Consider the following 49,522-nt stretch of genomic DNA (forward strand, 5'->3'; position numbering starts at 1 on the left):
CGGCGGCCGTTGCGGGCCGCGGATCGACGATGGTCCCCGGCGGAAGGCGGCGGGGGAGCAGCGGTCGCACAGAGTCACCGTGTGCCCGAAAGGGTGCCGAACTAGCGAACTTGTAATCCGCGGGTTGAGGGTTCGATCCCCTCGGGGCCCACCGTGCTGAGGTGCGACCTCGGCGGATCCGTGACGCTTTGCCGCTGCTTCTCGGCTGCGGTCAGGTGGACGCTCGACCACCCATGACCGCCGATGAGTTCGGTGTCGTCAGCAGGTCTACATGGGCGCACGGCCTGTGCCGCACCGAAAGGACGTCGAATCCGCATGACGCCGCCCAGAAGCCACGCGATCCGGCTGGACATGACCATGTCCCTCGACGGGTTCGTCGTCGGGCCCCAGGACAGCGTGGACGCGCCGATGGGCATCGGCGGGTTCCGGCTGTTCAACTGGCTGGACCACCGCCTCGACCCGGGACCGAACGGTCAGGTGTTCGCCGAGATGAACGCGACCCGTGCCGTGATCTCCGGCCGCCGCACCTACGAGCACGCCGACCGCTGGCACGGTGACCACCACAACGGCGTCCCGGTCTTCGTGCTCACCCACCAGGTTCCGGAGGAGCCTCCGCCAGGCAGCGTCCGATACGTGACCGACGTCCACGCCTGCGCCGCGCAGGCCCGCGCCGCCGCAGGCTACGCAGACGTGGTGGTGCTGGGCGCCGGCGCTGCCCAAGCGCTGCTGCGGGCCGGTGAACTCGACGAGATGGAACTGCACGTCGTCCCCGTCCTCCTCGGCCAAGGACGACGGCTGTTCGACCACCTGCCGGCCGATCCGACCGAGCTCGAGCTGATCCGCGAGTCGAACGCTTCGGACGCCGGCCCCGCCCACCGGGTTCTGCACCTCCGCTACCGCATACAGCGGCCTCCATCGACCCCGGCCACGGGAGCGAACCGATGAGGACGTTGCACGTCGGCCTCCGGGTCGCTGACCCCGATCGAGCTGTCGCCTTCTACACGGCCGTCGGCTACCACGTGGTCGGGCGGGTGCCGGACACCCCGTTCGGGCAGCTGACCATGCTCACACTGCCCGACGACGACGGCGTCAGTGTCGAGCTCGTCTTCGACCCCACCGAAGCCGGCAGACCTCGGGGCACCGGCCTCAGTCACCTCGTCATCCAGGTGGAGTCGATGGATGCGACCGTCACCGACCTCAGAGCGAAGGGCATCGACGTTGCGGAGCCCGAGTCGCCCGATGGTTCAGCGGACTTCCTGACCAGCTGGCTCACGGACCCCGACGGCAATCGGATCGAGCTGGTCCAGTGGCGCACCGGCCATGCCGACGGCCTCACCGCGGCCGACTGGTCGTGACAGCGATGGAGTTGGTCGGACCCGACGGGGCAGGTCGGCGAGCAGCGGCATCGTCGACTCCCGATGGGTGCCGTGCAGGGTGAGGTGCTGCGCCACGATGTCGCCGTCCCCGATGAGATGGTGCTGTTCGAGGGTGACCGGCCCGAGATCGTGGTCGACGGTGCGCAGGATCCAGGCCAGCCCGCGGCGGCCCTGAGGACCGGCCGCGTGGTTGACCATGTCCACGTCGACGAGCTCGTCGAGAAAGGTGGTGTCGCCGGCCTGCTGGCGTCGCAGCATCTCCTCGACGATCTCCCGCGCACCGTGTCCATGCATGCCGGCAAGCGTCCCATCGCGAATGCGGGGTGTGGAGGCGACGACTCCCGGTCCCGAGAGGACGAGCCTTCAAGCACCGCGAACGTGACATCCGATGACTCCGGTCCGGCGTCGCAGTCAATCCTGTGTGCGCGACGCAACAGACCGAGTCGTGGGTACGGGACGGGGTGCGGGCAGCCGGTCGGCCCGTGCCCTGACGGATGGGTGCTGAGCATGGCTGTGATCGAGGACGTTCGGTCGCTGGGCGCGGAGTTGGAGCGCTCGTACCAGGTGTACGTACGCGGCAGATTGAAGTTCCGCGTCAAGCAGATCGTCTACGTGGCGTTCTCCCTGGACGAGAGCGTGATGGGCTTCGCGTTCCCGAAGGAGGAGCGGGAGGCGCTCGTCCTGAGCGAGCCGCGCAAGTTCCAGATGCCGGGGGCGTCGGATCTGCGGTTCAACTGGGTCCACGCCGACCTTGCTGCACTCGACGCCGTCGAGGCCCGCGAGCTCGTCGTCGACGCCTGGCGCATGGTCGTCCCCAAGAAGCTCTCCGCCGCCTACGACCTGATCCATCCCGTAGGCCCGGGCGAGGCACTAGGAGTCTGCAAGCCACGCCATGAGGCGGCCCCGCGACCAGCAGCGGCCGATGGCCTGGGCGCGCAGAGCCGACCCATCGAACACCGCCAGGCCGATGATGCTGTGGCCCGAAGCGCGGCGATCGCCGAGGGTCGGTATCGCCGGGGCGACTCCGACCCCCTCCGCTGACACCCACGCCACCGCCCGGCCGGACGCCGCTTCGTCGAGGCGGTGCAGGAAGCGCAGGCGGCTCTCGAGCGGGAAGGACGACAGCGCCCACGTCGTGATGACCACGGGCAGGGCGCCCGACGGCACACCGGCGATGGCGTCGGGCAACACCTCGAGCGGGTTACCGTGCAGAAGCAGCGGAGGGGCCGTCGCCACCAACGCCAGCTCCGCCTCGAGACTCGCCGCCCGCTCCGGCTGATCCGGCGACAGGCAGGCGCGCAACCATCGGGCGTTCTCCGCGTCGGTCACGTCCACCGGATCGACGTCGACGCTGACCCGGGCGACGACCTCGGGCATCGCCCGCGTCGGGAGGGACCGGTCTCCCACGATCGAGGACGACAACTGCACGGGACACGACGGGTCGCCCAGCGATTGCCCGTTGCTGTAGGTGATGCCGACGCGATCGACATGGAGATTGAGGCCGGCCGACGGGCCCACGTCGATCAGTCCGACGCCATCCGCGCCCACCCGGCGCGTGGCCTCCGCGAGGGCCGGATAGAGCACGGCGCAGCGTCCGGTCTCGAAGGTCTGCGTCCGCCGGCGCACGGCGATGGCCACGACCGCGTCGGTCATACGCAGCAGCGTGTCGATCGCCGCGCCGGCGGCAGCGTCGCCGTCGGCAGCCGCATAGGCCGCGGCGAGGGCGGGGGCGCGTCCGGCCAGGGCGAGGTCGTGCAGCGCGGCGAGGATCAAGGTGGGGTGCCGCTTCCGCGCCGGTACCGCCTCGATCGCGCGTAGCGCCTCGTCGGACCGACTCAGCGCGATGGCGACGCGCTCGTACAGCGACGACGTGCCGGCGGCCTCGACCTCACCGAAGTGCCGGTACACCTGAGCGAGGGTGCGGGGCCCGACCGGAGGCACGGCGCCTCCTGCGCTCGGCCCTGGCATCCCGCCGATGCTATTCGGAGGTTCGATCGCCCCCGTGCGCGTGGCACCATCTCGCACGTGACCGGCAGTACTCCTGCGGAACAGCACCTGCGCGACCTCGCGCGACTGCGTCGTGTCCGCGACCGGATCGACCGGGAGTACGCGCAGCCGCTCAACGTCGAGGCACTCGCCCGCGGGGCGCACATGTCGGCCGGTCACCTCAGCCGCGAGTTCAAGCTCGCCTTCGGCGAATCGCCGTACGGCTACCTGATGACGCGGCGGATCGAGCGCGCGATGGCCCTGCTGCGTCGCGGCGACCTCAGCGTCACCGACGTCTGTTTCACCGTCGGCTGCTCGTCGCTCGGCACCTTCAGCACCCGCTTCACCGAACTGGTCGGGATGCCGCCCAGCGTCTACCGGCGTGAGGCTGCGGGCGCGGCGGCGGGCATGCCCCCGTGCGTGGCGAAACAGGTGACGAGACCGATCAGGAATCAAGAAGCACGGGTCCCGTAGGCGCCCCTAGCGTGGCGGCCATGGACATCACCATTCACACGAGCGTCCTCCCGCACGACGACCCGGACGCCTCCCTGGCCTTCTACCGGGACACCCTCGGGTTCGAGGTCCGCAACGACGTCGGGAACGGCAAGATGCGCTGGATCACGGTGGGCCCCGCCGACCAGCCCGACACCTGCATCCTCCTCGCGCCTCCGGCCGTCGACCCCGGCATCACCGACGACGAGCGCCGCACCATCGCCGAGATGATGGCCAAGGGCACCTACGGCTGGATCCTGCTGGCCACCTCCGACCTCGACGGCACCTTCGAGAAGGTCCAGGCCGGCGACGTCGAGGTCGTCCAGGAACCGACCCAGCAGCCGTACGGCGTCCGCGACTGCGCCTTCCGCGACCCCGCGGGCAACATGGTCCGCATCCAGGAGCTGAGCTGAGATGACCTCCATCAGCTCGGTCACCCTCGAGGTTCCCGACCCGTCGGCCGCCGAGGCCTTCTACGCCGCTGCTTTCGGTCTGGGCACCGGGCTGGGAGTACGCGCGTCGGACGCGCCGACGACCGGCTTCCGGGGCTTCACGCTGTCGCTCGTGGTGCCGCAGCCGAGCACCGTCGACAGCCTCATCGGCACCGCCCTCGGCGGCGGGGCGACGGCGCTGAAGCCGGCCACCAGGAGCTTCTGGGGCTACGGCGGCGTCGTGCAGGCCCCGGATGGCGCCATCTGGAAGGTCGCGACCTCGTCGAAGAAGGAGACCCGGCCGCCCAGCCGGGAGATCGACGAGCTCGTGCTCCTGCTGGGGGTCGCGGACGTCAAGGCGAGCAAGCGGTTCTACGTCGAACGCGGCCTGGCCGTGGGGAAGAGCTTCGGCGGCAAGTACGTCGAGTTCGACCTCCCGGCATCGCCCGTCAAGCTCGCGCTCTACCCGCGCCGCGCCGCCGCCAAGGACGCGGGAGTCTCCCCGGACGGCACGGGGTCGCACCGGGTCGTGATCGGCAGCGATGCTGGTTCCTTCATCGATCCGGACGGGTTCGCCTGGGAGGCCACCGCCAGGGAGGCCACCGCCTGGGAGGCCACCGCCCGGGAGGCCCCGTCCTCCGAGGCGGGCAGCGGGACGACCTCGACCGCGTCCCCGCGCTGATCCAGGTGCGATCCCGCGCGGAGCGTCGCCGCGACACCGAGCACCGGCTCACCCACGACGTCGACCTCTGGGTGGCCAGCTCCTCGGCGGACGGCGCTCCGTACCTGGTGCCGTTGTCGTTCGACTGGGACGGCGAGGCGCTGCTGCTGGCCACCCCGGCGGACAGCCCGACGGGCCGGAACCTCGCCGCCACCCGCGCCGTCCGGCTGGCGCTGGGCCACACCCGCGACGTGTCGATGATCGAGGGCGAGGTCGACGTCCTCGAGATCGACGCGCTGCCGGAGGAGTGGGGTGACCGGTTCGCCGCGCGCGCCGGGTTCGACCCGCGCGCATCGGTCGGTCCGTACCGCTGGTTCCGCATCACCCCGCGCCGCATCCAGGCGTGGCGCGAGGTGGACGAGCTGCCCGACCGGGAACTGATGCGCGACGGCTGTTGGTTGTCCTGACGGGATGCAGCGCCGAGAAACTCGGCCGGGCCGCAGCGGCCTGGATCGATACGATCTTGCGCCGAGCGGCGTGGCCGCCGTCCAGAGGGAGACACATGAGCACGGACACGCACTCGCCCGGGCTGCACGTCGCCGACGGCCACGACGTGATCCGCGTCCAGGGCGCGCGCGTGAACAACCTCAAGGACGTCAGCGTCGAGATCCCGAAGCGCCGGCTGACGGTGTTCACCGGCGTCTCCGGCTCCGGCAAGAGTTCGCTGGTGTTCGGCACGATCGCCGCGGAGTCGCAGCGGCTGATCAACGAGACCTACAGCGCCTTCGTGCAAGGGTTCATGCCGACCTTGGCGCGGCCCGAGGTCGACCTGCTCGAGGGGCTGACCACGGCGATCATCGTCGACCAGGAGCGGATGGGCGCCAACCCGCGTTCCACCGTCGGCACCGCGACCGACGCCAACGCGATGCTCCGGATCCTCTTCAGCCGACTGGGCAGGCCGCACATCGGTCCGCCCACCGCGTTCTCGTTCAACGTCCCGACGCGGAAGGCGAGCGGCGTGATGAGCACGGAGAAGGCCGGCGGCCGGGTCGAGAAGAACGTCGTGCGCGACGTGATCTACATGGGCGGCATGTGTCCGCGCTGCGAGGGCATGGGCTCGGTCTCCGACTTCGACCTCACGGCGTTGTACGACGAGAACAAGTCGCTGGCCGACGGTGCGCTGACGATCCCTGGCTACAGCATGGACGGCTGGTACGGCCGGATCTTCAGCGGCGCCGGCTTCGACATGGACAAGCCGATCGCGAAGTTCACGAAGAAGGAGCTGAACGACCTCCTCTACAAGGAGCCGACGAAGATCAAGGTCGAGGGCATCAACCTCACCTACGAGGGCGTCATCCCGAAGATCCAGAAGTCGATGCTCTCCAAGGACGTCGACGCGATGCAGCCGCACATCCGCGCCTTCGTGGAGCGCGCGATCACGTTCCAGCCGTGCCCCGAGTGCCACGGCACGCGGCTCAGCCCCGAGGCCCGGTCGTCGAGAATCGAGGGCAAGAACATCGCCGACCTCTGCGAGATGCAGATCAGCGACCTCGCCGCGTGGGTCCGCGCGCTCGAGGAGCCTGGGGGCACCGCCCGCGGGGATCATGGCGCTAGCCCCCCGCGGGGGACCGTCGCCCCGCTGCTCACCGGGCTGCAGCACCTCCTCGACTCGTTCGCCGAGATCGGGCTGGGCTACCTCTCGCTCGACCGGCCCGCAGGCACCCTGTCCGGCGGTGAGGCGCAGCGCACCAAGATGATCCGCCACCTCGGCTCGTCCCTCACCGACGTCACCTACGTCTTCGACGAGCCCTCGATCGGGCTGCACCCGCACGACATCCAGCGGATGAACCAGCTGTTGCTGCAGCTGCGGGACAAGAGCAACACCGTGCTGGTCGTCGAGCACAAGCCCGAGATGATCGCGATCGCCGACCACGTCGTGGACCTCGGCCCCGGTGCCGGGACCGGCGGTGGCGAGGTGGTGTTCGAGGGCACCGTCGAGGGGTTGCGGGGGAGTGACACCACCACCGGCCGCCATCTCGACGACCGGGCGACCCTCAAGAAGGCGGTGCGCCCCGCGTCCGGGGCGCTGGAGATCCGCGGGGCGTCGAGCCACAACCTCCAGGACGTGGACGTCGACATCCCGCTCGGGGTGCTCTGCGTGATCACCGGTGTCGCCGGCTCCGGCAAGAGCTCGCTGATCCACGGCTCGGTCTCCGGTCGCGAGGGCGTGGTGGTGATCGACCAGGGAGCGATCCGCGGCTCCCGCCGGAGCAACCCGGCGACATACACCGGCCTGCTCGATCCCATCCGCAAGGCGTTCGCGAAGGCCAACGGCGTGAAGCCGGCGCTCTTCAGCTCCAACTCCGAGGGTGCCTGCCCCAACTGCAACGGCGCCGGCGTGATCTACACCGAGCTGGGTGTCATGGCCACCGTCGAATCCGTCTGCGAGGTGTGCGAGGGGAGGCGGTTCCAGGCCTCGGTGCTGGAGTACACGTTCGGCGGCCGGAACATCGCCGAGGTGCTGGCGATGCCGGTGACCGAGGCCGAGGAGTTCTTCGGTGCCGGCGAGGCGCGCACTCCGGCCGCGCACACCATCCTCGACCGACTCGCCGACGTCGGGCTCGGCTATCTCAGCCTCGGTCAGCCGCTCACCACGCTCTCCGGCGGCGAGCGGCAGCGGCTCAAGCTGGCCACCCACATGGGCGAGAAGGGCAACGTCCTCGTCCTCGACGAGCCGACCACCGGCCTGCACCTCGCCGATGTCGAGCAGCTGCTCGGCCTGCTCGACCGGCTCGTCGACTCCGGCAAGTCGGTCATCGTCATCGAGCACCACCAGGCGGTCATGGCGCACGCCGACTGGATCGTCGACCTCGGCCCGGGCGCCGGTCACGACGGCGGCCGGATCGTCTTCGAAGGCACCCCCGCCGATCTCGTCGCCGACCGCTCCACCCTCACCGGCGAGCACCTCGCGGAGTACGTCGGATCCTGACCGGGTCCTCACAGGACCGGGGAGCACCTCCTGAGTGCAACTCCAGGGTTGCGCGTCCTAAGGCTCTGTGCAACTCTGGGGTTGCACGAATTGCCGAAACCCCAGACGGAGGAGCACTGATGAGCGAGGACCGGATCGAACGCGAGACCCTGATCGCAGCACCGCTGGAGCGGGTCTGGACGCTGGTGGCCCAACCCGGCTTCTGGGTGGCCGACGAGGCGACCCTCGCCGGCACGGTGGCGAGGGAGGGGGAGTCGATGGTGGCCAAGAACGCGCAGTACGGCGAATTCCCGGTGCGCGTGGAGAAGGTCGACGCGCCGACGTACCTGGCCTACCGCTGGGCCAGCGCGTTCCCCGGTGCCGAGCTCAGTGCGGACAACAGCACGCTCGTGGAGTTCACCCTCACCGCCGAGGGGGACACGACGCGGCTGCGCGTCGTGGAGAGCGGGTTCGCCGCACTCGCCGGGTCCGAGGAGCTGCGCAGCAAGGCGGTGGAGGACAACACCGGCGGCTGGCCACAGGTGCTCGACGCGCTCAAGACGCGCGCCGAATAGTCAGTGACGAAGGAACGGCGCACCGCCGGGGAGGCGGTCGACGGCGTCCTCGTCGCGCTGGCCGACCCGACACGGCGTCAGCTGCTCGACCTGCTCGCCGCACAGGGCGAGGCCACCGCCACGACGCTCGCCGAGCAGGTGCCCGTCTCGCGGCAGGCGGTGGTCAAGCACCTCGCCGTCCTGGATGCCGCCGGGTTGGTCGCGGGCAGCCGGGTCGGCCGCGAGGTGCGGTACGCGGTGCGGCCCGCGGCGCTGGACGGGACGGCGCGGTGGATGGCCGCGCTCGCGGCGGACTGGGACCGACGACTGGCGACGATCAAGCGGATCGCCGAGGCGGACACGCCGGGCTCCGGCGGATGACCAGTGTCATGAGTGCCGGTCGCGGCGATTTCCACGCTCGGAGGGGGTCGAGCTGTCGACAAGTAGGTGCGTCCTGAGGCAGGTCACGGGGCCGGTGAGCGTGACTTGGCAACGATTCGGGAACGCGGTGTCTCAGCCCGTCGCGGGGGGCCGGTCGCGGGCGTCGTCCCGCCTATCTTTCAGTCATCCGCCACGGCTGGCGGTGGCTGTCGCCCTTCCCCGGCGACAGTGGATTCATGGAGTGGGATCGGTGAGTGGCGTGGGCGGTCTGTCCAGCAGTGAGGTCTTGGTCGGTGGAAAAGTCGGCCAGGGCTGGTGGCTCGTGGTCGATGAGGCAGATGGGCCGGGCCGCATCGTGGCCGGGCCGTTCCCAGATCGTGGTGAGGCCCGGTGGGCGGCGACTCTCGGGCCCGAGGGCACCCGGCCGGTCTACGGCGTCCGCCGCACGGACGGCGGTCTCACCCGTAAGCCCTCGCCCCAGGACTGGGCCTGGCTGGCCCACCTCGGCGAGCAGCTCGAGCGGCTCCCGGACGACTGGGCGACGGTCCTCTCCGACGACGACCCGCTGACCACCCTGGTCGTGGAGGTCACCGCGGCGCTGGCCGAAGCGGGCCTGCCCCTGCACGACTCGGCCGGTCCCAGCGACGAGGTGGGCGGAGCCTGCCTCATCCCCGAGCCGGTGCTCGGCGGCATCGTCGTCACCTGGCGCCAGCACGACCGGATGAGCGTCGACCGGGTCCACGGCCTCGCCCCGGCCGCGCTGGTGCAGCAGGTCATGAACCGGGCGGTCGCCGACGTGCTCGCGGCGCGCGGCTTCCTGGTCGACGCCTTCGGGGGAGCCAGCGGCCACGTCGTCCGACCGGCCGCCTGAATCAGACGCTCACGGCTGGCCGCGCGCCTCGCTGCAGGTGCGCGGCCAGCGTGCCGCTGACGACGGCACCGGTTGCATTGAGGACGGCGTCCAGCGGGGACACCACGCGTCCCAGCGGGAGCGCCCACTGCAGCAGCTCGATGCCGGCGCCCACGGCGAGGGAGAGCGCGGCCAGAACCGGTAGGGCCGCGAGCCGCGGCCATCGCAGGACGGTCAGGGCGGCCGGCACCGCGAGGAGGGCAAGGTTGCCGGCCAGCTGCAGCGCGGTCGCGGTCGAGTCCAGGCCCGTGAGGTACCAGCGAGCTTCGGCGGCGGGCGATCCCCACGCCCAGCCCTGGCCCTCGGGGGTCAGCGTCAGGAGGGCGACCACCGCCAGCGAGAGCAGCAGGCCGATCGCCGTCGCGCGCGCACCGGCGTCCCCGGCCCGTCGACCGCTCGCCGGATCGAGGACCGTGTGCACCATGGAGCCCGCCATGGCTCGAGCGTCCGCGCCGTGACCGGCTGCGGCCTGGGTGCCGGCTGAGCATTCCCTGTGGACCGGCGTTCTCGGTGCCGAGTGGCTTCCGGTAAGCCTGGTAGCTTCCGAGCCGTGACGGCGACGTGAGCGTGCCCGCAGCCGTGGACCACGAGCAGGGTTCCCCGGGCTGGCGGCGCACGAACTTCCTCTCGATCATGTGCGTCTTCCTGCTCACCGTCTCCTTCTCCTTCACCGTCCCCTTCCTGCCGCTCTACCTGCAGGACATCGACGGGTTGAGCGGCCCGGACGCCGCCTTGTGGGCGGGCATCGCCACCGGGCTGGGCGGCATCGGCTCCTTCTTCGGCGGTCCGCTCTGGGGTGCCCTCGGTGACCGGTTCGGGCGCAAGCCGATGCTGGTGCGGGCGTCCTTCGCCGGAGCGACCGGCCTCCTGCTGCTGGGGTTGTGCACGAGCACCTGGCAGGTGGTCGTCATCCGTGGGCTCATCGGTTTCATGGCCGGGGCCCCGGCCGCGGCGATGGCGCTGATCGCGACCGGCACCCCGCGATCGCTGTTGTCCCGCGCACTCGGCCAGACCCAGGCCGCCATGCTCGCCGGACTCGCGCTGGGGCCGGTCTTCGCCGCCGTGGCGGTCGGGTTCCTGGGGTATCGCAACACGTTCATCGCCGCGGGCATCCTGATGTACTCCGGGTCGATCGTCAGCGCGTTGTTCATCCGCGAAGAGCGGGTGCCCTACGTCAAGCCGGCGAAGGGCACCGGCGCGCTGCGGCTCGCCCTGCGGACGCCGGTCGTCTGGAGCGCGCTGGTCGTGGTGCTCACCCTCAGCTACGCCGCGGCGATGATCCAGCCGGTCCTGCCGCCGTTCGTCGTCACCCTGCTGCCGGACGGGGCATCCACGACTGCCGTCGTGGGCTGGCTGTTCTTCGGCATCTCCGCGGCGAGTGCGATCTCCGCCGTCCTCGCCGGCCGCCTCATCCGGAGGTTCGGCCTGCAGCCGGTGCTGCTGGTCTCCGTCCTGGGGGTCGCGGTGTTCCTGCTGCCGGCCGGGATGTCGTCGACCGTGGGGCAGCTCGCGATCCTCGTGATCGCGATGTCGCTGTTCCAGGGATCGCTGCAGACCAGCACCGTGGCGCTGCTGCCCGGGGTCGTCTCGGCGGCGGCGGTCAGTTCGGTGTTCGGCCTGTACCAGAGCGTCTCGGCGCTGTCGGCGCAGCTCGGGCCGGCCGTCGGCGGTGGACTGGCCGCAGCCTTCGGCTTCGAGGCGGTGTTCCCGATCGCCGGCACCGCGCTGCTCGTCCTCGGGCTACCGGCGCTCTACGTCTTCCGACGGCTGGCGCACACCCACCACGCGACGATCGCCGCGGGGGAGCAGGCGGTCAGTCCCGGGGTGCCGTGACGACGGTCGGCTCGTCCTCGAGCGACGGGTCGTAGAAGACCGAGACGCCGCGGCCGTTGCGCTTGGCCGTGTACATCGCCAGGTCGGCACGGCGGATGAGGCCGTCGATGTCGGTGTCGGCGCCGGAGAAGGCCACGCCGATGCTGGCGCCCACCTTCGCGGTCCGCCCGCCACCGAGATCCACCGGCACGTCGAGTTCCGTGCGGATCCGGGCGAGTGCGGTCTCCACGCCCTCCACGTCGATCGGACCGTGCAGCAGAACGGCGAACTCGTCCCCACCGAGGCGGGCGGCGGTGTCGGCGGTGCGCACGCACGCGTGCAGCCGCTGGCTGAAGACCTTCAGCAGCAGGTCGCCGGCCTGATGGCCGTAGGTGTCGTTCACCGGCTTGAAGCCGTCGAGGTCGATGTAGAGGACGGCGGGCCACTGGCCGTTGCGACCGGCCAGGTGCAGGTCGTGCTCGGTCCGGTCGAGGAACAGCGTCCGGTTCGGCAGCTCGGTCAGCGGGTCGTGCATCGCCGCGTGACGCAATTCCTCCTGCAGCTCGATGACCCGGCGGAGGTCGGTCTCCAGCCGTCCCCGGTCCAGGGAGGTGGCGACGTGCCGGGCGAAGGTCTCGAGCAGGGCCAGGTCGCTGCCGGCGAACGTGCCGACGTCGCCGAGCCGGCCGGAGACCAGCAGGAGACCCTGCACGCGGCCCTCGGTGATCAGCACCGAGACCATCGCGTCCTTGAGGGCGTTGCGGGCGGCGTAGCGGTCGAGCTCGGACTGCGGCCCGGCGCCGGTGCGCGTGGTGTGCAGGTCGCTCTCGGTGGCCCACGCGACGAGTCGGTCGGCGTCCTCCCGGCGCTCGAGCACCCGGAGGGCGATCGGCTTCTCACCGTCACGGCTCCGGCTGAGCGTCGGTGCGGCGTCCCCTTCGCCGAACAGCACCAACTCGGCGGACTCGGCCCGGAAGGCGCCGCGCACGGCGGTGAGGAAGTCGGTCAGTGCGGTCGGGGCGTCGTCGCTGTTGTAGAGCAGCGAGGTGATCTCGTGCAGCAGCCGGAGGTTGTTCTGCTGCTCGCGGGCCTTCGCATAGGCGCGGTAGGCGGCGATCAGCAGGCCCGACGGCAGGGCGAGCAGGACCAGCGATGCCGGGTTCTGCGCGGCCGTGTCGGCGGCGAGCAGCCCCACCGCGGCGACCCCGAGGGCGAAGGGCAGCGACAGCGCCAGCATGCGGGGCAGCTCGCCGAGGCCCAGGGAGGCCTCCGAGACGCGCATGACCGCGTAGATGCAGGCACAGGCGGTGGCCGTGGAGACCCCGACCGCGGCCAGGGCGGCGACCCAGTCCCAGGCCCCAGGGAGGGCTGTCGCCCGCCCCAGCGTGCTGAAGACGATCGTGGCCAGGCAGCCGGCGAGGGAGTACTGGACGACGTTGAACGCCAGCTTGAGCCCGTACTGGCGGCGGTGGAGCACGAGGATCAGGCCGACCCCAGCGACCTGCGCCGTGATCAGGGCCGTCGGCTCGAGGAGATAGAGGCCGGCGACGAGGACCAGGTCGGTCAAGGAGAAGGAGTGCGAGTCCCGCTGCAGCTGGACGTGGACGACCAGGACCTCGCTGATGGCGAACGCCGCCACCCAGGCGATCCACGGGAGGTCCAGCGTGACCTCGGGGCCGGGCAGGTGGGGGACGACGGCGAGGCCGAGTGCTCCTGCCGCCGTGGCGAGGAACGCCACCAGCAGGATGATCCGGCGGCGCACGCTCAGCCGAGGAGGAGCGGTAGGGGTCGAAGCGGCAACCGGTGTCGCTGCCATCTCCGGTCTCCTTCCAGGCGTTCCAGACGTGCTCGTTGCATTGGTGATCGGCACTGCCGGCAGAAGCTGTAAGGCGCACTCGCGACCGGGGCGCACTGTCACCCGTCCGAGGGACGTGAGTGGGGCGAACGTCAGGTGGGGTCCACGCCGGCCAGGTCGGCGAAGACCACGATGTTGTCCCGGTAGCTGCGGGCATCCGCGTCGAAGGAGCCCCCGCAGGTGATCAGCCGCAGCCCCGCATGGTCGATGTCGGCGTAGACCGCGTCGGTCGGGAACGCGTCCTTCGGGAACTGCTGCACGCTGCCGACGCGGAACAGGGCCGTGGTGCCGTCCTCGCGGTCGACGGTGATGGTGTCGCCCGCGGTGAGGTCGCGTAGTGCGAAGAAGACACCGGGGGCTCCCGCCCAGTCCACGTGGCCGGCGATGATCGCCGGGCCGAGCGACCCGGGCGTCGGGGCGCCGGTGTACCAGCCCGCCGGGAAGCCCTCGGGAGGCACCTCCAGCGACCCGTCCTCGAGCAACCCGAGATCCATGAGCGGGGAGTCGACCTCGATCGCCGGGATCCGCAGCCGTAGCGGGGCAGACGGGGACAGCGGCCCGAGGGCGTCGACCGTCGGTGCCGACGGCGCCGCGCTCGTGGCCGCGGGGACGCTGCTCGCCGATCGGGTGGCCGGGTCACTGGAACAGCCGACGGCGAGGACCAGGGTGAGAGCCAGGACGGCGGCCCCTCTCCACCCGTGGGCAGGGGTCAGGACGACCAGAGCCGTCCCGTGATGTCGCCGCCGCCGGCGTCGACGGACCCGACCGGGACCCGCCTGACCTGACCGCTGCCGGCTCCGGCGCCGTCCGCGGCACCCGTGAGGGCCGGCGTCGTCACCGTGCTCGTCCCGCCGGTCACCGGCGACGCGCAGGCGGGCCGCAGGATCGTGTTCGAGTCCAGCGACACGGCCCCGTTGCGGGTGAGCAGTGAGCCGGTCAGGGTCGCGCCGGTGTTCATCGTGCTGTCCGTCAGCGTCATGATCGTGCCGACGAAGGTGGAGTTGACGCCCAGCGTCGTGGAGCTGCCGACCTGCCAGAAGACGTTGCACGGGGTGACGCCGCCGATCAGGACGACGGACGTGGTCGGTGAGGTGACGAGGCTGGAGCCGGCCTGGAACACGAAGACATCACTCGGGCCGCCGTTCAGGGTCAGCGGCGTCGGGCCGCTGATCGAGAGGGTCGACGCCGAGGTGTACGTCCCCGGGGTCAGGGTCTGCCCGGCCAGGTCGGTGGTGCCGACCGTGACGTCGCTCGGCTGGGCCGCGGCGTTCAGGTAGGCGGCCGTGAGGTCGGACTTCGCGGTCGCGGTCACGCCGTCGCCGCGGTGGTCGGTGCCGGTCAGGACCACCGATCCGGTCACGTTCATCACGGGATTGGGGAGGGACCCGATGTCGCCGTTGATCAGGGTCGTCCCGGTACTGCTGATGCCCAGCCCGCCGAGGACGGCGAACGGTTCCGCGGTACCCATCGGCACCAGGACGGCGGCGGCTTGGGCGGTGCCGACGGAGGCGAGGAAGGTCGCCGAGATCGCGACCACCCCTGCCGCGGCGGCCGCGGCGTAGCGCGCGCGGCGGGACCGCGGTCGGGAGGTGAGGCGCGGCTGGTCGTGGCGGACCGACATGTCGTCGGCGCTCCCGTCTCCGACCGATGCGGCCGGATGTGGTGGTGCGCTGAAGACGACGCCGACGCGGTTGCCGGAGCGCGAGGAGTCCTCGGTCCCCACACCCTATTGCGCACGGTGACGGAAACCGGACATTCGGTAAGGGCAGCGGGTCGGCGCGGGGCCAGCGCTCGGATCAGGACGGGCGCCTGCGGAGTCCCCGCGCGACGTGCATCCCGGGAGCGTGGGGGTCAGGCGTCGAGGAACTCCTCGATCACGGGTGCCAGTCGGTCGGCCTCGGTGATCAGCGCGATGTGCCCGCCCTCGTAGAGGTGCAGCCGGGAGTCGGGGATCAGGCGCGCCATGATCCGCGCGTTCACCGCCGGCACGATCGGGTCGTCGTCGCCCATGACGAGCAGCGTCGGCTGCCGGATGAGCTTGAGGAACGGCAGGCTGCTCCAGCCGGTGCTGGCGGCCAGCTGGTAGTAGTACCCGCGGCGCGGCCCCAGCCGGGACTCCGAGTGCAGCACCCGGGCCGCCCGGGCGGGGTCGGTGCGCATCGTGCCGCCGTAGATCTCCCCGGCGATGCTGCGTGCGTAGTCGGGATCGCGGTGCCGGCGCGGGGTGAGCATCCGGGCCAGGACCCGCGGGTGGGCCGGCACCATCAGCGAGCCGGTGCCGGTGGCGGTGAGCACCAGCCGGCGGACCCGGCCGCGGTGCTGGACGGCAAAATGCTGCGCCAGCCCCCCGCCCCAGGAGAGCCCCAGGACGTCGACCTGCCCGTCGAACCCCAGCCGAGTGAGCATCCCGGCGACAACCGGACTGAACGTCGTCAAATTGTAGGGGACGACCGGCCGGGGCGACCCGCCGACGCCGGGGACGTCGAACCGGATCACGCTCCGCCGCGGGTCGAGCGCGTCGACGAAGGGCTGGAGCACCTCCAGGCTGGCGCCGATGCCGTTCATCAGGAGCAGCGGGGTCACGGACGGATCCGTCCCGGGTCGGACCGAGACGCGCAGCGTCCGCCCGGCCGACGTCACCGTCCGGACGAACTCCTGCCCTGCGGATGCCGGTGGGGGACTACTTGTCGAAGACATAGGTGCCCGGTGCCGGTGCCAGTTCCTCCCCGAGGGACGACGGGGCCGGGATCTCGTCCCCGGAGCGCTTCCCGAGCCAGGTCATGAAGTCCGGCCACCAGGAGCCCTGCACCGTCTGCGCGTCCTTGAGCCACTTCTCCGCCGACGCCGGAGTGGACTCCCCGACCTGGAAGGTCGACTTGGGGTTGCCGGGCGGATTGACCAGCGAGGCGATGTGCCCGCTGGTGGACAGGATGAACCGGCTCTCCCCACCGAGCAGCTGCGTGGTGCGGTAGCAGGCCTGCCACGGACAGAGGTGGTCGGCGATCCCGGCGGTGACGTAGGAGTCGACGGTGACCGTGGACAGGTCGACCGGGGTGCCGAGCATCGTCGCCTTGCCCGGCTCGGTCAGCGCGTTGCCGATCGCGACGTCGATGAAGTCGCGGTGCAGGCCCGCGCTCATCCGGGTCGTGTCGGCGTTCCAGAAGAGGATGTCGAAGTTGGGCGGCGGCTTGCCCTGCAGGTAGTTGTTGACCCAGTAGTTCCAGACCAGGTCGTTGGGCCGCAGCCACGCGAAGACCTCCGCGAGCTGGGCGCCGTCGAGGTAGCCCTTCTTCCGGGACCGCTCGGTCGCCGCCTTCACCGATTCCTCGTCCATCAGCGCCGAGACGGTGCCCGCCCGCGACCAGTCGAGGACGGTGACGGCCAGGCTCAGCGCGCTCACCCGGTCCAGGCGCCCGATCTCGGCCAGGTGGGCCAGCAGCATCGTGGTGATGATCCCGCCCGAGCAGAACGCCTGGAGGGCGACCTGCTCGCTGCCGGTGGCGCGCTCGACGGCGTCCATCGCGTCGATGATCGCCTGCCCGTAGGTGTCCAGGCCCCACTCGGCGTGCCGCTCGTCGGGGTTGCGCCAGGACATCATGAACACCTGCTGGCCCGCGCTCACGTAGTGCTCGATGATGCTGCGGCCCGGCGCGAGGTCGGCGATGTAGAACTTGTTGATCGTCGGCGGCACCATCAGCAGCGGCACGGCGCGGACGGTCTCCGTCGTCGGCCGGTACTGGATCAGCTCGAACACGTCAGTCCGGAACACGACGGCGCCCGGGGTGCTGGCGAGGTCCTCGCCGACGGTGAACGCGTCCGGGTCGACCATCGAGGGCACCCGGGGCGGGGTCGTGAGGTCGCGGAGCATGCGTCCCAGGCCCTTGACGGCGCTCTTCCCGCCGGTGTCGATGACGGCCTTGAGGGCGAGCGGGTTGAGGAACGGCACGTTGCTGGGGGCCAGCGCGTCGACGAGGTTCGTCGCGGTGAAGCGGATGCGCTCGTCGTCCTGCCAGTCGAGGTCGGCGTCCTCGATCAGCTCCCAGGCCGTGCGGGCCCCCGCGAGGTGGGCCTGCATGGCCCGCCGGAGCAGCGGGTTCCCGCTCCAGGCCGGGTCGGCGAAGCGCTTGTCCTTCGTGCTCGGCGCGAGCTCGGAGCTGCCGGCCGCCACCTTGCCCATCTCCCGGACGAGCTCACCGGCCCGCTTTGCCACGGTCCCGGGCTGGCGAGCCAGCGACGACCCGAACCGCAGCGCCGTCCCGGCCGGGGGGACGAGCCGGCGCAGCGGGCCGCGCGCGGCGTCGACCAGCACCATGTCGAGGCCCATCACGGCCTCGGCGGCCTCCTCTGGCGGATCGGCCGGCCGCTCGGCGGCCCGCTTCTGCGAGGCCTCGGCGGGCTTCTTCGTGCGGACGTTCTCGGTGGCGGGCTGGGCCATCGCCGGACTCCCTCTGGGCGCGCTGCTGCGGTGCCGCCCACGGGGACCGAACTGCGCGCCGTCCCCCGAGGCGTGGCTGAGTGACCCCGATCACTCAACCACAGCTACCGGAACACGGCAGGCCGGTAGTCCGCCCCGGATCAGCCGATCTTGTACTGGGAGCAGAGGTTCGTGATCGCCAGCCGCGCGAAGTTCGTGGCCTCGGCGTCCGTGGCGCCCGCGAAGGTCAGAGCGCGGACGACGTCGGCGTACTTGCTGCCGTAGCCCAGCTCCTGGCAGACGTCGTCGGCCATCGCCAGCTTCTGCGCGTCATCGATGGGCGGCGCCAGTCCGGACGCGGCCAGCGCGGTGAGGAAGTTGGTGGTGGGCGAGAGCGGTGCCGTCGATGCGCCGCTGGGGGCGGCCGGGCCACTGGAGCGGCCGCTCGTGCCGGTGCTGCCCGAGCCCCTACCGGTGCTGCTCGTGCCCGTCCCCGTGCCGGTGCCGGCGGAGCCCGCGGCGGACGATCCGCCGGAGGACGGAGCGGAGGAGGACGCAGCGGCGTCCGCAGCGGCCGGGTCGCCGGTGCCGGCGTCGGCGGCGGGTGCGGAACCCGTGGCGGGATCGGTCGCGGATCCCGCGGAGCCGCTGCCGGACCCGGTGGTGGACGTCTCGGAGCCGGCAGCCTCGGTCCCGCCGGCCGGCCGGTTCATCGCGATCCAGGCGCCGACGCTGACGAGCACGGCGACGACGGCGGCCACGATCAGGAGCCGCTCGAGGGCTCGGGGCCCGCGCGCGACGGATGCGGCCTTCCGGGCGAGGGTGGTCTTCGCGGACATCGTTAGCGGCACTCCGATCGGACCGGCCGGTCGGCCGGTTCCTCCTCCCATCGGCGCGATGGACCGCCGACTGGAGCCGAGGGGTGCCGTCTCACCCCTCGGGGGGCACCGACGTGGGCGCCCGGCTCAGACCGTCTCAGGGACCAGTTCGGTGCGGGGCGCGGAGTTGGGTGCGCGGCGCCAGGACTTGTTGCGCTGCCAGATCACGTACGTGATCAGCCCCAGCGGGATCGGCAGCACGTAGGTCAGCGCCCGGAAGATGAGCACGGCGGCCGCCACCATCGCGCGCGGACCGCCGGCAGCGGACAGGCCGGTGATGAGGGCCAGCTCGACGACGCCCAGCCCGCCCGGGGTGAACGGGATGGCGGTCAGCAGCCGCGCGAAGGCGAACACCGCCAGCGCCTCGATCCAGGTGACCTGGTCGCTGTCCACGCCGACGAAGCGGAGGGCCAGCAGAAGGACGAGGAACAGCGAGAGGTGGCTCACGACGGTGGCGAGGGTGATCCAGTGCCAGCGGGCGTGCAGGAGCAGCGCCGTCCGGTCCCGGAACTTGACCGTCGCCTTGTCCCAGCCCTCGACCGGCGGACGGCCGAAGAGCCGGATGACCGCCGACGCCCAGCGCCCGGTGACCTGTCCCAGGCGGGCGGCGCTCTCCTTGCTGCGCATGAGGAGCCAGAGCCCGACGACCGCCACGACCAGGCCGGCCACCCCGGCGAGCCCTGCCGTCACCCGGCCGGCGCTCGGTGGGGAGTCGAAGAGCAGCAGGGCCAGGGCGAGCACCGGCAACCCCAGCTTGGCGAAGTTGTTGAACAGGCCCGACACCAGGAGCGAGACGGAGGTGCGCGAGCGGGAGAAACCCCACGAGGAGTTCATCGCGTAGGTGAGTCCCAGGGAGATCGCGGCCCCGCCGAGAACGGTGTTCGAGACGGCGGTGGTCGTCTCCGTCGCGACGGTGGCCTGCCGGAACGTCATCCCCGGCATGGTGCTGACCACCACGAACTGATAGGTCGCCAGGTTCCAGACGGCGGCCAGGATCAGGATGGTCACCTCCGTCATGCTCATGGACTTCACCGACGTCCAGACGTCGGCGATGCTCGTGAACTGCGGCAGGAACCAGAAGAAGACGGCGCCCAGCAGGACGACCGAGAGCAGCGGGCCGAGCAGTCGGCGCCACAGCGGCCGTTGTCTGCGGTCCGACGGTGCGGCGGCCTCGGTGGCGGTCATGGCGCTCCGTCCCCGGCCGGGTCCAGGGACAGCCGGCCGTCGCTGTCGTCGTCCACCTGCCGGAGCAGGTCCGTACGGCTCACCGCGCCCACCGACTGGGTGGCCAGGGCCAGCCCCTCCGAGCGGCTCTCCCCGTCGCCGGTCAGCGTGAAGTCGAAGGTGATGCAGCCGCCGTCGAACACGTAGTAGCGCTTGCCCTCGAAGTGCGGGGTGGTCCGTGTGACGCGTTCGAGGCGCTCCATGTCCTCCCGGTCGCTCGGGATCCTGGTCGCCCCGGACGTGTCGCAGGACTCCTCCAGCCGGACCTTGATCGCCTCCATGCCGTCGCGATCGGAGTCCAGGGAGAACACCGACAGGTCGCTGCGTGCATCCAGGTGGTGGAAACCCCACCCCAGCGGGAGGGCACTGCGCAGGCACGGCACCCACTCGGCCGTCGGTACCGACTGGGCCATGAGGATGACGCTGTTGGACGCGGCGTCGTGCTCGGCGTCCGCGCAGGTCGGCATCTCGGTCGTCGCGGTGGTGTCGCTGGCGCACCCGCTCAGCGCCGCGGCGGCGAGCAGCGCCAGGACCGAGCCGGCGACGGCGGCCCTCACAGCGGTGACCCGAGGAGGTTGCCGATGATCAACGACAGCGCGATCGCGCCGGCGAACAGGGTGGCCACCGTGAGCACCGCGCGGCGCCAGGTCCAGCGCTGGATCCGGATCGGCGGGAGTCGGTAGGGCAGCAGCTTCAGGAAGTCGCCGTGCAGGTCCTTGCCCTGCTGGCGCAGCATCCGGCGCAGCTGCGAGGGCATGGTGAGCCCGCGCGTGGCGGCGAAGGCCTCGGCGATCTCCTCGTCGGAGAACTGCCGCCGGGCGCGGGCGTACACCTGCTCCGCGCTGGACCGCAGCCCCAGGACCAGCATCATGTTCGCCAGGTCGACCGCCTGCCGCCACGGGCTCGGCCGGACCTCGGCGAAGGCGGTGTCGATGACGAAGAGCGTGCCGTCGCGCACCATCAGGTTCGCCGGCTTGATGTCGCGGTGGGCCAGGCCGATCTCCCACATCCGGCGGACCACGGCCAGCCCCTGGTCGATGACGCCCACGTCGATCTCGGCCTCACCGATCTCGCGGGCGCCGTCGAAGAACTCGGTGACGAGCACGTACTCCCGCTCCGGGGTGATCTCGACGATCCCGAACGGGTGCGCGACCGGCAGCCCCGCGTCGGACATCACGCGCAGGACGTAGTCCTCGTACTGGACCAGTCGGCGCACGCTGTGGAAGGGCTGCTCGTCCTCCAGCCGGCCGTACAGCAGCGTGCGGCCCAGCTTGTACCAGCGGTCGGAGCGCACGTGCGTGGCCGCGTAGAGCTTGGCGAAGACGTAGGTGTCGGGGTCGCCCTTGACGGTGACCCGCAGCGGGGTCGAGCCGCCCGATCCGGCCAGGCCGAACGGCTTGACCTCCTTGACCACCAGGCCCAGCTGGTCCTGCAGTGCCCGGATGATGGCCTCACCCCGGGAGCCCGTCACGTCGAGGTGCGCCGGTCGCCCCCGGGTGTAGCGCACGGGATAGACGTCGTTCGGGGTCAGCAGCCGGAAGGCCGCGAGCGGGACGGCGACCCCGAGGATCACCCCGGCCAGGACGTCGGTCGGGTGGTCCTGCGCGAGATAGAGCCGGGACAGGGCGGTGACCACGATCAGTCCGCACACCACCCACTTGGCGATGGTCCGCTTCCGGCCGGCCGGGACCAGCGAGTACACCGTGCTCACGAGGAACGCACTCAGGACGGTCATGGGCAGCGACGGCATGGAGAAGCCGGCCCACGGGCCCAGGATCTCGACCTCGTAGGGCCGCGGCCGCTGCAGCGTGCTGGCCATGCCGGCGCCGATGTTGACCACCACGATGCCGACGCCGATCCAGACGAACAGGTGCCGCCAGCGACGGAGGACGACCAGCGCCAGCCAGTTGGCCAGCCAGAGCACGTAGATGCCCGTTCCCGTCGCGAGGACCCCCGCGACGTCGGCGACCCGGGTGAGCCACGGGGTGCGGATGTCGGCGAACGCCTGCAGCACGCGGGTGTCGGCCACGTCGAAGTGGGTGACGCTGCCCGTGGCGACGACGACGATCCAGATGGCGACGACCAGTCCGCTGGCGGCGAGCCACCACTTGCCCGAGGTGTTGAGGTGCTTCGGCAGTGGGGGCGGCTCGCCCGATGGCCGCCGGCGTCTGCGGACGCGCTGGATCGCCGGAGGTGCGGGCCGCTCGACCGGGACCGCGCGGACGGGGTCGGGCGGTGCCTGGGGCAGCGACGCCATGCCGGCTGATGCTCCACCCGCCGGGGCGCGCGGTCATCCCCTTTCGTCCCGCTCCGGCGTTACGGTTGCCCCCGCCCGCGCCCCTGCCCGGGAGGAGGCGCCGTGCGACCTCGAGCCGCCGTGTTCGCCGCCGTCCTGATGCTGCTGGTGGGGTCGACGTCCTGCGGTGCCGGGGACCCGGAGCCCGGCGCCCAGGAGACCTCGCTGAGGTTTGCCTCCTACGACTTCACGGAGAACCAGATCCTCGTCGAGCTCTACGCCGAGGCCGCCCGCCGCGCAGGGATCCCGGTGTCGGTCCAGCACGGGGTCGGCACCCGCGAAGTGGTTCTGCCGGCGCTCCAGCAGGGCGTCGTGGACGTGGTCGTCGACTACCTCGGGACGGCGCTGACGTTCTCCCGGCCCTCGACGCAGGAACTCCCGCGGGTGCCGGAGGAGATGCACGACGTCCTGCAGCAGACCTTGGGGGACCGTGGCGTCGAGGTGCTCGAGTCCGCGCAGGCCCAGGACCAGAACGGCTTCGCCGTGACGACCGCGTTCGCCGCGGAGAACGGGGTGGGCAAGCTCTCGGAGCTGGCGCCGCTGACCTCCCGGTTGACCTTCGGCGGCCCGCCGGAGTGCCCCGACCGGCCGTTCTGCCTGCCCGGGCTCCGGGACACCTACGGCCTCGACTTCGGCCAGGTGCGCGCCATGCCGTCACGGCCCGCGACCGTCGAGGCGCTGGTCGCCGGGGAGATCGACGTCGGGCTGCTCGAGACGACCGACGCGCGGCTCGCCGTCGCGCCGCTGCTGTTGCTGATCGACGACCGTGGACTCCAGCCGCCGGAGAACGTCGTCCCCCTGGTCCGCACCGCGTCGACCGACCGCTGGGGCGAGGAGCTGCGGACGGCGCTCGACGAGGTGAGTGCGCGGCTGACGACCAACGACCTGGTGCAGCTCAACCGGTCCGTCGAGCTCGACGGCCTGACCCCGGAGGCGGCCGCCGCCCGCTGGTGGGCGGGCTAGTAGAAGGACCCCGGCCTCCTCACCCCTCGCAAGCTCGGGATGAGCCTCGGGACGGGGCCGGGGGGAGCGGGCCTCTCTCAGACGATTGCGCTCTTGCCGGTCACCGCCCGCCCGACGATCAGCGTGTTCACCTCGCGGGTGCCCTCGTAGGAGTAGATGGCCTCCGCGTCGGCGACGAAGCGACCCACGTTGTTCTCCAGCAGGATCCCGTTGCCGCCCATGAGCTCCCGGGCCCACCCGACGGTCTCGCGCATCCGCACCGTGCTGAACGCCTTGGCCATGGAGGCGTGCTCGTCGGTCATCCGGTTCTCGCCCTGCAGCTGTGAGAGCCGCGCACACAGCGCGGCCGAGGCCGTGATGTTGCTCAGCATCCGGACGAGCAGGTCCTGCACGAGCTGGAACTCCACGATCGGCTTGCCGAACTGGGTGCGGTCCATCGCGTAGCGCAGCGCGTGCTCGTAGGCCCCCCGGGAACAGCCGACGGCGGACCACGCCACCCCGGCGCGGGTCATCCGCAGGACGTTCGCGGTATCCCGGAAACTGTTCGCCTCCTGCAGGCGGTTCTCCTCCGGCACCCGAACGTCCTCGAGCGTGATGAGCGCGTTCTGCACGGCGCGCAGCGCGATCTTGTCCTCGAGGTCGACCGCGGTGAACCCGGGGGTGTCCTTCTCGACGACGAAGCCGAGCACGCGCTCGGTCTCCTCGTCCCGCGCCCAGATCATGATCAGGTCGGCGAAGCTGGCGTTGCCGATCCACTTCTTCTGCCCGTTGAGCACCCAGGTGTCGCCGTCGCGGCGGGCCGTCGTCCGCAGGCCGCGGGCCACGTCGGAACCGGCGTCGGGCTCGGTCAGCCCGAACGCGCCGATCAGTTCCATCCGCGCCATGGCGGGCAGCCAGCGTTCCTTCTGCGCGTCGGAGCCGCAGAGGTAGATCGTGCCCATGGCCAGACCGCCGTGCACGCCCATGAACGTGGAGATCGACGGGTCGCCCCGGGACAGCTCCATGGCGATCATGCCGTCGGTGAGCGGCGAGCGGCCAGGGCAGCCGTAGCCGGAGTACTGGGTGCCGGCGATGCCGAGTTCGGCCAGGCCGGGGATCAGCTCGAGCGGGGTCTTACCGCGGGTCCAGTAGTCGTTGATGATCGGCTGGACCTTCTCGTCCATGAACGCCCGCACGCGGTGCAGGAGGGCGCGGTCGTCCTCGTCGAGCAGCGCCTCGAGGTCGTAGAAGTCGGACGTGACGATCTTCGGCTCGGCGCTCACGGGGACTGCCTCTCTGCAGCGGGGACCGGGCTGGCACCTACCCCCGCGAGCACGGAACCCAACCGGCGTGAATGTCCGGGGTGTCCGCGGGGAACGTGCGGGGCCCGACCGCGACCGCCGGCCGCGCGCAGGAGGAGGTGCTGACCCGCATCGACCGCCTCGTCTTCAGTCACGCCTTCGCCGAGGAGACGGTGCTCTGGCCGGTCCTGCGCCTGGTTCTGCCCGACGGGGACGCGCTCACCCTGCGGGTCGAGGAGGAGCACCAGGAGGTCAACGAACAGGTGGCCGCGCTCGAGCGGGACGGGGCGGACGACCCGCAGCGGCAGTCCCGGCTGGCCCGGCTCGTCGAGGTGCTCCGCGAGGACGTGCGCGACGAGGAGGACGTCCTCTTCCCCCGGCTGCAGGACGCGGTGGATCCGGAGGAGCTGCGCCGGCTGGGACGGCGATGGCAGATCATGCGCCGGCTCTCGCCGACGCGTCCGCATCCGACGGTCTCGCGCCGTCCGCCGGGGAACGCGCTCTCCGGCCTCCCGCTGACGGTGCTCGACCGGAGCAGGGATGCCGTCGATGCAGGTGAGCCGGGTCCCCGATCAGCTGGTGCCGGCGGGCCAGGCGCTGAGCCGGGCGCTGGCCGGCCTCGCCGGGCTCGTGGAGCGGATCCCGTTGTCGCGGGCGGGCGACGACCCGCCGACCAGCCGCTGACGGGTGGTCCGACCCTGAGGGCGGCCGGCGCCGGAACCAGGGGCCGATCCGGGTGTTCCCCGATGGTCGCGGGGGTGCACCGTTCGCCAGGCTTGGCCCATGACATCAGCACCGTTCCCCACCCCGCCGCCCGCCGGCCAGCCGTCCGGTGAGCAGCCGACCGTGCGTCCGCAGTTGCGTCGCAGTGGCACCGAGAAGATGTTCGGTGGCATCTGCGGCGGGCTCGCCGAGTACAGCGGGATCGACCCGCTGTTGTGGCGGGTCGGCTTCGTCGGTCTCACGCTCGCCGGTGGCGCCGGCGTGATCGTGTACCTGCTGCTCTGGGTGCTCATGCCGTCCGGGCCGCTGCGTCCGGGCGACACCCCGAGTGCCGTCGATCAGCTCGTCGACCGCCTGCACGCCGCCGCATCGGGCAGCCGCGCCGTGCCCCCGCGCGACTGACCGCGGACGCGACTGACCACGGACGCAGAGCGCCCCCGGCCCGACGGGACCGGGGGCGCTGCGGTGCAGGGGCTGCCGCTCAGGTGGTCTGCTGCGGCTTGGGCTCCTCGCGAGCGTCGAGCTGGATCTCCTTCTCCGCGCGCGGCACGCCCTCCTTGAGCTCCTTCGTCCGCTCGATCTCGGCGTCGAGCTCGATGCCGAAGAGCAGCGCGAGGTTGATCAGCCAGAACCAGATGAGGAAGACGATGACGCCGGCGAGCGCGCCGTAGGTCTTGTTGTAGCTGCCGAAGTTCCCCACGTAGAAGGCGAACAGTGCCGAGGCCACGATCGCGACGAGGATGGCCACGCCGGCACCCGGGCTCACCCACTTAAAGCCACGGAGCCGGACGTTCGGCGTCGTGTAGTAGAGGACGGCGATCATCAGCGCCAGGATCACGAGGATCACGGGGTACTTGGCGATGTTCCAGATGGTCTGACCCGTCTCGCCGATCCCGATCGCCTGGCCGATGGCGTCGACGACCGGGCCGCTGAGCAGGAGCGTCGCGAGGATCACGGCGGCGAACAGGATGCCGACCAGGGTGACCAGCAGCTGGAGCGGCTTGAGCTTCCAGATCTTGCGCCCTTCCGGCGTCTCGTAGACGACGTTCGCGGCGCGGGTGAAGGCCCCGACGTAGCCCGATGCCGACCAGACGGCGCCGGCCAGACCGAGGATCAGTCCGAAGCCGGCCGCGCTGTCGTTGCTCGCGAGCTGGGTGATCACCGGCGTGAGCGCGTCGGAGGCGCTGCCGGGGACGACGGAGGTGAGGGCATCGGTGAGGGTCTTCGGGTCGACCAGCAGCCCGACGATGGACAGCAGGCCGATCAGGGCGGGGAAGAGCGCCAGGACGCCGTAGTAGGTGAGCGCGGCCGCCCAGTCGGTCAGGTTGTCCTCGCTGAACTCCATCAGCGTGCGCTTGATCGTGCCGCCCGTGGTGGGCTTCGGGTCGGCGCCCTGGGGCGCGTAGTCCGCGCGGGTGCCGCTGATCTCGTCGGTCTCGGGCGCTGGGTCGCCGGACGCGCGCGCGGATCGGTCCTGCGCTTCGGACTTGGACGAGCCGGTGGGTCGGGCCATGGGGATTCTCCGGTGAGTGGGCCCGTCGGAACGGTCGGGCGGGTGGGCGTCTCGGCTCCTGCGATGCCCCGGACGATCCCGTTCCATGCCCCCGGGACCGGCCGGGCGTGTCGATGGCACGTGACGTCGACGCTCGCGGATCGGCCGCTCGAGGGGTGAGCTCGATCACACACCGTCAGGAGAAGTACACAGATTGACGATTGAGACCTCGGTGATCGGGGGACACAGTCCCTCGACGACGTGCTCCGCCCCTGAACCCGGCGGAGCCAGCCGACAGCATGGGGGAGACAACAGATGATGGTGTGGCCGGCCGTGACCCTGATCGGGTTCCTGGTTCTGACCGCCCTGGTCATCGCGATGGGCACGCAGTCCACCGCCCGGTACGAGCGCGAGCGCGAGGAGCGGACCACGACCCCGCGCCAGGCCGCCGCCGAGCCGGTGGGGGCTCCGGTCGCCGCCTAGCTCTCGCCGACTGCGTCCTCCGTCAGAGCCAGGACGGCGACGCGTCCAGGACCGTCCGGTCCAGGGACTCCAGCAGGTCGAGCTGCACGTGCACCTTCGGCAGCTCCCAGCGATGGAAGTACCGCGCGGCCTGACGCTTGCCGTGGTGGAAGTCGGAGTCGGCGGCCCCCGCCGCGAGCGCCTGCTCCAGCCACAGCCACGCGACCACGATGTGCCCGGCCGCCTCCAGGTAGACGTGGGAGTTGGCCAGCGTGACGTCGGGGTCGCCGGCCCCCCACAACGTCGCGGTGACGGCACCCAGCCGGGCGACGGCGGCGTCCAGGTCCTCGGCGAAGCCGGCCCACTCCGTGCCGGCCGCCCGCGCGGTGGTCGCGGTGATGGTCTCGCCGAGCAGCGCCAGCCCCGCGCCCCCCTGCATGACGACCTTGCGGCCCAGCAGGTCCAGGGACTGGATGCCCTGGGTGCCCTCGTGGATCGGGTTGAGCCGGTTGTCCCGGTAGAACTGCTCGACCGGGTAGTCGCGGGTGTAGCCGTAGCCGCCGTGGACCTGGATCGCGAGGTCGGACGCGGCCAGGCCCCACTGCGACGGCCAGGCCTTCGCGATCGGCGTCAGCATGTCCAGCAGCAGGTGCGCGCGGGTCCGGTCGGCGTCGGTGTCGGCGGTCTGTTCCTCGTCGACCAACCGGGCGCAGTACAGCCCGAGGGCCAGCCCGCCCTCGGCGTAGGACTTCGCCGCGAGCAGCATCCGGCGCACGTCGGGGTGCTCGACGATGGGCACCATGGGGGATGCGGGGTCCTTGGCGCCGGCCGGGCGGCCCTGGGTGCGGGTGCGGGCGTACTCCAGCGCGTGCAGGTAACCGGTGTAGCCCAGCACCGTCGCGCCCATGCCGACGCCGATCCGCGCCTCGTTCATCATGTGGAACATGTAGGTCAGGCCGCGGTGCTGCTCGCCGACCAGGAAGCCGACGGCGCCGGCCCGCCCGCCGGGGGTGTGCACGCCCTCGCCGAAGTTGAGCAGCGTGTTCGTCGTCCCCCGGTAGCCCATCTTGTGGTTGAGACCGGCCAGGACGACGTCGTTGCGTTCGCCGAGCGAGCCGTCGTCGTTCACCAGGAACTTGGGGACGACGAACAGCGAGATCCCCTTCACGCCGGGCGGACCGCTGGGGATCTTCGCGAGCACCAGGTGGACGATGTTCTCGGTCAGCTCGTGGTCGCCGCCGGAGATCCACATCTTGTTGCCGGTCAGCCGGTAGCTGCCGTCGTCCTGGGGCTCGGCCTTCGTAGTGATGTCGGCCAGCGATGACCCCGCCTGCGGCTCCGACAGCGCCATGGTGCCGAACCAGCGGCCCTCGAGCTCGGGCCGGACGTAGGTGTCGATCTGCTCCGTGCTGCCGTGGGCCAGCAGCAGGCGGGCGTTGCCCATCGTGAGGAACGGATAGGCCGAGGTGCCGACGTTGGCGGCCTTGAACCAGGCGAACACGGCCTGCCCGACCGTGTGCGGCAGCTGCATGCCGCCGTACTCCTCGTCGAAGGAACCGGCCATGAGACCGGCGTCGGTGAAGACCTTCAGCGCCTTCGCGACCTCCGGGATCATCTGCACCGTGCCGTCGACCATCCGCGGCTCGTTCTCGTCGGCCGTGCGGTTGTGCGGCGCGAAGTGGTCGGTGGCGATCTGCTCGGCGAGGTCCAGGACCGCGTCGAAGGTCTCGCGAGAGTGCTCGGCGAACCGCGACCGCTTGGTCAGCGACTCCACGTCCAGCCACTCGTGCAGCAAGAAGTCGAGATCACGGCGGGAGAGGATCGAAGAAGAACCCACCGGCTCACCATACGACCGCGCCGAGGGCTGCCCCTCCAGTCGGAGAAGCAGCCCTCGGCGCGGGTGATTCAGTGCCGGGTCAGTGCCGCGGGTCCTCCGCGGTGCCGGCCGGCGGGGCGGTCGACGTGGGAGCCGAGGCGCCGACCGACTGGACGGGCTGGTCGGCCTCGACGTCCGGGGTGACCGCGGTGCCGGGCTTCTTCTCGTCGTCCTCCTGGAGGGCCTGGATGCCCGACTTGTCGCTGAGCGGGACCTCCGGCAGGAAGAGCATGACGAAGAAGCCGACGGCGACGACCGCTGCCGCGACGAGGAAGACCAGGTCGATCGAGTCGGAGAACCCGGTCTTGAACGGCAGGGCGAGGAAGTCCGGCAGCTTCTGGATGAACGACGTGTCGGACAGGTCGCCCCCACCGTTCAGCTGCCCGCTCGACAGCGCCGCCTCGACCCGGGGGTCGGTGGCCGCGGCCGAGTCCAGCGCACTGCTGATCTTGTCCGGCAGCGTGGTGAACAGGATCGACAGGAAGGCCGCGACGCCGATCGTGCCGCCCATCTGGCGGAAGAACGTGACCGACGACGTCGCGACACCCATCTCCCGCGGGGAGACGGCGTTCTGCACGGCCAGGATCACCGGCTGGAAGTTGAAGCCCAGGCCGATGCCGAGCAGCACCATGAAGGGGACCAGCGCCCACACGGAGGTGTCGGCGTCGATGATGAACGACATCGAGACCAGCGCGGCGACGATGAACACGATGCCGACCAGCGGGAAGATCTTGTACTTGCCGGTCTTGCCGATCGCGATGCCGGAGCCCATGGCCCCGCTCATGATGCCGGCGACCAGCGGGATCATCTGCAGGCCGGCGACCGTCGGGCTCGACCCGTGGACGATCTGCAGGTACTGCGGGAGCAGCAGGATGCCGCCGAACATGCCGGCGCCCAGGACGATGCTGCCGACGCTGCCGATGGCGAAGCTGCGGTTCTTGAACAGGCGCAGGGGGAGCAGCGCGTCGTCCTTGTAGGCGCGCTCGGCCAGGACGAAGGCGATCAGGCCGACGACGCCGATGGCGTAGCAGAGCAGCGCCCGGCCGGAGTCCCAGCCCCAGGTGCGGCCCTGCTCGGCCACGATCAGCAGCGGCACGAGGGTGGTGACCAGCGCCAGGGCGCCGGGCCAGTCGATGCGGTGGTCGCGCCGCTGGTGCGGCAGGTGCAGCACGCGCATGACGACGACGAACGCCAGGATGCCGAGCGGCACGTTGACGTAGAAGATCCAGCGCCAGCCGGTGATGCCCAACAGCGACGACTGTCCGGCCAGGAAACCGCCGATGACCGGGCCCAGGACGCTCGACGTCCCGAACACGGCCATGAAGAAGCCCTGGTACTTCGAGCGTTCCCGCGGCGGCACGATGTCGCCGATGATCGCCAGCGCGAGAGACATGAGGCCACCGGCGCCGATGCCCTGGATGGCCCGGAAGGCGGCCAGCTGGTACATCGAGTCGGCGAGCCCGCAGAGCATCGAGCCGACGACGAAGACCCCGATGGCGAACAGGTAGAACGGCCGCCGTCCGTAGAGGTCCGACAGCTTGCCGTAGAGCGGCGTGGCGATCGTCGAGGTGATCAGGAACGCCGTCGTCGCCCAGGCCTGCAGGTCATAGCCCTGCAGGTCGTCGGCGATGGTGCGGATGGCGGTGGACACGACGGTCTGGTCCAGCGCGGCGAGGAACATGCCGAGCAGGAGGCCGGCGAGGATCGTGACGATCTGCCGGTGGGTGAAGACGCCGCTGGCGTCCGGCGCGGCGGCCGCCGCGCGGGCGTCCCTGCGGTCGGCCGCGCTGGTGCGGGTGGACTGGCTCATCGGATCTCTTCCGGGTCGATGGTGGGAGCGCCGGCGGGAGCGTCGGGATTGCCGGGCAGGGTGGCGGTGATGTCGTCGAGGAGGCGGCCGAACAGGGTGGTCAGGGCGGCGAGGTCACCGGCGTCCCACCCGGCGGTCACGTGGGCGAGGTGGTTCTCCCGCTCGCGGCGCAGGGCCTCGTGGGCCGCGTGGCCGGCGTCGGTGACGTGCAGCCGGCTGGCCCGGCCGTCGGACTCGTCGGCGACCCGCCGGACCAGACCCTGCTCGACGAGCGCGGCCACGTGCCGGCTCACGGTCGAGGGGTCGGCGTGGACGAGTTCGGCGAGCGCGCCCTGGCGCAGCGGACCGAGGCGCACGAGCGGGAACAGCAGCACCAGCGCGGCCCGGTCGCGGGTCTCGTTAGTGGCCATCTGTGTCTTGAGCGCGTGCACCAGACGCATGAACCGGGGCAGCTGCTCCGACAGCGTGCGCACCTCGGCGAGCCGGTCGACGGGATCGACCGCGCCGGAGGGGACGACGGTGGTGGACATGCGACTCCGAAGGACGAGGGAAGACATGCACGGTACAACCCGTTGCACGATGCACGCAATCAGTTGCAGCGTACACAGAATGTGACCTCGCCTATGTCCGGCCACGCCGGCGGCAGTGCGATCCTTGATCAGCAGCACCCATCAGCCCGAGAGGAACGCGAGCCCGCCCGTGAGTGCCCCCGCCGACGACCTGCGCGCCCGGCTGCCGGAGCTCACCATTCTCGATGAGCACCGGCTGCGCCGTCGTCTCGACGGGTTGCGGAAGACCCGCGACCCGCAGGCGCGGGCCCGCCAGCACGAGCGCATCGCGGCTGACGTGGCCACCGCCGAGGCGCGGATCGCCCGCCGCCGGGCTTCCGTCCCGGTGATCACCTATCCCGACGAGCTGCCGGTCAGCCAGCGGCGCGACGACATCGCCGCCGCCCTGCGCGACTCCCAGGTCGTCGTCGTCGCAGGCGAGACCGGATCGGGCAAGACGACCCAGCTGCCGAAGATCGCCCTCGAACTCGGGCGCGGCGTCCGGGGCCGGATCGGGCACACCCAGCCCCGCCGCATCGCCGCCCGCAGCGTGGCCGAGCGGATCGCCGAGGAGCTGGACAGCCCGCTGGGCGAGACCGTCGGCTTCAAGATGCGGTTCAACGACTCCGTGAGCGACTCGACCGTCGTCAAGCTGATGACCGACGGCGTGCTGCTGGCCGAGATCGCCCACGACCGGCTGCTGCGCCAGTACGACACGATCATCCTCGACGAGGCGCACGAGCGGAGCCTCAACATCGACTTCCTGCTGGGCTACCTCGCCCAGCTGCTGCCGCGGCGCCCCGACCTGAAGCTGGTCATCACCTCCGCGACCATCGACGTCGAACGGGTGGCCGCGCACTTCCGGGGCGCGCCGATCGTCGAGGTCACCGGACGCACCTACCCCGTCGAGGTCCGCTACCGCCCGGTCGTGGACCCCGACGACGAGGACGCCGATCCCGATCGCGACCAGGTCAGCGCGATCCTCGACGCCGTCGACGAGCTCGTCGCCGAGGGGTCCGGCGACATCCTCGTGTTCCTCGCCGGCGAGCGGGAGATCCGCGACACCCAGGAGGCGCTCGGCGAGCGGGCGCTGCCCTACACGGAGATCGTGCCGCTCTACAGCCGCCTGTCGGCGGCCGACCAGCACAAGGTCTTCAGCCCCCACAGTGGACGGCGGATCGTGCTGGCCACCAACGTCGCGGAGACCTCGCTGACCGTGCCCGGGATTCGGTACGTCATCGACCCGGGGACGGCGCGGATCTCCCGGTACAGCCTTCGGACGAAGGTCCAGCGGCTGTCGATCGAGGCGGTCAGCCAGGCCTCGGCCCGGCAGCGCTCCGGCCGGTGCGGGCGCCTGGGCCCGGGCATCGCGATCCGGCTGTACACCGAGGCGGACTTCGAGGCGCGCCCGGAGTTCACCGACCCGGAGATCCTGCGCACCAACCTCGCCTCGGTGCTGCTGCAGATGGCCTCCCTCGACCTGGGGGACGTCGCCGACTTCCCGTTCGTCGACCCGCCGGACAGCCGCGCCGTCGCCGACGGGATCGCGCTGCTCGAGGAGCTGCACGCCCTCGACGAGCACGGGAAGCTCACCGGGACCGGACGCGCGCTCGCCGCCCTGCCCCTGGACCCGCGGATGGCCCGCATGGTGGTCGAGGCCGACACGCTCGGGGTGCTCGACGAGGTGCTGGTCATCGCCGCCGGCCTCACCATCCAGGACCCGCGCGAGCGTCCCACCGAGCACCAGCAGGCCGCCGACCAGCTGCACGCCCGCTTCGCCGACGAGAACTCCGACTTCCTGGCGCTGCTCAACCTCTGGCGGTACCTGGGCGAGCAGCAGGACGCGCTCTCCGGCAACCAGTTCCGGCGCACGGTGAAGCGGGAGTTCGTGCACTACCTGCGCATCCGCGAGTGGCAGGACCTGCACGGCCAGCTGCGCGGCACCGCGCGGCGGCTGGGGATGACGCTCGGCGAGCCGGCCGCCGAGGCCGACGAGAAGGGCATCACCGCCGCGCTGCTGGCCGGGCTCCTCTCGCACGTCGGGATGCAGGTCGAGCAGGCGAAGGGCGACAAGCGGCCCGGCCGGGAGTACCTCGGCACCCGCAACACCCGTTTCGTGATCGCGCCGGGCACGCCGCTGGCGAAGAAGCCGCCGCGCTGGGTGGTCGCCGCCGAGCTGGTCGAGACCAGCCGCCTGTTCGCCCGGACCGTGGCCCGGATCGATCCGGAGACCGTCGAGCGACTCGCTCCCCACCTGGTGAAGCGCCAGTACTCCGAGCCCCGCTGGGACGCCAAGCGCGGCTCCGTCGTCGCCACGGAGCGGGTCACGCTGTACGGGCTGCCGCTCGTCGTCGGCCGCCGGGTGCAGTACGGCTCGATCGACCCCGTCGTCTCGCGGGAGCTGTTCATCCGGCACGCCCTCGTCGCAGGCGAGTGGACGACGCACCACCGCTTCTGGGCCGACAACCAGCGCGCGATCGAGCAGGTCGCCGCCCTCGAGGAGCGGGCCCGGCGGCGCGACATCCGCGTCGACGAGGAGACGGTCTTCGAGCTCTACGACCAGCGCATCCCGGCCGACGTCGTCTCGACCCGGCATTTCGACCGCTGGTGGAAGGACGCCCGGCGCCGCCAGCCCCACCTGCTCACCTTCACGCCGGAGATGCTCACGAACGCGGCGACCGCCGGGCAGGTCCGCGCCGAGGACTATCCCGACGAGGTGCACCTCTCGCAGGGGCTGACCCTCCCGCTGTCCTACGCCTTCGCGCCGGGAACGGCCGAGGACGGCGTCACCGTCGACGTCCCCCTCGCCGTGCTGGACGGGGTCGCCTCGGCGACGTCGGGTGAGTCGCTGGCCTTCACCGTCCCGGGGCTCCGCGAGGAGCTCGTGACGGCGTTGCTGCGCAGCCTGCCCAAGCAGGTGCGCCGCGGGCTCGTGCCCATCCCCGACCGCGTGCGGGAGGTGCTCCCGCGGATCGACCCGGGGGAGCCGCTGCTGCCGGCGCTCGAGCGCGAGCTGCGCCGGGCGACCGCGGTGACGATCCCGCCGGACGCCTGGGCGCCGGACCAGGTGCCCGACCACCTGCGGGCCACCTTCCGGGTGCTCGACGACCAGCAGCGGCCGCTCGCCGTCGGCAAGGACCTGGCTGCCCTCAAGGCGCAGGTCGCGCCGACGGCGCGGGCCAGCCTGGCTCGGGCCGCGACGGACCTCGAGCGGACCGGCCTGACCTCGTGGGAGTTCGGCACCCTCCCGTCCAGCGTCGACGTGCAGCGGGGCGCGCACGTGGTCACGGCCTATCCCGCCGTGGTGGACGAGGGGGAGACCGTCGGTGTCCGCGTCGTCCCGACACAGGCCGAGGCGAGCCGGCTGACCTGGCGCGGGGCCCGTCGGCTGCTGGTCCTGGTCGCCGGCTCCCCGGCCCGCCAGATCGTCCGCACGCTGTCCCCGCGCACCCGGCTGGCGCTCCAGTTCAACCCGGACGGCGAGATCCCCGACCTGGTCGCCGACTGCGTGGACGCCGCGGCCGACGAGCTGATCGCCGCCGCCGGCGGACCGCCCCGCGACGCGGCGGCCTTCGCGGCGCTCGTCGCCACCGCACGGACCGAGCTGCCCCGGCTCACCGCCGACACGGTGCAGAAGGTCGAGGCCGTGCTGACCCAGGCCCGGGAGGTGGCGGTCGCCATCGGCGCCGCACCCGGACGACGGGTCCCCGACGCCGCGATCGCCGACCTGCGCCGGCAGATGGGTGGCCTGCTGCACCGCGGCTTCGTCGCGGCCACCGGACGGCGGAGGCTGCCGGACGTCGTCCGCTATCTCAAGGCGATGGAGCACCGGCTGGAGAAGCTGCCCGCCAACGCCGTCCGGGACGAGCTCTGGATGGCCCAGGTGGCCGCGGTGGCGGCCGAGTACGAGCAGCTGCGGACGCAGCTGCCCGGCACCGGCGCGCCCGACGACCCGGTGACCCGCATCCGCTGGATGGTCGAGGAGCTCCGGGTGGGCCTGTTCGCCCAGGTCATCGGAACGCCACGACCGGTGTCCGAACAGCGCGTCTACAAGGCGATCGACCAGCTCATCGCCTGATGAAGGACCCCGTCCTCCCCGCCCCTCGCAGGCTCGGGGCGGTGCCCTGGACGGGGCCGGTTCCGGGCGCGACCATGAGGCTCCCCCGCATCGAGGGGAGGAGCCGTGGACACGTTCATCCGCTGGTCCGGGTACGGGCTCGTCGCGTCGGGCCTGCTCACGCTGCCCGTCGCGTGGCACCCCGACGTCTTCGACATCGGGTTCGCCGAGGCCGCCCGAGGCTCGTTCTGGGGCGCGGGGCACGCAGCCGGGCTGCTGGTCGCGGTCCTCTCCCTGCTGGCGCTCGCCGCGTGGGCGGCACTGCACGGGCCCCGGATGGGTCGCCTCGGTGCCGTCGGGGCCGTGCTCACGGTGGTGGGCCTGGTGGTCACCGCCGCCCTGGCCACCGTCGAGTCGCTCGCCTTCCCCGTGCTGGCGGAGGAGGACCCGGCCCTGCTCGAGATCGACGGCCCGCTGCTCGGGTCGGTCGCGTTCCGGGCGGTCGCCGGGCTGGCGCTGCTGTGGTTCATCGGCCTGGCCTGCGTGGGTGTGGCGACCGAGCGCGCCGGTGTGCTGCCCCGGGGCGCCGGCTGGCTGCTCGCGATCGGCGCGGTCTCCTTCGCGGCCTTCGAGGGACCGTTCGTGCCCGTCCTGGGCCAGGCGTCGGTGGTCGGCTTTGCCGTCGCCCAGGCCTGGTTCGGCCTCGCTCTGGTCTCCGCCCGCACCTCTGCGGCGGCGCCAGTGGCGTCGTGACCGACGACTGGTTTGCCGTCGGAGGGGATCGGGGAGGGGTTGCAGGACACCGTCGACGACACAGAGGGAGCTGCACCATGAGCGAGCCCACCAGCCACACCGAGGCCGCCGGCGAAGGCGTCTCCGACGAGGAGATGGTCAAGACCGTGGCCGAGCAGACCGACAGCGCGTCGGAGAACGCGGACACCGCCGGCAAGGACTGGAACGGCGACCCGAGCGGCGACCGCGGCTAGTTGCGAGACTGCGCCGGTGGAGACGACGACCGGCGCAGGTGCACCGACGACGGCAGGGCCGGGGGCCGCGGAACGGATCGCGGCCACCGCCCTGCGTCCGGCCCGGACCGTCGTCCGCTGGGGGGTGCGGCACGGCCTGGCGTCGGTGTTCCTCGAGCGCAGCGCACGCAGCGGTGACCCGGTGGGTCGGCTGCTGCGGAACCCGGCGGTGCGCGACCACCCGTACGAGGTCCACGAGGAGCTGCGGGCCCGCGGGCCGCTGGTCGGGAGCAGCCTGGGGCTGGTCACCACGTCGCACGCGGTCGCCTCGGAGATCCTGCGCTCCGACCGGTTCGGCGTCGGATGGGACCGGGGCGCAGCACCTAGGCTGATCCGCTGGGCGCTCCGCTTCGGGGACGAGCTCGACGCCACCGGCGTCGCCGAACCGCCGTCGATGCTGGTCGTCGACCCGCCCGACCACACCCGCTTCCGCCGCCTGGTGAGCCGCGCCTTCACCCCTCGCGCCACCGCCGCGTTCGAGCCGGTGGTGCAGCGGACCGCCGATGCGCTCCTCGACGCCCTCGAGATGCGCCGCGGCACGGTCGACCTCGTCGAGACCTACGCCGCCCAGCTGCCCGTCCTGGTCATCGCCGATCTGCTCGGTGTCCCCGCCGCGCGCCGCGAGGACTTCCTGCGCTGGGGTGCCGCCGCGGCCGCCACGCTGGACCCGGGGCTGCCGTTCCGGCGGTACGTCGCCGCCGAGCGGGCGCTGCGGGCGATGCACGCGTTCCTCCGGGAGCACTTCGAGCGGCTGCGCCGGGAGCCGGCCGACGACCTGGTGAGCCGGCTGGTCGGGCTGCCCGACGAGGAGGCGCTGACCGAGCGGGAGCTGCACGCCACCGTGATGCTGCTGCTCGGCGCCGGCTTCGAGACGACGGTCAACCTGCTGGGCAACGGTGTGGTGCTGCTCGACACCCACCGCGACCAGTGGGAGGCGCTCGCCGCGGACCCCTCGGGCTGGGACGGCGCGGTCGAGGAGGTGCTGCGGCACGACAGCCCCGTCCAGATCACCGGCCGGACGGCGAAGGCCGACGGCGAGGTGGCCGGCCGGGAGGTTCGCGCCGGCACCCGCGTCACCGTGCTCCTGGGCGCCGCCAACCGCGACCCGGAGGTGTTCGACGACCCCACCCGGTTCGACGTGGCGCGCGGCAACGCCCGCGACCACGTGGCCTTCTCAGCCGGCATCCACTACTGCGTCGGCGCCGGGCTGGCCCGCCTCGAGGGGGTCGTCGGCCTGCGCACCCTGGCGGAGCGATTCCCCGGGCTGCGGGTCAGCGGCCGCCCGGTGCGCCGGGATCTGCAGACGCTGCGGGGATTCGAGCACCTTCCGGTGGCGCTGCGCTGACGTCGTCGGTGGTGAGCACCGCGTTCCGCGCCGCACCCCAGCCGAACCAGGTCATCGGCACCAGCGCCGCGAGGAGCAGGGCGATCGGCCAGGACCAGCCGCCGGTGAGGTCGTGCAGCGCGCCGATCACGAGCGGGCCGAGGGCGGCCAGCAGGTAGCCGAGGCACTGCGCGACCCCGCCCAGCCGGGCGGCGACGAGGGGCGTCGGGCTGCGCAGCACGATGAGGGTCAGGGCGAGGGCGAACCCGCCGCCCTGCGCCAGGCCGAACGCGCCGACCCAGAGCAGCGTGCCGGTGTCCGGCGCGATCAGCAGCCCGCCCAGCCCGACCGTGTAGGACACGGCCACGGCGAGGATCAGCGGGCGCTGGGTGCGCATCCGGCCGGCCTGGGCCGGCGCCAGGAGGGCCCCGGCCGCCCCGACGACGTTGGCGAACCCCAGGAGCAGGCCGCCCTCCCGCGCGGGGACGCCGGAGTCGGCCAGCAGCGTGGGCAGCCACGCCGCGACCGTGTAGAACTGCACGCTCTGCAGCCCGAGGTAGGTCGTCACCTGGCGGGCGAGGGGCTGGCGCAGCAGCGACCACGAGCCGGAGTCGTCGGGCAGCGGTTCGCTGGTGCGGTGTGCCCGACCGGTGCCCGCCACGGGCAGCCAGAGGGCGAGGGCGGCGAGCGCCAGAGCCAGCCAGAGCCCCAGCGCCGTCCGCCAGTCGACGCCGAAGGCCGCGGCCAGCGGCACCGTGAGCGCGGCCCCGGCGGCGGCGCCGATGTTGAGCGAGGCCGAGTAGAGGCCCATGACCACGCCGGGGCGGGTGAACTCGCGCTTGACGTACGCCGGCAGCAGCACGTTGGCGAACGCGATCGCCGCACCGGCCAGCAGGCTGCCCGCGAACAGCAGGGCGACCGGAGGGAGCAGCCGGAGCGCGATGCCGGCGGCGAGCAGCACCAGCGACAGGGCGACGGCCGTCTCCAGGCCGATGCGGCGGGCCAGCCGGGGAGCCGTGGGCGCGAACGCCCCGAAGCAGAGCACCGGCAGGGTGGTCAGCAGTCCGGCCAGCGCGGAGGACAGGCCGGTCTCCGCGCGCAGGTCCCCGAGCACCGGGGCGACGGCGACGACGGCGGGCCGCTGGTTCAGGGCCACCGCGACGATCGCCGCGACGAGGGCGATCGTCGCCGCGCGGGACCGCACCTTTCCCCCGCCGTCCATCGGCGTCCACTCCACCACAGCGGTGATCGGGCCTCATCCCGGGGAGCCTCCCTCCCGTCAGGCGGAAGGAGGGTGGTCCGCGTCACACCCGTCTGTCACCGTCCGGGCATGTTCCTGCGCCCCGCCGCCGTGGCCGTCGCTGCTCTGCTCACCGTGGCCGCCTGCGGGGGATCCGACGACGCCGGCAACGGCGACTCCACGTCGGGGGGCACGGACCAGGTCACGATCGGGCTCATCCCGATCGTGGACGTCGCGCCCATCTACCTCGGGCAGGAGCAGGGCTTCTTCGCCGACCGGGACATCGAGCTCACCGTGGAACTGGCGCAGGGCGGTGCCGCGATCGTCCCGTCGGTGATGAGCGGCAACGCCCAGTTCGGGTTCAGCAACGTCGTCTCGATGATGGTGGCCGCCTCCGGCGGCCTGCCCGTCCGGCTCGTCGGCCCGGGTGTCCGCTCGACCGGTGAGCAGGGCGCGGACTTCAACGGGGTCGCCGTCCCCGGGGACAGCCCGATCCGGACGGCGGCCGACCTGGAGGGCCGCACGGTGGGGGTGAACACGCTCAACAACATCTGCAGCGTGAGCATCAACGAGTCGGTCCGGAAGGCCGGCGGCGACCCGTCGCAGCTGAACTACGTGGAGCTGCCGCCGCCGGACATGCCCGCGGCCCTCGACACCGGGCAGATCGAGGCGACGTGCATGAGCGAGCCGTTCCTGAGCGGCTACCTCGCGCGCGGCGGCCGGACAGTGGCGTCGAACTACGTGGACGTCGCACCCGAGGCCGACATCGCGGTGTACTTCACCTCGGCGGAGCTGCTGGAGTCCGATCCCGACCTGGTCGAGCGGTTCACCGAGGCGCTGGCCGAGTCGCACGCCTACGCCCAGGAGCACCCGGACGAGACGCGCGCGATCGTGACGACCTACACCAGCCTGACCGCCGAGCAGGTCGCCGGCGTGACGCTGCCGCAGTTCCCGACCGAGTTCAACCGCGAGTCCCTGGAGCGGATCGCCGAGCTCGCGGAGGAGGACGGTCTGCTGAAGGAGCCCGTCGACCTCGACCAGTTGCTGCCCGCCGGCTAGCTCGCGGGGGTCAGCATCCCGGCGCCGACGGTGGCGTTGGTGGCCTCGTCGATCAGGATGAACCGGCCGGTCGCGCGGTTGCGCAGGTAGTCGTCGACGAACAGCGGCTGGGTGGCGCGCAGCCGCACCCGCCCGATGTCGTTGAGCCCGAGCTCGCCGGCCTCGGGATCGCGGTGCAGCGTGTTCACGTCCAGCCGGTAGGTCAGGTCCTTGACCACCGCCCGCACCGTCCGCGTGGTGTGCTTGATGGCGATCCGCTGCCGGGGTCGCAGCGGCTCGTCGGCCATCCAGCAGACCAGCGCGTCGATGTCCTGGGTGGCGGTCGGCGCGTTCGCGGGCCGGCAGATCAGGTCGCCCCGGGACACGTCGACGTCGTCGGTGAGCCGCACGGTGACCGACATCGGCGGGAACGCCTCGTCGACCGGCCCGCGCGGACCGTCGATGCCGGCGATCGTGGTGGTCAGCCCGCTGGGCAGCACCTGCACCTCGTCGCCCGGGCGCAGGACACCGCTGGCCACGGTGCCGGCGTAGCCGCGGTAGTCGTGGTGGGCGTCGGACTGCGGGCGGATGACGTACTGCACCGGGAAGCGCGGGTCGACCAGGTTGCGGTCACTGGCGACGTGCACGTGCTCCAGGTGGTGCAACAGCGTCGTCCCCTCGTACCAGGAGGTGTTCGTCGAGTGGCGAACGACGTTGTCGCCGTGCAGCGCGGAGATCGGGACGACGGTCAGGTCGGGCACGTTCAGCTTGCTGGCGAAAGCGCTGAACTCGTCGCGGATCGACTCGAAGATCTCCTCCGACCAGTCGACGAGGTCCATCTTGTTGACCGCGACGACGAGGTGCGGCACCCGCAGCAGGGAGGCGAGGAAGGCGTGCCGGCGGCTCTGCTCGAGCATCCCCTTGCGGGCGTCGACCAGCACGATCGCGAGGTCGGCCGTCGACGCGCCGGTGACCATGTTGCGCGTGTACTGCACGTGCCCTGGGGTGTCGGCGAGGATGAACGTGCGCCGCGGGGTGCTGAAGTACCGGTAGGCGACGTCGATGGTGATGCCCTGCTCGCGCTCGGCGCGCAGGCCGTCGGTGAGGAGCGCCAGGTCGACGTAGTCGCCCTTGCTGGCGCGCTCGACCGCCTCGTACTGGTCCTCGAAGATCGCCTTGCTGTCGTAGAGCAGCCGGCCGATGAGGGTGCTCTTGCCGTCGTCCACCGAACCGGCGGTGGCGATCCGGATGATGTCCTTGCGGGCCGTCGCGATCTCGACGGCGTGCTCGGCGACGGGGGAGTGGACGTCGATCGGAGGGTGGACGCCGGGCTGGGCGGCAGTGTCGGGCTGGTCGACGGGGGTCATCGGTCGGTCGTCCCTCTGTGCGGCTGGCGGGTCCGGTCGGCGCGGCGGACGCTGGTACCCGATCCCCGAGGTGGAAGGACCAGGTGTTCGTCTTCGCCGCCGCCGTGCCCGCACTCATGGTCGTCGTCGTGGGTTACGTGCTCGGCTACGCCGTTGCCCAGTGGATCTGCGACCTGCTCGGAGTGGACGCGGCTCGGACGCCGGAGGTCGCGGGCTGGACCACGGGTCTCGTGCTCCTGGGCGTGGTGCTCTGGCTGCTGCTGAACCGCTGGCGCCGTCGTCGTCCGGAGAGCCCTGAACATCGGGGCGGCGACCATCAGAAGTAGCCCTCCTTCTTCCGGTCCTCCATGGCGGCGTCGCTGACCTTGTCGTCGCCGCGGGTCGCGCCGCGCTCGGTCATGCGGGTCACCGCGATCTCGGCGATGACCTCCTCGACGGTGACCGCCTCCGACAGCACCGCCGCGGTCAGGTTCGCGTCGCCGACGGTGCGGTAGCGCACGGTCTCGCGGCGGATCTCCTCCCCGTCGCGGGGGCGGATGAACTCGTTGACGGCGTAGAGCATCCCCTGCCGTTCGACGACCTCGCGCTCCTGCGCCAGATACAGCGGCGGGATCGCGACGTCCTCCTGGAGGATGTACTGCCAGATGTCCAGCTCGGTCCAGTTCGACAGCGGGAAGACCCGGATCGACTCGCCGAGGTGGATCCGGCCGTTGTAGAGGTCCCAGATCTCGGGCCGCTGGTTCTTGGGGTCCCACTGGCCGAACTCGTCGCGGAAGGAGAACAGCCGCTCCTTGGCGCGCGCCTTGTCCTCGTCACGGCGGGCGCCACCGAACAGGGCCGTGAAGCCGTGCTCCTCGACGGCGTCGAGAAGCACCGGCGTCTGGATGCGGTTGCGGGAGCCGTTGGGCTCCTCCTTGACCGTGCCGGCTGCGATCGCATCGGGCACCGAGGCGACGATCAGCTGCACGCCCAGCTCGGCGACCCGCTTGTCGCGGAACTCCAGCACGTCGGGGAAGTTCAGCCCGGTGTCGACGTGCATGACCGGGAAGGGGATGCGCGCGGGGGCGAACGCCTTGCGGGCGAGCTCCAGCATCACGATCGAGTCCTTGCCGCCGGAGAACAGCAGCACCGGGCGTTCGAGCTCGGCGACGACCTCGCGGATGACGTGGATGGACTCGGCCTCCAGCGTCTCCAGCTGGCTCAGCCGGTAGTCGGGCGTTGGCATGCGCGCGGTCTCCGGAGGATCGACATCAGGACGAGCAACGCCCATCCCGTTCATGCGGATTCCCGTCCAGTGTCCGTCATCGCCCCGCGCGCACCGCCGCCAGGATCGGTTCGGCCAGCTCCGGACGGCAGACGACCAGGTCGGGGAGCCACGGGTCAGGGTCGTTGTAGACGAGCGGGGAGCCGTCCAGGCGGCAGGTCGTGAGCCCGGCCGCGCGGGCGACGGCGACGGGTGCCGCGGAGTCCCACTGGTACATGCCGCCGCCGTGGACGTAGGCGTCGACCTCGCCACGGACGACGGCGACCGTCTTGTAGCCGGCCGATCCGAGCGGGACGAGCTCCCCCTCCAGGGCGTCCGCGACGACGGTGGCGATCTCCGGCGGGCGGGTCCGGCTGACCGCGATCCGGACGGCGCCGGACCGCGGGGGCAGGTCCGGCGCGGGATCGGTGCGGAGGACCTCCCCGAGGCCGGGCAGCGCGACGGCTGCCGCGGTCAGCTCCCCGGCCGACCAGAGCGCCACGTGGACGGCCCAGTCGTGCCGGTCCGGATCGCCGTACTCGCGGGTCCCGTCGAGCGGGTCGACGATCCACACGCGTTCGGCGGTCAGCCGCCGCCGGTCGTCGGCCGCCTCCTCGCTGAAGACGACGTCGCCCGGGCGGTCGTCCGACAGCGCGGTGACGATGGCCCGCTGCGCGGCCGCGTCCCCGGCGTCCCCGAGAGCGCGCCCGGCCAGGCCGCCGGACCGCAGGTCGACCAGCACGGCGGCGGCCGCCCGGGCCGCGCGCTCCGCGACCGCGACGTCGCTGGTCACCCCTCCTCCGGGACGGCGGTCGCGTCGCTTGCCCGGCTCTGCGACGGTCGCTCGCCGGAGGCGTCGGTGATGCCGTCGAAGTACGTGTCGACCTTCTCCTGCCGCGGCTTGATGAACAGCCCGCGCGCCTCGACCAGGACCTGGTCGGGGGCGGACGCGAGCGCGATCGTGCCGACGATCTGCGACTTGCGCCCGCTGGTCTCGGCGACGCGAGCGCGGAAGACCAGCGCCTGCCCGATGGGCAGCGGTCCGCGGTAGTCCAGCTCCAGATGGGCGGTCATGCCCCAGACCCCGGCCGCGACAGCGGCGTTGGCGAGGACGGAGTCCATGAGGAGCGCGCTCACCCCGCCGTGCACGTAGGTGGGTGGCCCCTCGTAGGCGACGCCGAGGGTCGCCTCCCCGACGACGCCGTCGTCCTCGCGGCGCATGACCAGCGGCAATGCGAGGGCGCTGGCCTCTCCGCCCACCGGGTCGAAGGCACGGCCGCCGAGGGCGGGCAGCTGCGACACCGGACGCCGCGCGACGGCGAGCCGCTCCGACGCCCCGCGCACCAGTTCCGCGACCGCCCGTACCTCGGCCGGGGCCACGGTGGTCACCACCGAGAGCTCGATCAGCTCGCGCAGCGCGGTGGCGAGGTCGGTCGCCGCGGCCAGCGGTTCGGCGTCCGGAATCGTTCCGTGGTCGGTCGTGGTCACCTGCGGATCGTGGCAGGACCGCTAGTCGGGCTGCCCGTCGCCCCCGGCCGGCGGCAGGTCGGCCGGACCGGACCGCGGGAGCCGCACGGTGACGACCGTGCCCTTGCCCGGGGCGGTGTCGAGGCCCACCGAGCCGCCATGGGCGGCGACGAGGGAGGAGACGATGGCCAGCCCGAGGCCGGTGCCGCCCGCCGCGCGCGTGCGGGAGGCGTCCGCGCGGTAGAAGCGCTCGAACGCCCGCTCGGCGTCCGCGGGGTCCATGCCCGGTCCCTCGTCGGCGACCCGCAGCACGAGCACTCGGGGATCGTCCGCCGCCTCGGCCACCGTGACGGTCACCCGCATCCCCGCCGGCGTGTGCGTCAGCGCGTTGGTGACCAGGTTGCCGACGACCTGGCGCAGGCGGCCCTCGTCCCCGCGCACCACGGGGACGTCGGTCAGCGACTCGTCCAGGTGGAGGGCGATCGGCCGGTCGGGCTGGACGGCCTTCGCGTCGTGGACGGCGTCGCCGGCGATCGCCGCCAGGTCGACGGGGGCGAACGTGAGCGGACGCTGCTGATCCAGCCGGGCGAGCAGCAGCAGGTCCTCCACGAGCAGCCCCATCCGGGCGCCCTCCGCCTCGATGCGCTCCATCAGCCGGCGGATGTCCTCGTCGGTCCGGACGGCGCCCTGGCGGTACAGCTCGGCGAACCCGCGGATGGACGTCAGCGGCGTGCGCAGCTCGTGGCTGGCGTCGGCGACGAAGCGGCGCATCCGGTGCTCGGACCCGCGGGCCTGTTCCTCGGACGCCTGCTGGGCGCGGAAGGCGGTCTCGATCCGGGAGAGCATCCCGTTGAGGGAGATGGCCAGCCGGCCGACCTCGGTGCGGTCGTTCCCCTCCGGCACCCGGCGGGAGAGGTCGCCGGCCGCGATCGCGCGCGCCGTCTCCTCCACCTCGGCCAGCGGCCGCAGGCTGTTGCGCACCAGGACGTAACCGGCGGCGCCGAGCAGCGCCAGGACGATCAGCCCGACGACGACCTCGATGCGCACGAGCCGTCCGATGGCCTCGGCGTCGCCGCGCAGTTCGCTGCCGACGACCACCGTGTAGCCGCCGGGGAGGTCACCCGAGGTCATGCGCCATTCGCCGTGACCGTCGGAGTCGACGGTCGTCGGTCCGTCACCGCTGCGCAGCTTGTCGGCGGTGGCGGTGTCGAGATCGGGCATGTCCCGGTCCACACCCCGCGGCCCACCGAGCACGATCGGGTCGTCGTCGCCGGGGGCCAGGCAGGCGACGTAGGTCGGGTTCGGCTGTGGGTAATCCGGGTCGGAGAGGCACGCCTCGATGAGACCGGGCTGGCGCTCGTAGGCCTGCACGGTGTCGCTCAGCTCGGCGTCGCGCTGGTCGAGCAGGTACTGCTTGAGCAGCGACGTGGCCGTGATGGCGGTCGCCGCGAGCGCGACGGCGACCAGCGCCACCAGCAGGGCGACGAGGGTGATCCGGAGCGGCACCCGTGAGCCCCGCTCCGTGCGCGGAACGGTCGCGCTCACGTCCCGCGGGGGAGCCGCAGCGTGTAGCCCACGCCTCGGATGGTCTGCAGCAGCCGCGGCTCGGTCGTGTCGATCTTGCGCCGCAGGTAGGAGATGTAGGACTCGACGACGTTGGCCTCGCCGTTGAAGTCGTAGTTCCACACGTGGTCGAGGATCTGCGCCTTGGACAGCACCCGGCCTGCGTTGGCCATCAGGTAGCGGAGCAGCTTGAACTCCGTCGGCGACAGGCTGATCACCTCGCCGGCCTTGATGACCTCGTGGCTCTCCTCGTCCAGCTCGATGTCGGCGAAGGACAGCCGCGGTGCCTCGGCGATCTGCTGGGCGCCGGCGCTGCGGCGCAGCACGGCGCGGATCCGGGCGAGCACCTCATCGAGGCTGAACGGCTTGGTGACGTAGTCGTCGCCGCCGAGGGTGAGGCCCGAGACCTTGTCCTCCGCCGCGTCGCGGGCGGTCAGGAACAGCACGGGCGTGTGGCGACCCGACTGGCGGAGCCGGCGGACGACGCCGAAGCCGTCCAGCCCCGGCATCATCACGTCGAGGACGAGCAGGTCGGGCCGGAACGAATCGGCCAGCGCAAGAGCCTGCTGCCCGTCGGCGGCCGTGGCCACCTCGAAGCCGGCGTAGCGCAGGCTGGCCGAGAGCAGTTCGCGGATGTTGGGCTCGTCGTCCACGACGAGCAGCCGGGCCTCGGGGGTACTGCGGGTCTGCGCGGTGCCGGCCACGGGTCCTCCGGTCGGGCGAGCGGGTGCCGTCGTCATGAGTCGAGAGTGGGCGCTCCGGCTGCGGGCGGTCTGGACGCTACCTGTGAACTCCCTGAGGGCCGCTCAGTCGGCGGGTGACATGGCGCGGCCGCGGCGCCAGTACCCGATGGCGTGGTGCTGCGCCCGGCTCAGCCCCCACCGTCCGCGCAGGTCGGCGCGGATGGCGCGGACGGCGGCCGACTCCGCCGCGACCCAGGCGAACACGTCGTCCCCGTCCGGCGGGTCCAGTGCGGCGACGGCGTCGGCGAGCAGCGAGCTCTCGCCGGGCGGGGTGTCGCCGCGGTGCAGCCACCGGACGACGAGACCCTCCGGCGCGGTCAGCGGCTGTTCCTCCGCGGCGCCGGCCACCTCGAGGAGTGCGACGCCGCGGCACGTGGCCGGGGCTGCGGCCAGGATCCGGCTGATCGCGGGCAGTGCGGTCTCGTCCCCGGCCAGCAGCAGTTGGGCGGCCGCCCGCTCGCCGAGGGCGCCGGACCCGGCGACGCCGAGCAGGGCACCGGGGGAGGCTGCGGCCGCCCAGGCGGCGGCCGGTCCGTCGCCGTGCAGCACGAAGTCGATCTCGACCTGGGCGGCGACCGGGTCCTGGCGGCGAGCGGTGTAGCTGCGCAGGCTGACCCCGTGGGCCCCGTCGGGCCAGACGATCCGCCCGTCCTTCGCCACCCGCGGCCACCGGGGGGCCGTGTCGCCCACGCGCGGGACCAGCAGGTTGACCGTCGGCCCGGCGGCCGCCACGGCGGCCGGCGTGCCCGAGAGGACCACCCGGCGCACCGAGGGCGTCACGTCCGCGACGGTCGCGACGGTGAGCACGTCGATCGCCCGCAGACCGTCGTCGGGGGAGAGGGCGGGAGTGGTCACTGCCCGAAGCCTAGAGGGGCCGGCCCGGCCGTCCCCGGGGGAATGGGGTCGACCGGACCGGCGATCGAGGACGGGTGCGAATCTCACACTGGGTAGCCGTTGTCCCCCGCTCACCAGCGTGGATGCGATTCGAGCCCCCGTCGGTCTGAACGCTACGTGACGAAACCGCTCCTGCCACTGCCCTCACGAGTGAGGTCTGCTCCCGATCGGGTGATCCGTCGCGCGATGTGTGTGCGCCCTTCCGGGCGGGCACGGGCGACGTAGCGCCGACGCCGACGAGAGGGGTCCTCATGGGCGAGGAGTTCGAGAAGGGCGACCACGTCACCTGGAACAGCCATGGGGGCACCGCCGAGGGCACGGTCGAGCGGACGATCACCTCGGACACCGAGGCGTCCGGGCGAACCGTCCGCGCCAGTGCCGACGATCCCCAGTACGAGGTGCGCAGCGAGAAGAGCGGCGGCACTGCGGTGCACAAGCCGGATGCCCTGCACGAGGACTGATCGCGCAGACCCACGACCCGGATCCGACCGGGCCCGACACAGACAGGAGGTCACCGTGACCGAGTCCGGAGACCAGTTCGCCGGTACGTCGCAGCGGAGCACCAAGCACAGCCCTCGGGTCGACGACGAGCTCGAGCACGAGGTCCAGGGCATGGTGCGGGGCGGCCACGCGACCCGGGCCGAGGAGTGGCGCGACCCCGAGCCGGTCGCGGAGGGCGACCCCGACATCGACGCCGATCCGTCGGGAACCCTCGTCGGCGGGACCCCGGTGGGGATGACCGCCGACGCCGTCGTCGCGCGCACCGAGCTGGCCCGCTGGCTGGTCCGCGCGGACTTCCCCGCGACGGGACCCGAGCTGGTCGAGGCGGCGCGCGACCACCGGGCACCGGATGCGGTCGCCGCCGAGCTCGAGCGGCTGCCCGACGGCCAGACCTTCGAGCGGGTCGGGGACGTCGTCCGCGCGCTGGGCTACCCCACCGAGACCTGACCGGACGGCGCCCCGGTCAGTTGCCGGTGCCCTCCCGGGCCTCTTCCTCGGCGATCTCCTCCGCACCGCGGCGGCGGAACAGGCGGGAGCCCGGGAAGCCCTTCACCACCTGGCGGAGGTCCTGGACCGTGTCGACGAGGTCGTGGACGTCGGTGCCGACGGTCCCCAGCGACTCCAGGACCGGGAGGATGTCCTCGTCCAGGTGGGTGACCAGCTGCGGCAGCCGGTCGATCAGGGTCACGAGGGCCTCGACCTCGCTGGGCTCGAGGGTTGCGGCCAGCCGGCGCACCGACGGCGCCAGGGCGGCGAGCGCCGGCTCGTAGTCGCCGAGGAGCGGCTCGACGCGGCCGATCAGACCCTCGCCGCGCTCGACGATGCCGTCGGCCCGCGAGGTCGTCCGGCCGACCCGCTCGATGGCGTCGTCGGCCTTGGTCTGGGTCTGCTCGACGCCCTCGATGGCGGCGTCGGCCCTGGCCTGGGTGCGCTCGACGCCTGCGATGGCGGCGTCGGCCCTGGCCTGGGTCCGTTCGACGCCTGCGATGGCGGCGTCGGCCCTGGCCTGCGTGGAAGAGACCGCGGCGATGGCCTCGTCGGCGCGGTCGACGACGTCGTCCACGCGGTCGAGCAGCACGCCCACCCGGTCGAGGTAGCCCTCCACCCGGCCGATCACCGTGCCGAGCCTGGGCACCAGGTCCAGTGCGTCGGTCACGCCGTCCTTCACGCCGGTCACGGCGGCGAGGACGTCGGACGGACCGGGTACCGACGGCAGTCTCATGCGAGCCACGCTACGCACGTGTTCGGTGGCCCACTATTCGGTTGCGTTCCTCCCTCGCCCGCCAGGGGGTGGGCCCTCTGCCGCGCGTCCGGCGTGGTGACCGCCGGAATCCCCGTATCGTCGGACCGAGCACGTACGGGGCACGGCCGACGACGAGAAGGTGTCGACACCGGTGGGGGAACAGCCGACGCGGGACGGCGCGGGTGGCCGTGACGTCTCCCGTGGCGTCCCCGGACGCACCCGCCGCGACGCCCGGACGGCGGCTCCCGAGGCGGTGACCGTCGAGCAACTGCTGGCGCGCCAGGGCGGTGTCGTCAGTCGCCGCCGCGCCGCCCGCCGCGTCGAGGAGCCCGCCCCTCGGATCGCGGACGACCCGCAGCCCGCCGTCCGGGCGGCCGGTCTTCCGCCGGTCCCCGGTGCCGTCCGGCAGGCCGGTCTCCCGCCGG

48 protein-coding genes, 1 tRNA gene and 1 pseudogene are annotated in these 49,522 nt (G+C 72.2%); 25 read left to right on the plus strand and 25 right to left on the minus strand.

The window, feature by feature from the left end; all coding sequences use genetic code 11:
• Positions 1 to 81 precede the first annotated feature (81 nt).
• From E4P38_RS23045 to E4P38_RS20235, 3 genes are all read left to right on the plus strand, one after another.
• Positions 82 to 151 (plus strand) — tRNA-Thr (locus E4P38_RS23045).
• A gap of 164 nt (positions 152 to 315) precedes the next feature.
• Positions 316 to 945, plus strand: a complete 630-nt coding sequence (locus E4P38_RS20230) for a dihydrofolate reductase family protein (protein WP_135133794.1) — start codon at positions 316 to 318, stop codon at positions 943 to 945.
• Positions 942 to 1,355 (plus strand): VOC family protein, encoded by a 414-nt coding sequence (locus tag E4P38_RS20235; RefSeq protein WP_135133795.1) that lies wholly within the window; start codon positions 942 to 944, stop codon positions 1,353 to 1,355. The genes E4P38_RS20230 and E4P38_RS20235 overlap by 4 nt, the downstream gene beginning before the upstream one ends.
• 891 nt (positions 1,356 to 2,246) lie before the next feature.
• Here E4P38_RS20235 and E4P38_RS20250 read toward each other — a convergent pair.
• Positions 2,247 to 3,317 carry a DUF2332 domain-containing protein gene (locus E4P38_RS20250; RefSeq protein ID WP_245161189.1) on the minus strand — a complete coding sequence of 357 codons (1,071 nt, stop codon included), beginning with the start codon at positions 3,315 to 3,317 and terminating at the stop codon, positions 2,247 to 2,249.
• Positions 3,318 to 3,401: 84 nt separating this feature from the next.
• Between E4P38_RS20250 and E4P38_RS20255 the strand changes: the two genes are divergently transcribed.
• The 8 genes from E4P38_RS20255 (at position 3,402) to E4P38_RS20290 (ending at position 9,720) form a co-directional block, all read left to right on the plus strand.
• Positions 3,402 to 3,836, plus strand: coding sequence for a helix-turn-helix transcriptional regulator (locus E4P38_RS20255; RefSeq protein WP_135133798.1), 435 nt, complete (start codon positions 3,402 to 3,404; stop codon positions 3,834 to 3,836).
• A gap of 20 nt (positions 3,837 to 3,856) precedes the next feature.
• Positions 3,857 to 4,267: a VOC family protein gene (locus E4P38_RS20260; RefSeq protein WP_135133799.1), complete on the plus strand. Its 411-nt coding sequence runs from the start codon at positions 3,857 to 3,859 to the stop codon at positions 4,265 to 4,267.
• A gap of 1 nt (position 4,268) precedes the next feature.
• Complete coding sequence (locus E4P38_RS20265; RefSeq protein WP_245161190.1) at positions 4,269 to 4,967, plus strand: hypothetical protein; 699 nt, start codon at positions 4,269 to 4,271, stop codon at positions 4,965 to 4,967.
• A 5-nt stretch (positions 4,968 to 4,972) separates the two neighbouring features.
• The gene (locus E4P38_RS20270) at positions 4,973 to 5,413 is read left to right on the plus strand and encodes a pyridoxamine 5'-phosphate oxidase family protein (RefSeq protein ID WP_245161191.1); all 441 of its coding nucleotides are present in this window, start codon (positions 4,973 to 4,975) and stop codon (positions 5,411 to 5,413) included.
• 95 nt (positions 5,414 to 5,508) lie between these two features.
• Positions 5,509 to 7,935, plus strand: coding sequence for an excinuclease ABC subunit UvrA (locus tag E4P38_RS20275; protein WP_135133801.1), 2,427 nt, complete (start codon positions 5,509 to 5,511; stop codon positions 7,933 to 7,935).
• A gap of 119 nt (positions 7,936 to 8,054) precedes the next feature.
• On the plus strand, positions 8,055 to 8,489 hold the full coding sequence (locus E4P38_RS20280) for an SRPBCC domain-containing protein (RefSeq protein WP_135133802.1): 435 nt from the start codon (positions 8,055 to 8,057) through the stop codon (positions 8,487 to 8,489).
• Positions 8,490 to 8,492: 3 nt separating this feature from the next.
• The gene (locus tag E4P38_RS20285; RefSeq protein ID WP_135133803.1) at positions 8,493 to 8,849 is read left to right on the plus strand and encodes a metalloregulator ArsR/SmtB family transcription factor; all 357 of its coding nucleotides are present in this window, start codon (positions 8,493 to 8,495) and stop codon (positions 8,847 to 8,849) included.
• 250 nt (positions 8,850 to 9,099) lie between these two features.
• Positions 9,100 to 9,720, plus strand: coding sequence for a hypothetical protein (locus tag E4P38_RS20290; RefSeq protein ID WP_135133804.1), 621 nt, complete (start codon positions 9,100 to 9,102; stop codon positions 9,718 to 9,720).
• A 1-nt stretch (position 9,721) separates the two neighbouring features.
• Here the strand turns inward: E4P38_RS20290 and E4P38_RS20295 are convergent, their stop codons facing one another.
• Positions 9,722 to 10,195: a VanZ family protein gene (locus tag E4P38_RS20295; RefSeq protein WP_135133805.1), complete on the minus strand. Its 474-nt coding sequence runs from the start codon at positions 10,193 to 10,195 to the stop codon at positions 9,722 to 9,724.
• A gap of 125 nt (positions 10,196 to 10,320) precedes the next feature.
• Here E4P38_RS20295 and E4P38_RS20300 point away from each other — a divergent pair, with 125 nt between their 5' ends.
• The gene (locus E4P38_RS20300) at positions 10,321 to 11,592 is read left to right on the plus strand and encodes an MFS transporter (RefSeq protein ID WP_209309225.1); all 1,272 of its coding nucleotides are present in this window, start codon (positions 10,321 to 10,323) and stop codon (positions 11,590 to 11,592) included.
• Here E4P38_RS20300 and E4P38_RS20305 read toward each other — a convergent pair.
• The 9 genes from E4P38_RS20305 to E4P38_RS20345 all read right to left on the minus strand — a co-directional run bounded on the left by E4P38_RS20305 (position 11,573) and on the right by E4P38_RS20345 (position 22,199).
• Complete coding sequence (locus E4P38_RS20305; RefSeq protein WP_135133807.1) at positions 11,573 to 13,387, minus strand: sensor domain-containing diguanylate cyclase; 1,815 nt, start codon at positions 13,385 to 13,387, stop codon at positions 11,573 to 11,575. The genes E4P38_RS20300 and E4P38_RS20305 overlap by 20 nt on opposite strands.
• Before the next feature lie 131 nt (positions 13,388 to 13,518).
• Positions 13,519 to 14,148, minus strand: a complete 630-nt coding sequence (locus tag E4P38_RS20310; protein ID WP_135133833.1) for a class F sortase — start codon at positions 14,146 to 14,148, stop codon at positions 13,519 to 13,521.
• On the minus strand, positions 14,136 to 15,149 hold the full coding sequence (locus E4P38_RS20315; protein ID WP_135133808.1) for an ice-binding family protein: 1,014 nt from the start codon (positions 15,147 to 15,149) through the stop codon (positions 14,136 to 14,138). Before E4P38_RS20315 ends, E4P38_RS20310 begins: the two co-directional genes overlap by 13 nt.
• 128 nt (positions 15,150 to 15,277) lie before the next feature.
• Positions 15,278 to 16,123 (minus strand): poly(3-hydroxyalkanoate) depolymerase, encoded by an 846-nt coding sequence (gene phaZ / locus E4P38_RS20320; RefSeq protein WP_135133809.1) that lies wholly within the window; start codon positions 16,121 to 16,123, stop codon positions 15,278 to 15,280.
• Positions 16,107 to 17,861, minus strand: coding sequence for an alpha/beta fold hydrolase (locus tag E4P38_RS20325; RefSeq protein WP_135133810.1), 1,755 nt, complete (start codon positions 17,859 to 17,861; stop codon positions 16,107 to 16,109). Before E4P38_RS20325 ends, phaZ begins: the two co-directional genes overlap by 17 nt.
• A gap of 140 nt (positions 17,862 to 18,001) precedes the next feature.
• On the minus strand, positions 18,002 to 18,679 hold the full coding sequence (locus E4P38_RS20330) for a DUF732 domain-containing protein (RefSeq protein WP_135133811.1): 678 nt from the start codon (positions 18,677 to 18,679) through the stop codon (positions 18,002 to 18,004).
• A gap of 126 nt (positions 18,680 to 18,805) precedes the next feature.
• Positions 18,806 to 19,903: a lysylphosphatidylglycerol synthase domain-containing protein gene (locus tag E4P38_RS20335; RefSeq protein ID WP_135133812.1), complete on the minus strand. Its 1,098-nt coding sequence runs from the start codon at positions 19,901 to 19,903 to the stop codon at positions 18,806 to 18,808.
• Entirely contained in the window at positions 19,900 to 20,499 is a 600-nt protein-coding gene (locus E4P38_RS20340; RefSeq protein WP_135133813.1) for a hypothetical protein, read from the minus strand. The genes E4P38_RS20335 and E4P38_RS20340 overlap by 4 nt, the downstream gene beginning before the upstream one ends.
• Positions 20,496 to 22,199, minus strand: a complete 1,704-nt coding sequence (locus E4P38_RS20345) for a phosphatase PAP2 family protein (protein ID WP_135133814.1) — start codon at positions 22,197 to 22,199, stop codon at positions 20,496 to 20,498. The genes E4P38_RS20340 and E4P38_RS20345 overlap by 4 nt, the downstream gene beginning before the upstream one ends.
• Positions 22,200 to 22,301: 102 nt before the next feature.
• Between E4P38_RS20345 and E4P38_RS20350 the strand changes: the two genes are divergently transcribed.
• On the plus strand, positions 22,302 to 23,201 hold the full coding sequence (locus E4P38_RS20350; RefSeq protein WP_245161192.1) for an ABC transporter substrate-binding protein: 900 nt from the start codon (positions 22,302 to 22,304) through the stop codon (positions 23,199 to 23,201).
• A 77-nt stretch (positions 23,202 to 23,278) separates the two neighbouring features.
• Here the strand turns inward: E4P38_RS20350 and E4P38_RS20355 are convergent, their stop codons facing one another.
• The gene (locus E4P38_RS20355; RefSeq protein ID WP_135133815.1) at positions 23,279 to 24,463 is read right to left on the minus strand and encodes an acyl-CoA dehydrogenase family protein; all 1,185 of its coding nucleotides are present in this window, start codon (positions 24,461 to 24,463) and stop codon (positions 23,279 to 23,281) included.
• 95 nt (positions 24,464 to 24,558) lie between these two features.
• Here E4P38_RS20355 and E4P38_RS20360 point away from each other — a divergent pair, with 95 nt between their 5' ends.
• The gene (locus E4P38_RS20360) at positions 24,559 to 25,317 is read left to right on the plus strand and encodes a hemerythrin domain-containing protein (RefSeq protein WP_245161193.1); all 759 of its coding nucleotides are present in this window, start codon (positions 24,559 to 24,561) and stop codon (positions 25,315 to 25,317) included.
• Positions 25,265 to 25,606, plus strand: a complete 342-nt coding sequence (locus E4P38_RS20365; protein ID WP_135133816.1) for a PspC domain-containing protein — start codon at positions 25,265 to 25,267, stop codon at positions 25,604 to 25,606. The genes E4P38_RS20360 and E4P38_RS20365 overlap by 53 nt, the downstream gene beginning before the upstream one ends.
• 79 nt (positions 25,607 to 25,685) lie before the next feature.
• Here E4P38_RS20365 and E4P38_RS20370 read toward each other — a convergent pair whose 3' ends face one another.
• Positions 25,686 to 26,717, minus strand: coding sequence for a YihY/virulence factor BrkB family protein (locus E4P38_RS20370; RefSeq protein ID WP_135133817.1), 1,032 nt, complete (start codon positions 26,715 to 26,717; stop codon positions 25,686 to 25,688).
• A gap of 294 nt (positions 26,718 to 27,011) precedes the next feature.
• Between E4P38_RS20370 and E4P38_RS23050 the strand changes: the two genes are divergently transcribed.
• Positions 27,012 to 27,179, plus strand: a complete 168-nt coding sequence (locus E4P38_RS23050; RefSeq protein WP_167760645.1) for a hypothetical protein — start codon at positions 27,012 to 27,014, stop codon at positions 27,177 to 27,179.
• Between the two features lie 22 nt (positions 27,180 to 27,201).
• On the opposite strand, the gene E4P38_RS20375 is transcribed toward E4P38_RS23050, so the two are convergent.
• From E4P38_RS20375 to E4P38_RS20385, 3 genes are all read right to left on the minus strand, one after another.
• Positions 27,202 to 28,995, minus strand: coding sequence for an acyl-CoA dehydrogenase (locus E4P38_RS20375; RefSeq protein ID WP_135133818.1), 1,794 nt, complete (start codon positions 28,993 to 28,995; stop codon positions 27,202 to 27,204).
• A gap of 79 nt (positions 28,996 to 29,074) precedes the next feature.
• Entirely contained in the window at positions 29,075 to 30,844 is a 1,770-nt protein-coding gene (locus E4P38_RS20380) for an MDR family MFS transporter (RefSeq protein ID WP_135133819.1), read from the minus strand.
• Complete coding sequence (locus E4P38_RS20385) at positions 30,841 to 31,374, minus strand: MarR family transcriptional regulator (RefSeq protein ID WP_135133820.1); 534 nt, start codon at positions 31,372 to 31,374, stop codon at positions 30,841 to 30,843. Before E4P38_RS20385 ends, E4P38_RS20380 begins: the two co-directional genes overlap by 4 nt.
• Positions 31,375 to 31,543: 169 nt before the next feature.
• Between E4P38_RS20385 and hrpA the strand changes: the two genes are divergently transcribed.
• From hrpA to E4P38_RS20400, 4 genes are all read left to right on the plus strand, one after another.
• Entirely contained in the window at positions 31,544 to 35,470 is a 3,927-nt protein-coding gene (gene hrpA / locus E4P38_RS20390) for an ATP-dependent RNA helicase HrpA (RefSeq protein ID WP_135133821.1), read from the plus strand.
• A gap of 105 nt (positions 35,471 to 35,575) precedes the next feature.
• Positions 35,576 to 36,202 carry a hypothetical protein gene (locus tag E4P38_RS20395; RefSeq protein ID WP_135133822.1) on the plus strand — a complete coding sequence of 209 codons (627 nt, stop codon included), beginning with the start codon at positions 35,576 to 35,578 and terminating at the stop codon, positions 36,200 to 36,202.
• 77 nt (positions 36,203 to 36,279) lie between these two features.
• Positions 36,280 to 36,435, plus strand: a complete 156-nt coding sequence (locus E4P38_RS23055; protein ID WP_167760647.1) for a hypothetical protein — start codon at positions 36,280 to 36,282, stop codon at positions 36,433 to 36,435.
• 16 nt (positions 36,436 to 36,451) lie between these two features.
• Positions 36,452 to 37,819 (plus strand): cytochrome P450, encoded by a 1,368-nt coding sequence (locus tag E4P38_RS20400; protein ID WP_245161194.1) that lies wholly within the window; start codon positions 36,452 to 36,454, stop codon positions 37,817 to 37,819.
• Here E4P38_RS20400 and E4P38_RS20405 read toward each other — a convergent pair.
• Positions 37,746 to 39,020 carry an MFS transporter gene (locus E4P38_RS20405; protein ID WP_135133823.1) on the minus strand — a complete coding sequence of 425 codons (1,275 nt, stop codon included), beginning with the start codon at positions 39,018 to 39,020 and terminating at the stop codon, positions 37,746 to 37,748. The genes E4P38_RS20400 and E4P38_RS20405 overlap by 74 nt on opposite strands.
• Positions 39,021 to 39,128: 108 nt before the next feature.
• Between E4P38_RS20405 and E4P38_RS20410 the strand changes: the two genes are divergently transcribed.
• A complete protein-coding gene (locus tag E4P38_RS20410) occupies positions 39,129 to 40,097 on the plus strand; it encodes an ABC transporter substrate-binding protein (protein ID WP_135133824.1) in 969 nt (322 codons plus the stop codon).
• Here the strand turns inward: E4P38_RS20410 and E4P38_RS20415 are convergent.
• On the minus strand, positions 40,094 to 41,443 hold the full coding sequence (locus E4P38_RS20415; RefSeq protein ID WP_135133825.1) for a GTP-binding protein: 1,350 nt from the start codon (positions 41,441 to 41,443) through the stop codon (positions 40,094 to 40,096). The genes E4P38_RS20410 and E4P38_RS20415 overlap by 4 nt on opposite strands.
• Positions 41,444 to 41,526: 83 nt before the next feature.
• Between E4P38_RS20415 and E4P38_RS20420 the strand changes: the two genes are divergently transcribed.
• Positions 41,527 to 41,769, plus strand: a complete 243-nt coding sequence (locus E4P38_RS20420) for a hypothetical protein (protein ID WP_245161195.1) — start codon at positions 41,527 to 41,529, stop codon at positions 41,767 to 41,769.
• On the opposite strand, the gene cysD is transcribed toward E4P38_RS20420, so the two are convergent.
• The 6 genes from cysD to E4P38_RS20450 all read right to left on the minus strand — a co-directional run bounded on the left by cysD (position 41,760) and on the right by E4P38_RS20450 (position 47,314).
• Complete coding sequence (gene cysD, locus E4P38_RS20425; protein ID WP_135133826.1) at positions 41,760 to 42,668, minus strand: sulfate adenylyltransferase subunit CysD; 909 nt, start codon at positions 42,666 to 42,668, stop codon at positions 41,760 to 41,762. The two genes, E4P38_RS20420 and cysD, sit on opposite strands and share 10 nt — an antisense overlap.
• A 76-nt stretch (positions 42,669 to 42,744) precedes the next feature.
• Positions 42,745 to 43,479 (minus strand): inositol monophosphatase family protein, encoded by a 735-nt coding sequence (locus tag E4P38_RS20430; RefSeq protein WP_135133827.1) that lies wholly within the window; start codon positions 43,477 to 43,479, stop codon positions 42,745 to 42,747.
• Positions 43,476 to 44,174: a PaaI family thioesterase gene (locus tag E4P38_RS20435; RefSeq protein WP_135133828.1), complete on the minus strand. Its 699-nt coding sequence runs from the start codon at positions 44,172 to 44,174 to the stop codon at positions 43,476 to 43,478. The genes E4P38_RS20430 and E4P38_RS20435 overlap by 4 nt, the downstream gene beginning before the upstream one ends.
• Positions 44,175 to 44,195: 21 nt before the next feature.
• Positions 44,196 to 45,698 (minus strand): HAMP domain-containing sensor histidine kinase, encoded by a 1,503-nt coding sequence (locus E4P38_RS20440; RefSeq protein ID WP_209309227.1) that lies wholly within the window; start codon positions 45,696 to 45,698, stop codon positions 44,196 to 44,198.
• The gene (locus E4P38_RS20445; protein WP_209309228.1) at positions 45,695 to 46,456 is read right to left on the minus strand and encodes a response regulator transcription factor; all 762 of its coding nucleotides are present in this window, start codon (positions 46,454 to 46,456) and stop codon (positions 45,695 to 45,697) included. Before E4P38_RS20445 ends, E4P38_RS20440 begins: the two co-directional genes overlap by 4 nt.
• Positions 46,457 to 46,522: 66 nt before the next feature.
• On the minus strand, positions 46,523 to 47,314 hold the full coding sequence (locus E4P38_RS20450) for a siderophore-interacting protein (RefSeq protein ID WP_135133829.1): 792 nt from the start codon (positions 47,312 to 47,314) through the stop codon (positions 46,523 to 46,525).
• A 290-nt stretch (positions 47,315 to 47,604) separates the two neighbouring features.
• Here E4P38_RS20450 and E4P38_RS20455 point away from each other — a divergent pair, with 290 nt between their 5' ends.
• Together E4P38_RS20455 and E4P38_RS20460 are read left to right on the plus strand one after the other, a co-directional pair.
• Positions 47,605 to 47,814 carry a DUF2945 domain-containing protein gene (locus E4P38_RS20455; RefSeq protein ID WP_135133830.1) on the plus strand — a complete coding sequence of 70 codons (210 nt, stop codon included), beginning with the start codon at positions 47,605 to 47,607 and terminating at the stop codon, positions 47,812 to 47,814.
• Positions 47,815 to 47,869: 55 nt separating this feature from the next.
• Positions 47,870 to 48,301, plus strand: coding sequence for a DUF2795 domain-containing protein (locus E4P38_RS20460; RefSeq protein WP_135133831.1), 432 nt, complete (start codon positions 47,870 to 47,872; stop codon positions 48,299 to 48,301).
• A gap of 16 nt (positions 48,302 to 48,317) precedes the next feature.
• Here the strand turns inward: E4P38_RS20460 and E4P38_RS20465 are convergent, their stop codons facing one another.
• Positions 48,318 to 49,076 carry a hypothetical protein gene (locus E4P38_RS20465; protein ID WP_135133832.1) on the minus strand — a complete coding sequence of 253 codons (759 nt, stop codon included), beginning with the start codon at positions 49,074 to 49,076 and terminating at the stop codon, positions 48,318 to 48,320.
• A 172-nt stretch (positions 49,077 to 49,248) separates the two neighbouring features.
• Between E4P38_RS20465 and E4P38_RS20470 the strand changes: the two are divergent.
• Positions 49,249 to 49,522 (plus strand): annotated as a pseudogene (locus E4P38_RS20470) (LytR family transcriptional regulator); the annotation flags it as partial.

Origin of the sequence: Blastococcus sp. CT_GayMR16 (genome assembly GCF_004570875.1) — a bacterium.
In the GTDB taxonomy this organism is placed as follows: Bacteria; Actinomycetota; Actinomycetes; order Mycobacteriales; family Geodermatophilaceae; genus Blastococcus_B.

Coding starts and splice junctions, on each gene's coding strand:
- E4P38_RS20370 (WP_135133817.1), bottom strand. CDS start 26,717: ATGGCCCGACCCACCGGCTCGTCCAAGTCCGAAGCGCAGGACCGATCC.
- E4P38_RS20295 (WP_135133805.1), bottom strand. CDS start 10,195: ATGGCGGGCTCCATGGTGCACACGGTCCTCGATCCGGCGAGCGGTCGA.
- E4P38_RS20260 (WP_135133799.1), top strand. CDS start 3,857: ATGGACATCACCATTCACACGAGCGTCCTCCCGCACGACGACCCGGAC.
- E4P38_RS23050 (WP_167760645.1), top strand. CDS start 27,012: ATGATGGTGTGGCCGGCCGTGACCCTGATCGGGTTCCTGGTTCTGACC.
- E4P38_RS20265 (WP_245161190.1), top strand. CDS start 4,269: ATGACCTCCATCAGCTCGGTCACCCTCGAGGTTCCCGACCCGTCGGCC.
- E4P38_RS20365 (WP_135133816.1), top strand. CDS start 25,265: ATGACATCAGCACCGTTCCCCACCCCGCCGCCCGCCGGCCAGCCGTCC.
- E4P38_RS20345 (WP_135133814.1), bottom strand. CDS start 22,199: ATGGCGTCGCTGCCCCAGGCACCGCCCGACCCCGTCCGCGCGGTCCCG.
- E4P38_RS20455 (WP_135133830.1), top strand. CDS start 47,605: ATGGGCGAGGAGTTCGAGAAGGGCGACCACGTCACCTGGAACAGCCAT.
- E4P38_RS20415 (WP_135133825.1), bottom strand. CDS start 41,443: ATGACCCCCGTCGACCAGCCCGACACTGCCGCCCAGCCCGGCGTCCAC.
- E4P38_RS20235 (WP_135133795.1), top strand. CDS start 942: ATGAGGACGTTGCACGTCGGCCTCCGGGTCGCTGACCCCGATCGAGCT.
- E4P38_RS20280 (WP_135133802.1), top strand. CDS start 8,055: ATGAGCGAGGACCGGATCGAACGCGAGACCCTGATCGCAGCACCGCTG.
- E4P38_RS20385 (WP_135133820.1), bottom strand. CDS start 31,374: ATGTCCACCACCGTCGTCCCCTCCGGCGCGGTCGATCCCGTCGACCGG.
- phaZ (WP_135133809.1), bottom strand. CDS start 16,123: ATGTCTTCGACAAGTAGTCCCCCACCGGCATCCGCAGGGCAGGAGTTC.
- E4P38_RS20465 (WP_135133832.1), bottom strand. CDS start 49,076: ATGAGACTGCCGTCGGTACCCGGTCCGTCCGACGTCCTCGCCGCCGTG.
- E4P38_RS20335 (WP_135133812.1), bottom strand. CDS start 19,903: ATGACCGCCACCGAGGCCGCCGCACCGTCGGACCGCAGACAACGGCCG.
- E4P38_RS20275 (WP_135133801.1), top strand. CDS start 5,509: ATGAGCACGGACACGCACTCGCCCGGGCTGCACGTCGCCGACGGCCAC.
- E4P38_RS20380 (WP_135133819.1), bottom strand. CDS start 30,844: ATGAGCCAGTCCACCCGCACCAGCGCGGCCGACCGCAGGGACGCCCGC.
- E4P38_RS23055 (WP_167760647.1), top strand. CDS start 36,280: ATGAGCGAGCCCACCAGCCACACCGAGGCCGCCGGCGAAGGCGTCTCC.
- E4P38_RS20230 (WP_135133794.1), top strand. CDS start 316: ATGACGCCGCCCAGAAGCCACGCGATCCGGCTGGACATGACCATGTCC.
- E4P38_RS20410 (WP_135133824.1), top strand. CDS start 39,129: ATGTTCCTGCGCCCCGCCGCCGTGGCCGTCGCTGCTCTGCTCACCGTG.
- cysD (WP_135133826.1), bottom strand. CDS start 42,668: ATGCCAACGCCCGACTACCGGCTGAGCCAGCTGGAGACGCTGGAGGCC.
- E4P38_RS20330 (WP_135133811.1), bottom strand. CDS start 18,679: ATGTCCGCGAAGACCACCCTCGCCCGGAAGGCCGCATCCGTCGCGCGC.
- E4P38_RS20445 (WP_209309228.1), bottom strand. CDS start 46,456: ATGACGACGGCACCCGCTCGCCCGACCGGAGGACCCGTGGCCGGCACC.
- E4P38_RS20405 (WP_135133823.1), bottom strand. CDS start 39,020: ATGGACGGCGGGGGAAAGGTGCGGTCCCGCGCGGCGACGATCGCCCTC.
- E4P38_RS20305 (WP_135133807.1), bottom strand. CDS start 13,387: ATGGCAGCGACACCGGTTGCCGCTTCGACCCCTACCGCTCCTCCTCGG.
- E4P38_RS20325 (WP_135133810.1), bottom strand. CDS start 17,861: ATGGCCCAGCCCGCCACCGAGAACGTCCGCACGAAGAAGCCCGCCGAG.